The organism is Polaromonas sp. P4_F9 (genome assembly GCF_056401235.1).
In genome coordinates this window covers 57,082-101,815 of sequence record NZ_JBFUJT010000019.1, presented here as the reverse complement: position 1 = coordinate 101,815, position 44,734 = coordinate 57,082, and the positions used below count along the sequence as shown (strand labels likewise).

At 64.6% G+C, this 44,734-nt stretch carries 39 protein-coding genes and 1 pseudogene (1 of these 40 cut by a window edge); 10 read left to right on the top strand and 30 right to left on the bottom strand.

The annotated features are described in order from the left end of the window. Nucleotides 1-217 precede the first annotated feature (217 nt). From AC1DUB_RS17620 to AC1DUB_RS17610, 3 genes are all read left to right on the top strand, one after another. On the top strand, nucleotides 218-1,213 hold the full coding sequence (locus AC1DUB_RS17620; protein ID WP_477730615.1) for a tripartite tricarboxylate transporter substrate binding protein: 996 nt from the start codon (nucleotides 218-220) through the stop codon (nucleotides 1,211-1,213). Between the two features lie 544 nt (nucleotides 1,214-1,757). After that, complete coding sequence (locus tag AC1DUB_RS17615; protein ID WP_477730614.1) at nucleotides 1,758-2,477, top strand: SDR family NAD(P)-dependent oxidoreductase; 720 nt, start codon at nucleotides 1,758-1,760, stop codon at nucleotides 2,475-2,477. An 82-nt stretch (nucleotides 2,478-2,559) separates the two neighbouring features. Then, the gene (locus AC1DUB_RS17610; RefSeq protein WP_477730613.1) at nucleotides 2,560-3,393 is read left to right on the top strand and encodes an IclR family transcriptional regulator; all 834 of its coding nucleotides are present in this window, start codon (nucleotides 2,560-2,562) and stop codon (nucleotides 3,391-3,393) included. Between the two features lie 134 nt (nucleotides 3,394-3,527). Here the strand turns inward: AC1DUB_RS17610 and AC1DUB_RS17605 are convergent, their stop codons facing one another. The 4 genes from AC1DUB_RS17605 to AC1DUB_RS17590 form a co-directional block, all read right to left on the bottom strand. Further along, nucleotides 3,528-4,376: an alpha/beta hydrolase gene (locus AC1DUB_RS17605; protein ID WP_477730612.1), complete on the bottom strand. Its 849-nt coding sequence runs from the start codon at nucleotides 4,374-4,376 to the stop codon at nucleotides 3,528-3,530. A gap of 4 nt (nucleotides 4,377-4,380) precedes the next feature. Continuing rightward, a complete protein-coding gene (locus tag AC1DUB_RS17600) occupies nucleotides 4,381-5,208 on the bottom strand; it encodes a proteasome-type protease (RefSeq protein WP_477718623.1) in 828 nt (275 codons plus the stop codon). A gap of 33 nt (nucleotides 5,209-5,241) precedes the next feature. Further along, entirely contained in the window at nucleotides 5,242-7,875 is a 2,634-nt protein-coding gene (gene mutS / locus AC1DUB_RS17595) for a DNA mismatch repair protein MutS (protein ID WP_477730611.1), read from the bottom strand. An 86-nt stretch (nucleotides 7,876-7,961) separates the two neighbouring features. Next, a complete protein-coding gene (locus AC1DUB_RS17590; RefSeq protein WP_477730610.1) occupies nucleotides 7,962-10,187 on the bottom strand; it encodes an FUSC family protein in 2,226 nt (741 codons plus the stop codon). A 143-nt stretch (nucleotides 10,188-10,330) separates the two neighbouring features. On the opposite strand from AC1DUB_RS17590, the gene AC1DUB_RS17585 reads away from it, so the two are divergent. Genes AC1DUB_RS17585 through AC1DUB_RS17575 form a run of 3 tightly spaced genes read left to right on the top strand, consistent with a single transcriptional unit; the run spans nucleotide 10,331 to nucleotide 13,340 of the window. Next, complete coding sequence (locus AC1DUB_RS17585; RefSeq protein WP_477730609.1) at nucleotides 10,331-11,683, top strand: NAD(P)/FAD-dependent oxidoreductase; 1,353 nt, start codon at nucleotides 10,331-10,333, stop codon at nucleotides 11,681-11,683. A gap of 22 nt (nucleotides 11,684-11,705) precedes the next feature. Then, nucleotides 11,706-12,521, top strand: coding sequence for a lysophospholipid acyltransferase family protein (locus tag AC1DUB_RS17580; RefSeq protein ID WP_477730608.1), 816 nt, complete (start codon nucleotides 11,706-11,708; stop codon nucleotides 12,519-12,521). A gap of 42 nt (nucleotides 12,522-12,563) precedes the next feature. Next, nucleotides 12,564-13,340 carry a glycosyltransferase family 2 protein gene (locus tag AC1DUB_RS17575; RefSeq protein ID WP_477730607.1) on the top strand — a complete coding sequence of 259 codons (777 nt, stop codon included), beginning with the start codon at nucleotides 12,564-12,566 and terminating at the stop codon, nucleotides 13,338-13,340. Between the two features lie 146 nt (nucleotides 13,341-13,486). Here the strand turns inward: AC1DUB_RS17575 and AC1DUB_RS17570 are convergent, their stop codons facing one another. The 16 genes and pseudogenes from AC1DUB_RS17570 to AC1DUB_RS17495 form a co-directional block, all read right to left on the bottom strand. After that, nucleotides 13,487-14,047: a class I SAM-dependent methyltransferase gene (locus AC1DUB_RS17570; RefSeq protein ID WP_477730606.1), complete on the bottom strand. Its 561-nt coding sequence runs from the start codon at nucleotides 14,045-14,047 to the stop codon at nucleotides 13,487-13,489. Between the two features lie 6 nt (nucleotides 14,048-14,053). Beyond that, nucleotides 14,054-14,257: a hypothetical protein gene (locus tag AC1DUB_RS17565; RefSeq protein ID WP_477730605.1), complete on the bottom strand. Its 204-nt coding sequence runs from the start codon at nucleotides 14,255-14,257 to the stop codon at nucleotides 14,054-14,056. A 250-nt stretch (nucleotides 14,258-14,507) separates the two neighbouring features. Next, a complete protein-coding gene (fabG, locus tag AC1DUB_RS17560; protein WP_477718617.1) occupies nucleotides 14,508-15,239 on the bottom strand; it encodes a 3-oxoacyl-ACP reductase FabG in 732 nt (243 codons plus the stop codon). 27 nt (nucleotides 15,240-15,266) lie between these two features. Further along, a complete protein-coding gene (locus tag AC1DUB_RS17555; RefSeq protein WP_477730604.1) occupies nucleotides 15,267-15,773 on the bottom strand; it encodes a hotdog family protein in 507 nt (168 codons plus the stop codon). Beyond that, complete coding sequence (locus AC1DUB_RS17550; RefSeq protein WP_477730603.1) at nucleotides 15,770-16,603, bottom strand: beta-ketoacyl synthase chain length factor; 834 nt, start codon at nucleotides 16,601-16,603, stop codon at nucleotides 15,770-15,772. Before AC1DUB_RS17550 ends, AC1DUB_RS17555 begins: the two co-directional genes overlap by 4 nt. A 25-nt stretch (nucleotides 16,604-16,628) precedes the next feature. After that, entirely contained in the window at nucleotides 16,629-17,825 is a 1,197-nt protein-coding gene (locus tag AC1DUB_RS17545) for a beta-ketoacyl-[acyl-carrier-protein] synthase family protein (protein ID WP_477730619.1), read from the bottom strand. A 78-nt stretch (nucleotides 17,826-17,903) separates the two neighbouring features. Next, entirely contained in the window at nucleotides 17,904-18,614 is a 711-nt protein-coding gene (locus AC1DUB_RS17540; protein ID WP_477730602.1) for a phosphatase PAP2 family protein, read from the bottom strand. Nucleotides 18,615-18,702: 88 nt separating this feature from the next. After that, complete coding sequence (locus AC1DUB_RS17535) at nucleotides 18,703-19,533, bottom strand: polysaccharide deacetylase family protein (protein WP_477730601.1); 831 nt, start codon at nucleotides 19,531-19,533, stop codon at nucleotides 18,703-18,705. Continuing rightward, nucleotides 19,499-21,847 carry an MMPL family transporter gene (locus tag AC1DUB_RS17530; RefSeq protein ID WP_477730600.1) on the bottom strand — a complete coding sequence of 783 codons (2,349 nt, stop codon included), beginning with the start codon at nucleotides 21,845-21,847 and terminating at the stop codon, nucleotides 19,499-19,501. The genes AC1DUB_RS17535 and AC1DUB_RS17530 overlap by 35 nt, the downstream gene beginning before the upstream one ends. Continuing rightward, nucleotides 21,844-22,437, bottom strand: a complete 594-nt coding sequence (locus AC1DUB_RS17525) for a LolA-related protein (RefSeq protein WP_477730599.1) — start codon at nucleotides 22,435-22,437, stop codon at nucleotides 21,844-21,846. Before AC1DUB_RS17525 ends, AC1DUB_RS17530 begins: the two co-directional genes overlap by 4 nt. 22 nt (nucleotides 22,438-22,459) lie before the next feature. Then, nucleotides 22,460-23,374: an LpxL/LpxP family acyltransferase gene (locus tag AC1DUB_RS17520; protein WP_477730618.1), complete on the bottom strand. Its 915-nt coding sequence runs from the start codon at nucleotides 23,372-23,374 to the stop codon at nucleotides 22,460-22,462. Nucleotides 23,375-23,469: 95 nt separating this feature from the next. Then, nucleotides 23,470-25,174: pseudogene (locus tag AC1DUB_RS17515) on the bottom strand (AMP-binding protein). 27 nt (nucleotides 25,175-25,201) lie between these two features. Further along, nucleotides 25,202-25,873: a COG4648 family protein gene (locus tag AC1DUB_RS17510; RefSeq protein WP_477730598.1), complete on the bottom strand. Its 672-nt coding sequence runs from the start codon at nucleotides 25,871-25,873 to the stop codon at nucleotides 25,202-25,204. Beyond that, nucleotides 25,870-26,184 carry a phosphopantetheine-binding protein gene (locus AC1DUB_RS17505; RefSeq protein WP_477718584.1) on the bottom strand — a complete coding sequence of 105 codons (315 nt, stop codon included), beginning with the start codon at nucleotides 26,182-26,184 and terminating at the stop codon, nucleotides 25,870-25,872. The genes AC1DUB_RS17510 and AC1DUB_RS17505 overlap by 4 nt, the downstream gene beginning before the upstream one ends. A gap of 235 nt (nucleotides 26,185-26,419) precedes the next feature. Then, nucleotides 26,420-28,564, bottom strand: a complete 2,145-nt coding sequence (locus AC1DUB_RS17500; RefSeq protein WP_477730597.1) for a sensor histidine kinase — start codon at nucleotides 28,562-28,564, stop codon at nucleotides 26,420-26,422. Between the two features lie 244 nt (nucleotides 28,565-28,808). Then, the gene (locus AC1DUB_RS17495; RefSeq protein WP_477730596.1) at nucleotides 28,809-29,795 is read right to left on the bottom strand and encodes an inositol monophosphatase family protein; all 987 of its coding nucleotides are present in this window, start codon (nucleotides 29,793-29,795) and stop codon (nucleotides 28,809-28,811) included. Between the two features lie 146 nt (nucleotides 29,796-29,941). Here AC1DUB_RS17495 and AC1DUB_RS17490 point away from each other — a divergent pair, with 146 nt between their 5' ends. Continuing rightward, on the top strand, nucleotides 29,942-30,748 hold the full coding sequence (locus AC1DUB_RS17490) for an RNA methyltransferase (RefSeq protein ID WP_477730595.1): 807 nt from the start codon (nucleotides 29,942-29,944) through the stop codon (nucleotides 30,746-30,748). Between the two features lie 10 nt (nucleotides 30,749-30,758). Next, nucleotides 30,759-31,532, top strand: a complete 774-nt coding sequence (gene cysE / locus AC1DUB_RS17485) for a serine O-acetyltransferase (protein ID WP_477730594.1) — start codon at nucleotides 30,759-30,761, stop codon at nucleotides 31,530-31,532. Between the two features lie 29 nt (nucleotides 31,533-31,561). On the opposite strand, the gene AC1DUB_RS17480 is transcribed toward cysE, so the two are convergent. The 3 genes from AC1DUB_RS17480 to yjgA form a co-directional block, all read right to left on the bottom strand. Further along, complete coding sequence (locus AC1DUB_RS17480; protein ID WP_477730593.1) at nucleotides 31,562-32,857, bottom strand: amidase; 1,296 nt, start codon at nucleotides 32,855-32,857, stop codon at nucleotides 31,562-31,564. Continuing rightward, the gene (mog, locus tag AC1DUB_RS17475; RefSeq protein ID WP_477730592.1) at nucleotides 32,854-33,492 is read right to left on the bottom strand and encodes a molybdopterin adenylyltransferase; all 639 of its coding nucleotides are present in this window, start codon (nucleotides 33,490-33,492) and stop codon (nucleotides 32,854-32,856) included. The genes AC1DUB_RS17480 and mog overlap by 4 nt, the downstream gene beginning before the upstream one ends. A gap of 120 nt (nucleotides 33,493-33,612) precedes the next feature. Further along, nucleotides 33,613-34,203: a ribosome biogenesis factor YjgA gene (yjgA, locus tag AC1DUB_RS17470; protein ID WP_477718577.1), complete on the bottom strand. Its 591-nt coding sequence runs from the start codon at nucleotides 34,201-34,203 to the stop codon at nucleotides 33,613-33,615. A 25-nt stretch (nucleotides 34,204-34,228) separates the two neighbouring features. Here yjgA and pmbA point away from each other — a divergent pair, with 25 nt between their 5' ends. Together pmbA and AC1DUB_RS17460 are read left to right on the top strand one after the other, a co-directional pair. After that, entirely contained in the window at nucleotides 34,229-35,659 is a 1,431-nt protein-coding gene (gene pmbA, locus AC1DUB_RS17465) for a metalloprotease PmbA (protein WP_477730591.1), read from the top strand. Between the two features lie 146 nt (nucleotides 35,660-35,805). After that, complete coding sequence (locus AC1DUB_RS17460; RefSeq protein WP_477730590.1) at nucleotides 35,806-36,501, top strand: DUF4399 domain-containing protein; 696 nt, start codon at nucleotides 35,806-35,808, stop codon at nucleotides 36,499-36,501. Between the two features lie 21 nt (nucleotides 36,502-36,522). On the opposite strand, the gene AC1DUB_RS17455 is transcribed toward AC1DUB_RS17460, so the two are convergent. The 7 genes from AC1DUB_RS17455 to AC1DUB_RS17425 all read right to left on the bottom strand — a co-directional run. Beyond that, the gene (locus AC1DUB_RS17455; RefSeq protein ID WP_011484194.1) at nucleotides 36,523-36,969 is read right to left on the bottom strand and encodes a GatB/YqeY domain-containing protein; all 447 of its coding nucleotides are present in this window, start codon (nucleotides 36,967-36,969) and stop codon (nucleotides 36,523-36,525) included. Nucleotides 36,970-37,131: 162 nt separating this feature from the next. After that, nucleotides 37,132-37,344, bottom strand: coding sequence for a 30S ribosomal protein S21 (gene rpsU / locus AC1DUB_RS17450; protein ID WP_011484193.1), 213 nt, complete (start codon nucleotides 37,342-37,344; stop codon nucleotides 37,132-37,134). A gap of 407 nt (nucleotides 37,345-37,751) precedes the next feature. Then, nucleotides 37,752-39,002 carry a BaiN/RdsA family NAD(P)/FAD-dependent oxidoreductase gene (locus AC1DUB_RS17445; protein ID WP_477730589.1) on the bottom strand — a complete coding sequence of 417 codons (1,251 nt, stop codon included), beginning with the start codon at nucleotides 39,000-39,002 and terminating at the stop codon, nucleotides 37,752-37,754. Between the two features lie 207 nt (nucleotides 39,003-39,209). Continuing rightward, complete coding sequence (locus AC1DUB_RS17440) at nucleotides 39,210-40,202, bottom strand: hypothetical protein (protein WP_477730588.1); 993 nt, start codon at nucleotides 40,200-40,202, stop codon at nucleotides 39,210-39,212. 201 nt (nucleotides 40,203-40,403) lie between these two features. Next, a complete protein-coding gene (cobA, locus tag AC1DUB_RS17435; RefSeq protein ID WP_477730587.1) occupies nucleotides 40,404-41,225 on the bottom strand; it encodes a uroporphyrinogen-III C-methyltransferase in 822 nt (273 codons plus the stop codon). Then, complete coding sequence (gene ybiB / locus AC1DUB_RS17430; RefSeq protein ID WP_477730586.1) at nucleotides 41,222-42,127, bottom strand: DNA-binding protein YbiB; 906 nt, start codon at nucleotides 42,125-42,127, stop codon at nucleotides 41,222-41,224. The genes cobA and ybiB overlap by 4 nt, the downstream gene beginning before the upstream one ends. Nucleotides 42,128-42,169: 42 nt before the next feature. Further along, on the bottom strand, nucleotides 42,170-44,734 hold the 3' portion of the coding sequence (locus tag AC1DUB_RS17425) for a nitrate reductase (protein WP_477730585.1). Its footprint extends 444 nt past the window's final position; 2,565 of the gene's 3,009 nt are visible here — the last part of the coding sequence; its start codon lies off the right edge, out of view; it ends in the stop codon at nucleotides 42,170-42,172.

Below are 44,734 nucleotides of genomic sequence, written 5' to 3'. Positions count from 1 at the left end.
TCCCAGCCTTATGAATACGAAATGTGTTCGGTCAACCATTCGGGATGCAGCAGAACAAAGAGACCACCACCGTGCGCCCTGGGCTGTCATTCGAGCTCGGGCTCGCAGGAGACACAGGCTGCACAGCGGTGAGTCAACCGGTTCAGCAATCAAGACTCTCAACCATGTCCTGACCACTGAAGTTTGAACTATTTGAAAGATATAAGGAGACATTTACATGAAGATGATCAACAAGCTCACACGTCGTCGCTTTGCCGCGGCAGCCCTGCTGCCTGCCGCCCTGGCCCTTACCGCGGGCCTGACCGGCAACGCCGTGGCGCAAGTGCGCGACTTCCCCAACCACGCCATTGAGCTGGTCGTGCCCTTCCAGCCGGGCGGCGGCACCGATGCGCTGGCGCGCGCCTTTGCCGACGCTTCGCGCAAACACATGCCGCAGAGTGTGGTCATCGTCAACAAGCCCGGCGCCAGCGGCGCCATCGGCTGGCAGGACGTCATCAACGCCAAACCCGACGGCTACAAACTGGCGGTGGTCACGGTGGAGGTCACCACGCTGCCGCACATGGGCCTGGCCAAGTTCACCTACGACGACTTCACGCCGATTGCCCGCCTGAACGCCGACCAGGCCGCCATCACCGTGCGCGCCGATGCGCCGTGGAACACCATCGAGGAATTCCTCGCGGCCGCCCGCAAAGACAGCGGCACGGTCGGCGTGGGCAATGCGGGCAATGGCTCGATCTGGCACCTGGCAGCGGCCGCGCTGGAAGACAAGACCAATGTGAAGTTCAACCACATCCCCTACCAGGGTGCTGGCCCGGCCGTGCTGGCGCTGCTGGGCGGGCATGTGGACTCGGTGGCCGTGAGCCCTGCGGAAGTGACGACCTACGTGCAGGCCGGCAAGCTGAAAACCCTGGCCGTCATGGCAGACCAGCGCGTCAAGGGTTTTGAGAAAGTGCCCACGCTGAAGGAGCGCAACATCGACCTGACCATTGGCACCTGGCGCGGCATTGCGGCGCCGAAAAACACGCCGCCAGAAGTCGTGGCCTATCTCAAGTCCGTGACGCTCAAGGCCGCCAATGAGCCGGCATTCCGCGAGGTCCTGGAAAAGCAGAACCTGGGCTTTGCCTATGCCGACGAAGCGGCCTTCAAAGCCAACATGGCCAAAGACAGCGCTTACTTCAAGACGCTGATGGCCAAGCTGAACATCAAGAACTAGGGTTTAGCCAAAATTTGTAACTACTCAGCTCAATGTATGCGATACGCATTTCTTGCTCCCTCGCCCTTTGGGAGAGGGTTGGGGTGAGGGCCAGCGGCGTATAAAAAGCCGCAGTCTTTTGCATCGGTCGCGGCCCCATCCCAGCCCCACGTGTTGCAGTGAGACACTGCGACCCTTCGCTCCAAAGGCGGGAAGAGTAAAACGGGGAAGCATCACTGCTCAAGACAGGAAGGACTGAGTAGTTACCAAAATCTTGAGAAAGATTTGTAACTACTCAGCTCAATGCGTACGATGCGCTTTTCTTGCTACCTCGCCCTTTGGGAGAGGGTTGGGGTGAGGGCCGGCGGCGTATAAAAAAGCTGCAGTCTTTTGCATCGGTCGCAGCCCCCATCCCAGCCTTCCCACAAAGGCGGGAAGGAGTAAAACAAAAGGCATGCAGCCCAGGCGGGAAAGTTGCATGCAGCTATTATTTTGATAGCGTAGCGGTGGCTGTCCTGCGCTGGTGAGGCCGCTTTTACACCTATCCGACAACCCAGGAATCCTCATGACTTATCAGGCAGCACTCTTCAAGGGCAAGCGGGCGCTGGTCGCCGGTGCGACGCAGGGCATAGGCGCCGTGATTGCCAACCATCTGGCGGCATTGGGCGCCGAGGTCACGGCCCTCGGGCTGGGGCCGGGCGACGGTACGCTGGACGCGGCGGTCGCCGTGCGGCAGGCCGATGTGACGTCGGCGCAGAGCCTGGACGCGGCGCTGGCCGGCATGGACCAGCTCGACATCGTCTTCAACTGCGCGGGCATCATCAAGCGTGGCGCAGAGCATGACCTGGACGTGTTCGAGCAGGTGCTGGCCGTCAACCTGACCGGCACCATGCGGGTCTGCACCGCCACGCGCGAACGGCTCAAAGCCAGCCGCGGCTGCATCGTCAACACCGCTTCCATGCTGAGCTTCTTTGGTGGCGGGCTGGTGCCGGGCTATGCGGCCAGCAAGGGCGGGGTGGCGCAGCTCACCAAGTCGCTGGCCATCGCCTATGCGGCCGACGGCATCCGTGTCAATGCCATCGCGCCCGGCTGGATTGCCACACCGCTCACGCAGGCGCTGCAGGACGACCCGGCGCGCGCCGGCCCCATCCTGGCGCGGACGCCGCTGGGGCGCTGGGGCACGCCGGCCGATGTGGCCCAGGCCGCCATGTTCCTGTGCACGCCGGCGGCGGCGTTCATGACCGGCGTGATCCTGCCGGTTGATGGTGGCTACATGGTGTCCTGACGGGTCTCCTGACGCGTTGCGGGCCGGGCCAGCAGGGATAATCCTTTTTGTTCATCAGCTCTCACCGCACATCGCCCTGCCCATGCCCGCTTCCCGACCACCGTCCGCTGTAACCAAGCCTGCCCTGGCCCAAGTGGCGGGCACGGCGTCGTTTTCGAAGTTCATGCACGTGCTGCAGCTGGTGGCCGATTCGACCGAGCCGCTCAACGTCGGCGCCTTGATGCGGGCCAGCGGTTATCCGCGCCCGACGGTGCATCGCATCGTTGCAGCCCTGCTGGCCGAGCGGCTGCTGGTCGAGAACACCCGCAGCGCGTCCCTTGCGCTGGGCCCGCGACTCATCCAGCTGGCCAGCCGCAGCTGGGGCCGTTCAGAACTCCGGCTGGCGGCCGTGGACGAACTCAAGCGCCTGCGCGATGTCACAGGCGAGACCGTGCACCTGGCGGTACCTAACGGCACCAGCATGGTGTACATCGAAAAGCTCGAGAGCCCGAGCGCGGTACGCATGGCCTCGCGCATAGGCACCAGCGTGTCACTGCATTCCACGGCGGTGGGCAAAGCCTATATTGCCGCGCTGGACGCGGCAACGCTGAACCCATTGCTTGAAAATTTACCCATGCCGCGCTACACACCCAGCACCGTGGTCGAGCTGGCGGATCTGCAGGCACAACTGCGGGTCACGCGGGAGCGGGGCTGGTCGGTGGACAGCGAAGAAAACGAAGCCGGTATTTTTTGCTTCGGTGCGGCCATCCTGGGCAGCCACGGGGTGCCGGTGGCGGCGATCAGCGTCAGCACGCTGATGTTCCGGCAGAAGGACAATCCCGAGCAGGCTTATGTGGCGCCGCTGCTGGAGGCTTGCCGTGCGATTTCGGCGCGGATTGCGGAGACGCCGGAGCTTTCTGCTGCGGATATTTTGTAGTGGGTTTTTGCTGAGGTGGCTGGCCGGGACTCGCCCCGGCGGGCGACTCACTTTCTCTTGCGTCGCCAAGAGAAAAGTAAGTAGCCGCCGGGCTACCCCCGGCCAGCAAGCCTCAGCAAACCCAACCCGAAAAGTTAATCAGCAAAATTCCGCAGAGCCGCCTCGACAGCCGCCGCGGTAGCCTCAGGCTTCTCCATGGGAAACAGATGACTGCCATCAAGCATCATGATCCGCCCCTTCGTCACCTTCTCCGTCATGGCCATCCCGACCTGTTTCATCTCGGCCGACTGCCGTCCGCCGATGAAGGCGACCGGGCATTTGAGTGGATGCGCTTTTAGCAGGCTCTCCAGGTTGTCGGGTAGGGTGTTGTAGATGCTGGTTTCCACATCGCGGTCAAAGCTCAGCAGGCGCTGGCTGCCGGTGCCCGTGTCGGCATCGTGTGTGCCGTGCTCGATGTAGTCAATCAGCACCTGCTCATCCCACTGGGCAAAGGCTTTTTTGCTGCGGAAATGCGCCAGCACTTCGTCGCGGCCCAGCCACTGCTGTTTGCGCCTGCGGCTGATGGCGCCCGGCGAGATGGAGCCCACGAGCTGGGCGCGCTTGGCTACGCTGAGCGCGGTAGCGCGCCAGCCTCCCAGAATCGGCGAGTCAAGCATCAGCACGCCCCGCACCGGCAGGCCGCCCAGCACCGGGTTTCGCGCCGCGCACATCAGGCTTAAAAAACCGCCCAGCGAGTGGCCGACCAGGAAAGCGGGCTGGCCGGACTTTTCGACCTCCTGGCTGGTGAAGTCGGCAAGCTGCTGCACCAGGTGAGGCCAGTTGCTGGTGACGGGGTAGCGCGGGTCGTGGCCGAATTTTTCAATCGCCTTGACCTGAAAGCCACGGGCCTTGAGGCTCTTGAACAGCACGCCATAGGTGCTGGCGGGAAAGCTGTTGCCGTGCGAGAAGATGACCAGGGCTTTGGCAGAGGAAGTAGAAGGCACGGGTTTAAATCAGCTTTTCGTTGGGACCGCTGATTTTCTTGAGCGGGTCATGGCGGCTTGCCGGCATTTTCAGCGGGATGTCGGTGTGCGCGTCGTCCCATACCGGGTCTTCAATGCTGTCGAACACTTCGCGCAACCGTCTGCCCCAGTTGTTGTGCAGCATCGAGTAATAGGGGTTGCTGCTGTCGATGCAAACCACCTTGTCGCTCTGGAAACTGTCAGCCTCGTACACCACGAGGTCCAGCGGCATGCCCACCGAGAGATTGGACTTCATGGTCGAGTCCATCGACACCAGCGCGCATTTGGCGGCTTCCGCCAGTGGCGTCTCGGGGGTGATGACGCGGTCGAGCACCGGCTTGCCGTATTTCGATTCGCCCACCTGGAAGTAAGGCGTTTCACCCGTGGCTTCAATGAAGTTGCCGGCCGAGTACATCTGGAACAGGCGCATGCCTTCACCCCGAATCTGGCCGCCAAAGATCAGCGAGACATTGAAATCGACGTCGGCTTTCCGCAGGGCGTCGGCATCGCGGTCATAGACGTGGCGTATCGCCGAGCCCAGCACGCGGGCGGCATCGAACATGCTTTTGGCGTTCCAGATGGTGATGGATTCGCCGGTTTCGGCGTCCTTGATGTGCTCGATCTGGAGAATCTCGCGCACCGACTGCGAGATCGACAGGTTGCCGGCGGTCAGCAGCACCATGAAGCGGTCGCCGGCCTTTTCGTAGACGATCATTTTGCGGAAGGTGCTGATGTGGTCGAGTCCGGCATTGGTGCGGGAGTCTGACAAAAAGACCAGACCGGCATTCAGTTTGATGGCAGTGCAATAAGTCATGGCAGTTGGGTGAAGGGGTTTGGTATTTCGCATTCAAGCCAGCGCCGACAGCTTTTTCAGCTGGTAGAGCGCATCCAGCGCTTCGCGGGGGCTCAGCGTATCAGGGTCTATGGTATCCAATGCCCTGTCAAGCGCTGTTTGCTCGGGGGCGGCTGTTGCCGGCGGGGCGGCAAAAAGATCCACCTGGGCGCGTGTTTCGGTCTGCTGCGTTTCCAGCGCATTCAGCGCGTGGCGGGCATGGGTGACCACCGCGCTGGGCACGCCGGCGAGTTTTGCCACGGCAATGCCGTAGCTCTTGCTGGCAGGGCCGGGTTCGATGTGGTGCAGAAACACAATATTCGCCCCCGATTCCACTGCGCTGACATGGACATTGATGGCGCCATGGTGCTGCGCGGGGAATTCGGTCAGCTCAAAATAATGCGTGGCAAACAGGGTGAAGGCCTGGGTCTTGTTGTGCAGATACGCGGCAATCCCGCCGGCGAGCGCCAGACCGTCAAAGGTCGAGGTGCCGCGGCCGATTTCGTCCATCAGCACCAGCGAATGCGGCGTGGCGGTATGCAGGATCTGCGCCGCCTCGGTCATCTCGAGCATGAAGGTGGACTGCGCGTTGGCCACGTCGTCGGCGGCGCCGATGCGGGTGTGGATGGCGTCTATGGGCCCGAGCCGGCAACGGGCGGCCGGCACGTAGGAGCCCACGCTGGCCAGCAGCACGATCAGCGCGACCTGGCGCATATAAGTGGACTTGCCGCCCATGTTGGGGCCGGTGATGACCTGCATGCGGTGTTTGCCGCTCAGGCTGCAATCGTTGGCGATGAAGGAGCCGCCACCGGTTTCCGCCAGACGGGCTTCAACCACCGGATGGCGGCCCTGGGTGATGTCGATGCAGGGTTCCTTCACAAACACCGGGGCGGCCCAGTTCAGCGTGAGCGAGCGCTCGGCCAGCGCGCACAGGGCGTCGAGCGAGGCGAGGGCGCGCGCCAGGCGGCTCAGCGCGGGAATGAAGGCCTGCAACTGGTCGAGCAGTTGCTCGTACAGCCACTTTTCGCGTGCGAGCGCGCGCTCCTGCGCCGACAGCGCCTTGTCTTCAAAGGCCTTGAGTTCGGGCGTGATGTAGCGCTCGGCATTTTTCAGGGTCTGGCGGCGGCGGTAGTCGTCGGGCACCTTGTCGAGCTGGCCCTGCGTGACCTCGATGTAGAAACCGTGCACCTTGTTGAATTGCACGCGCAGGTTGGCAATGCCGGTGCGGGCTTTTTCACGGCCTTCCAGTTCAAGCAGAAAGCCGTCGCAGTTGGTCTGGATGGCACGCAGTTCGTCGAGGTCGGCGTCGCAGCCGTGGTTGATGACGCCGCCATCGCGAATCAGCGCGGCGGGCTCATCGAGCACATAGCGGCCCAGCAATTCGGTGCATCCTGGCGGGGGCTGCAGATCCTCAAAAATTCGGGTCAACAGTTCCGGCAGCCCAATGTTTTCGCCGGCGGCGTGCTCTGATTGTTGCAGCAACTTGTCCAGGGTCTGGCGCAGCGCCACCAGTTCGCGCGGCCTGACCTGCCGCAGCGCGAGGCGGGCGGTGATGCGTTCGACATCGCTGCAGCCCTTGAGGCTGGCGCGCAGGGTTTGCTGTGAACCACCCCGCAAATGCGCAATCGCTTCGAGGCGGGTTTGTGCCTGCGCGCGGTCGCGGCGCGGGCTCAGCAGCCAGCTTTTCAATGCACGGCTGCCCATGCCGGTAGTGCAGGTGTCGAGCAGCGAAAACAGCGTGGGAGAATCTTCGCCGCGCAGGGTTTGCGTCAGTTCGAGGTTGCGGCGCGTGCTTTGGGGCAGTTCAATGAGTTCGCCCGACCGCACCACCTGCAGGCCCTGCACATGGGGCAGCGCCCGGCCCTGCGTATGTTCGGCGTAGCCCAGCAGCGCCGAGGCGGCGGCATGGGCCTCGGTCAGCGCTTCTGCGTTCCATGAGGCCAGTGAAGCCACCTTGAGCTGCTCGAGCAGGCGGCGCGCGCCCAGCGCCCCGTCAAACTGCCAGGCCGGGCGGGCGCTGGCCGCGCAGCGCTGGGTCTTCAGGCGCTGCTCAAACGCCGGCGTGACGTCGACGTTGTAAAGCAGTTCGCTGGGGTTGATGCGCGCCAGCCAGGTTTCCAGTTCGTCATTGACGCAATGCGCCAGGTGAATCTCACCCTGCGTGACGCTCAGCCAGGCCAGCCCGCAGGTATTGCGCGCGCCCTGGTGCACGGCCAGCAAAATCGATTCGGCCTTGTCGTTCAGCAGCTCGGTATCGGTGAGCGTGCCAGGCGTCACCACGCGCACCACCTTGCGCTCGACCGGGCCTTTGCTGGTGGCAACGTCGCCGACCTGCTCGCAGATGGCGACGGACTCGCCAAGCTTGATCAGTTTGGCCAGGTAGCCTTCCAGCGAATGAAAGGGCACGCCGGCCATCACCACCGGCTCGCCGCCCGACTGGCCGCGCCGCGTCAGCGTGATGTCGAGCAGGCGCGCGGCTTTTTCAGCGTCGGCGAAAAAGACCTCGTAAAAGTCACCCATGCGGTAGAAGACCAGCGTGTCGGGATACCCGGCCTTGATGCCAAGGTACTGCTGCATCATGGGGGTATGCCGCTCAAGCGGCCCGGCGGGATTGGTGTGTTCTGGGGTCACCCGGATGGTTTCACTCATGCTTTTGGTAGGACGTCATGCAGTTCAATACTGACTGGTGCTGAATACTGCTGAAAACAGCATTATCAATGTCAATGTGGTCTGCTTCAGGCCAGCGCACGGGCCGCCGCCTGCCGCAGCTCCCGGGCCATGGCACAGGCCAGCGCCAGTCGGCGCAGCAGCCAGGGGGTCAGGTCGGTTGCCACGAGGGGGTCGGGCCGGGGCTGGAAGGGCTGGCCGGCAATCGGGAGTTCGACGGCCTGCGGCGTGGCTGCGGTGCCGGACAGTTCAGCCGCAATGCGCTCGGCGGCCTGCGCCAGTGCGGGGCCGGCCACCGACAAATCGAGTTGCGCGCGGCGCAGCAGGAGCAGTGACTTGACCGCCGTGAGCTGGGCCAGCAGCTGGTAGCTGCGTGCCTGCAGGGCCTCCAGCGGCTCGAGCGGCGGCCTGACCTGGCTCGGTTCGGCCAGGGTACGCTGGGTGGCCAGGGTCAGCTCCGAGAGGCTGTTGTATGCGTCACGGCGGGCCAGCCGCCAGGGCAGGTCCGAGGTTTGCGGGGCGCCGAGCAGGGCCAGTGCCAGCCGGGCATGCCGGATCTGCGCCTGAACGCTTCGCCGCACCAGGGCCGGGATCTGGTTGCGCTCCCAGGCCGGCAGGACATAGCTGAAGATCCAGGCAATCAGGGCGCCGAGCAGGGTGTCGGCCAGCCGCTCGCCCACCGCGAAAGTGAATTGCTCGCCGACCAGCAGCAGGTGGGCCTGCAGCAGGCCGGACACCGTCGCGGCGATGGAGGTGAAGAGATAACGGCGCAGGGCAAAGGCATGCGCCAGCCCCATGCTCAGCGCCACCACGAGGAAGAGGGTGCGGGCGCCTGGATGGGTGGCCAGTATCGCCATGACCAGCCCGCAGCCCAGCAGGGTGCCGCCCACGCGCGCATTGCGGCGCTGCACGGTTTGCGCGAGGTTGCCGCGCATCACGACGACGATGGTGAGCAGGATCCAGTATTCATGCGCCACCCACGGCAGGCGCAGGGACACGAGGTAGCCGGCGCCGACTGCCAGCGTGGCGCGCAGCGCATAGCGCAGCGTGGGCGCGCGCCAGGTCAGCTGGCCCAGCAGCGGCTTCCACGACCAGGTGGTGGCGCTGACAAAGAGCTGCCATTGCGTGCGCACGGCCGCCAGCTCGGGTGCCAGGTCGCCACGCGCCAGGGTGGTAATTTTCACCGCCTCGTCGTTGATGTGGCCGATGCGGTCCGTCATGTTGTGCAGCAGCGCCACGGTATCGGGTAGCTGTGTTTGCAGCGGATCGGGCTCCAGCGCGTTCAGCGGGGCGGTGCGCGGCGGCAGCACGCCGGCCAGCTGCGCGCGCAGGTCGTCCATGGCGTCAATCGCATGGCCCGACTTGCCCAGCAGCAGGGACAGGCTGAGCGCCTCCAGGCCGCTGGCGGTGGCGTTGAGCGCCTGCTGCAGCGCCGGCAGGGTGGCGGTGCCGGCGCTGTGGTCCAGCAGGATGTCCAGGTCCAGGTCGCAGGCCAGCTGGTGGTCGCGCGCTTCGAGCAGGCTGAGCAGCATGGCGGCCAGGCGCTGGCGCGGCGGCGTGGTGGGCGACTCCAGCACCACGTCGCGCGTGTTTTGCAGGTGGTCTGCCAGCTCTGCCTGCTGCTGCAGCATGCTGGCCAGCAGCGCCTGGTGGTCGGGCTGCGGGGCGAAACGCCAGGCCTGTGTGCGCAGGATTTGCGCAAAGCTGTTCAGGCATTCGGCCAGCAGCTGGGTGCGATAGCGCTGGTTGAGCAGGTGGGTGGTGAGCACGGCCCAGAGCAGGTACAGCACGGCGCCAGCCAGAAACCAGCCGGCATCCAGGGCGATCTGCTCCAGCAAGTCGACAGGTGGCGCGGCCATCGAAAACAGCATGGCGAACATCAGTGAAAAGCAGATGGGGCCGCCGCGCTTGCCCCAGGCCATCATCATGACGGCCAGGAAGGTGCCGGCTACCAGCACCACGCCCAGCAACACCGCGTCCTGGCGCACCAGCTGCACCAGCACGAACAGCGGCACTCCCAGCAGCGGGGCGGGCAGCATCTGCATGATCTTGCGCTTTCGCGGGGCGGGTACATCCGGCAGGCTGGTGACCAGGACGCCGACCGCGGCGGTAGAGGCCGCGGCCAGGCCGGCAGCCTCGAAGATGGCCAGCATGATCAGCACCAGGCCCAGCGAGACCGTGAGGCCATTGGCTACATACTGGCTCAGGACGACCCGCAACCAGCTTTTCGCCTGGCCCTGCAGGCGTGCTGCCAGCGGCAGCGGGGTGTTCAGGGCAGGCTGGGTGCGGTTCATGGTGCGTTGCACACACTTTACCCAATGGCGGCTGGGTGATGTGCGCCAAGTGGGGTGCTTGAGGCGTGGTAAATTGCCCTGGTTGCCGGAATGCCGTCAATTCATTGCAATTGATGCCTATCCCACTCCAACGAAAGAACGCAATGACCGAACAGAGTTCACCGACCCCTACATTCCCGGAAACCCTGAACGAATGCGACGTACTCGTGATCGGTGGTGGTCCGGCGGGGGCCACGGCAGGGGCGCTGCTGGCACAGCGGGGGCACAAGGTCGTGGTCCTCGAAAAAGAACACCATCCGCGCTTTCACATCGGCGAGTCGCTGCTGCCGGCCAACCTGCCATTGTTTGAAAAACTCGGCGTGGCTGACGCCGTCAAGGCCATCGGCATGGAGAAATGGGGCGCCGAATTTGTCTCGCCCTGGCATGAGGCCAAGAGCCAGACCTTCAAGTTCGGCGACGCTTGGGACAAATCCATGCCGTTTTCCTACCAGGTGCGGCGCTCCGAGTTCGACGAAATTCTGATCCGCAATGCCGCCCGCCTGGGTGCCGAAGTCATTGAAGGCTGCCGTGTCAAGGACGTGGCGTTTGCTGCCGACCACAGCGGCGCCACGGTTCATGCGCAGCACGAGGATGGCAGCGTCCAGCACTGGCGGGCCCGCTTTGTAGTGGACGCCTCGGGGCGGGACACCTTGCTGGGCAAACAGTTCGACGTCAAGCGCCGCAATCCCAAGCACAACAGTTCTGCGCTCTATGGGCACTTCACCGGTGCAAGCCGGCATCCGGGCCAGGACGAAGGCAACATCACCATCTTCTGGTTCGAGCATGGCTGGTTCTGGCTGATCCCGCTGGCGGACGGCTTCACCAGCATTGGCGCCGTGGTCTGGCCGCATTATTTGAAGAGCCGCACCAAGCCCGTCAGGGATTTTTTCCTCGACACGATTGCGATGTGCCCGGCCCTGAGCGAGCGGCTGGCCCACGCGACGCTGGCCTCCGAAGTGGAGGCGACCGGCAATTTCTCTTACGCCTGCGACCGCACGCACGGCCCCAACTACGTGATGATTGGCGATGCCTTCACCTTCATTGACCCGGTGTTTTCGTCCGGTGTGATGCTGGCGATGCAGGGCGGCTTTGTCGGGGCCGAGACGGTCGACACCTGCCTGCGCGAACCCGCCAAAGCCGCGTCGGCGCTAGCGCATTTTGACCAGCAGGTGCGGCTGGGCCCCAAGGAGTTTTCGTGGTTCATTTACCGCGTGACCAACCCGACCATGCGCGACATGTTCATGGATCCGAGCAATGTGTGGCGCGTGAAAGAAGCGTTGCTGTCAATGCTGGCGGGCGATATTTTTGGCAAAACACCGATCTGGCGGTCACTGGCGGTGCTCAAGGGCATTTTCTACATTGCATCAGCCTGGAATCTCAAACGCTCGTGGCAGGCCATGCGCATGCGCAAGGCCAACATTCGCGTCGTAGAGGGTGCTGAAACGGCTGCCCGCTAAGGCCGGCCACAGGCCTGACTTTATGGAACACAAGCCCCATGCTGTGCTGAACGAACACCTCAAGCTGCACGCCGCTCGCAGGGCCCTGCATGAAACCGTCAGGCTGCACCTGGGCTTCGCGCTGCTGGGCGTGATCTGCCTGACCGTGACCTTGCTGGCCTTGCCGATGCGCGCGCTCTTGCCGCGCGCGCTGAGCAAGCGGATAGGCCGCAAGCTGGTCAACCTGCTGGCCCGGGGTTACTTGCGTTTTCTGGCACTCATGGGGGCCTGCCGCTTTGACCTGGCCGCGCTGGATACGCTGCAGGGAGAGCCGGCCATGCTAATAGCGCCCAATCACCCCTCGCTGCTCGACGCCGTGATGATTTTGTCGCGCCTGCCCAATGCGGCCTGCATCATGAAGGCCGAACTGGTCAACAGTGTCTTTTTTGGCGCGGGGGCACGGCTGACCGGCTACATCCGCAACACGCCGATCCGTACCATGGTGCAATTGGGCGTTGCCGATTTACACCAGGGCAGCCATTTGCTGCTGTTTCCGGAGGGCACGCGCACCAACCGGTTTCCTGTGGGTGCGATGCAGGGGACGACGGGGCTGATCGCCAAAAATGCCGGCGTGCCGGTGCAGACGGTGTTTATCGAAACCGATTCGGCTTTTCTGGGCAAAGGCTGGTCGGTGTTCTGGACGCCTAAAATGCCCATCACTTACCGGGTCCGGCTTGGCAAGCGGTTTGATCCGCCCCAGCATACGGCGCATTTTGTCAGCGAGCTGGAGCAATACTTCCAGGCGGAGCTGGCGCATGCGCAGTTGCCCGACTTTCCTGCCAAGGCGCCGCCGGCCTGAACCTGGCCGCTTTCGCTTTTTCTCTATCTTTCTTTCGTGTCCATGAATGCTTTGTTGCCCAGCGCGTCCCGCACGCATCTTGTCCTGATTCCCAGCTACAACCCCGGCCCCAAGGTCTATGAAACGGTGCGTTCGGCACGCGCGCAGTGGACGCCTGTCTGGGTGGTGGTCGATGGCAGCACCGATGCCAGCGCCGAAGGCCTGCAGGCGATGGCGGCGCAGGATGAAGGCTTGCGGGTGATCGTGCTGCCGCACAACGTTGGCAAGGGCGCTGCCGTGCTGCACGGGCTGGACCTGGCCGCGGCGCAAGGCTTCACGCATGTGCTGACCATGGACTCCGACGGCCAGCACCCGGCGCCGCTGATTCCCGACTTCATGGCCACCTCCGCCGCCCAGCCCGCCGTCATGGTGCTGGGTGCGCCGGTGTTCGCGGCCGATGCGCCGCGCCTGCGCGTCAACGGCCGCAAGCTGTCGAACGGTTGGGCCAACCTGGAGACCCTGTGGGCCGGCATTGGCGATTCGCTGTTCGGCTTTCGCGTCTACCCGATTGCGCCGCTGCGCGAGGTGATGCATGGGCAGCGCTGGATGCGCCGTTTTGACTTTGACCCCGAGGCGGCGGTGCGCATGTGCTGGCGCGGCGTCAAGCCGGTCAACCTGCCGGCCACCGTCAGATATTTTCGCGCCGACGAAGGCGGGGTCTCGCACTTCAACTACCTGCGCGACAACCTCTTGCTGAGCTGGATGCACTCGCGCCTGTTTCTGGGGTTTGTGCTGCGTCTGCCCGTGTTGCTGGCGAGGCGCTTGTTCGGGCGCCCATGAACAATCCTGGGAGTTTTTTGCTGGAGCGGCAGCTGAGCGCAGCCCATGGGTGCTGGCGGTTCAGGCTGGGCTGGCGCTTCTCCTCCTAGTGACGGTGTTCGTCCCAAAGCCAGTGTTCATGATGCCTGCCTTCCTGCGGCAGGCCGTCAACTGGCGTTCCCGGGTTTGATCGCCTGGTATTCCGAAAACACGCCAACCTCCAGGTGTTGCTTGACCTGCGTCAGCCCGGCCGCCCTCAGTGTGGCCATGACCTGTTCGGGAGGGACGCAGGCTTCTATGCTGTCCCAGTAGTAACGCCAGATCGTTGCTGTATCTTTTTCCCGGGAAATAAACCGTGTCAGCAGCGGTATCACACCCCGCATGTAAGTTTTGAGCAGCCACTGTCCCAAGCCGCTTTTCGCCTGGGTTATTTCAAGGATGCACAGGCGGCCTCCGGGCTTCAATACCCGTTGAAACTCTGCAAACGCCACACCCAGGTCACTGATGTGGCGAAGTGCATAGCCCATGCTCAGGAAATCAAAGTGGTTGTCCGGAAAGGGCAATGATTCGGCCCGGCCCTCCATCAGCACCATGGTCTTGGGCAGCTTGCTGGCTGCCATCATGCCGGGGCTGGGATCAACCCCGGTGACCAAGGCGGGATCGCCGGCCAAGAGGCAGGCCTGCGCAGCAACCAGGCCGGTTCCCACGCCCACATCGAGCACTTTCATGCCCGCTTACAAACCGCCCCGGATCAGGGCCTGGTGCCGGTAACGGGAACCGGTGCCCCATGCCAACATCGCCTCGATACGGTCGTAATCCGCAGCGGTATTGTCAAAGATCTTGCGCAAATAGGCTTGCCTATCCTGCTCTGTCTGGTAGTAGTCAGTGAGCGGAATATGGGGTGCATGCGTCGTAGGGACGGGTTCGGAAGTCTTCATGGGGTATTTACCTCTAGACCTGAAACGGCAGTTGGACGCGCCGGGGGTGGGCCGTCATGGGCGTGCGTTGGCAAGGTGCGACGATGACGCAGGCTGATGTCTGCAAGGAGGAGCAACGCGGCCAGGCGTGCCCCGGGGGGCTTGATGGGGTGCGTTGTGCTCTCCCCTTGAGGTGATTGCCCTTGACGCTGGATCAGCCAGTTTTACACGTCTTTTTCAACAGTCAAGCGGATAACTGCTGGTTCGGGGGTCAGATCATGCCGCCATTGATGGAAATGATCTGCCCGCTGATGTAAGCCGCCCGCTCTGATGCCAGAAAACCGACGAGGTCGGCCACTTCATCGGCCCGGCCGGCCCGCTTCATCGGCACCATGCGTTCGATGACGTCGGAACTGAAGCTGCTATTGCTCATGGCCGTGTCAATGATGCCCGGTGCCACGGCATTGACGGTGATGCCGCGGCTGGCCACTTCGAGGGCCAGCGATTTGGTGGCGGCGTGCAGGGCTCCCTTGGCCGCCGAATAGTTGACCTGGCCCCGGTTGCCGGCCACGGCGGCCACGGAGGTGATGGTGATGATGCGGCCCCAGCGGGTCCGTATCATCGGCAGCGTCAGGGGTTGGGTGACGTGGAAAAAACCGTTGAGCGACACATCCAGCACGCGCTGCCATTGAGACAGCTGCATGCCGGGGAACACGGCGTCGTCGTGGATGCCGGCGTTGTTGACCAGCACCTGGATGGGCCCCTGTTCGAGCAGGGCCTCCAGCGCAGCCGCCGTGGCGGACGCATCGGTGACATCAAAAGCCACGGCCTGCGCCTGGCCGCCGTCGGCCGCGATGCTGGCCGCCACGGCCTGCGCCGTGGCCAGATGGCTGTTGGCGTGAACAATGACGCTGAAGCCGTCGGCCGCCAGGCGCCGGCAGATGGCCGAGCCGATGCCGCCGCTGCCGCCGGTGACAAGTGCGCGTTTGAGGGGAGGGGTCATGAAGGTGTCCTTGAAGGGCCGGATGGTTCAGCCCGTGCTGCCGCTGCCGCTGCTTTTGACGCGACTCGGCAAGAGGGCCGCATCGAGCACGACAACCGCCCGCCCGCTGAGCAGGGTCTGGGCGCCGGCCTGCACCGTGAAACTGTAGAGCACGGTGTTGGCGTCGCCCGTCATCCGCTCCGCGCTGACAGTCAGGGGGCCGGGCACCGTGTCCAGCCGTTCGACATACAGGTTCACGCTACGCATGCTGGCCAGGTAGCCGGCGCGCGGCGGCGAGCTGCCGCCGACAGTGCCCGCAGCCGCCTCCGCCACCAGGGTGCCGTGCACCGCCATGGCTTGCGCCGCATATTCCACGCCGCAGGCCGCTCCCAGCCGGCCATGGGCCCGCAGCGGGTGGTCGGGGGCGCGATGGCTGCTGGCCTGGCAACGGATGTGGCTGTCGTCCCAGGCCATGACGGTATCGAGCAGGCACATGCTGCCCTGGTGGGGAATGCGGCGGGCGATGTCGTCCCGGTTCAGGGGCTGCCTGTTCATGGCGGCGCGACTTCCAGCGCCAGTTGCGTGCCTTCCAGGTAATCCAGTACCAGCGCTGCCGCCTGCTGTTGGGCAAGAGCCTGCAACAGAGGCAAGGCGCGGGCGGCCGGAATGGTCTGGCGCAGGAACTCCAGCCCGGCGTCGCTCATCACAGTGGCCGCAGCCGTGGTCAGGCCGTTGCCGCCCTGCAGCGTGATGCGGGCCAGGCTGCGTGCGCTGGCGCCGGGGCGGATGACCAGCGCCACGCCCATCGTGTCGGGCACCGGCCGCTTGCTGTGCAGCGGTTCCGGGTAATCGGTGTCGTAGGCCACCAGCAGCACCGGGGTGTCGTCGATGACGGCCTGCGTCATCGCTTCCAGCAAGCTGGCGGCAAAGCTGCCGTCGTAGGCGCACAGCACCGACGAAGAGGGCATGGCGCCGGTGGAAATGCTCCAGTAACCCGATGCCGCGTTGTGCACCGAATTGTGAAAACGGGTGGGAGAAATCAGCCGGTCGCTCGATGCCAGCGCCGAGCAGATCTCGTGGCAATTGACACCGTCACCACTTGAGGAGCTGAACACCGAGGGCAGTTCGGCGGCGCTAAGCCCGGCCGCGTTAACCGCCTCATGGCCGACCGCCAGTGAAACCTTGATGACCGCACCGGCACGCCGGCGTTCCGCCGCTGGCAGCGACATCGGCGAAGGCAGCAGCGTTTTTTGCGAGGCATAAGGTGTCAGGCCCGCCAGGTGCTGGCGGCCTTCTTCCCAGCTGGAAAAACCGGGGCCTAACAGTCCTATGCCCTCGACAAAAACCGTGAGCGGGTTGGCGGCGGGTGGGTTGGATGTAGTCATATCCGGCGTTTCACGTATTCGGCATTCAGCCGGCGCGGCCAAAAACAAGGCTGCAGTTGGTGCCGCCGAAACCGAAAGAATTGCTGAGCACATGCGTCAGCGCCTGATCGCGGTTTTCCAGCAGGTAGTTGACCGGCAGGTCGGGGTCTACGCTGTCGGTATTCACGCCGCCCGGCATGAAACCCTGCTGCAGGGCCAGCGCGCTGATCACGGCCTCTATGCCACCGGCGGCTCCGAGCGTGTGGCCGGTCGCCCCCTTGGTGGAGCTGCAGGGCAGCGCATGCGCGCCAAAAACGGTGGCGACGGCCTTGCTCTCCGCCGCGTCGTTGGAGGGGGTGGCCGTGCCGTGCAGGTTGATGTAGTCGATCCCGGCGGGCGGCAGGCCCGCGCTGGCCAGTGCCTGCCGCATCGCCATGACGGCGCCCAGCCCTTCCGGATGCGGCGCCGACATGTGGTGAGCGTCGCTGGATTCACCGGCGCCGCGCAGCAGCACCGCGCTGGCGTCCAGACTCCCAGGCGTCCTCTCCAGCAGTGCAAAGGCCGCACCTTCGCCGATGGAGATGCCCTTGCGCGCGGCGTCAAAGGGTTGGCACGGGCTGCGCGACAGCAGATCCAGCGAGTTGAAGCCGTACAGCGTGGTCAGGCACAGAGAATCCACCCCGCCGACGATGGCCGCGTCAATCAACCCGGCGGCCATCATGCGGCGGGCCGAAGCGAAGACCTTGGCGCTGGATGAGCAGGCCGAAGACACCGTCACCGCCGGTCCTTCGAGACGGAAATACTCGCGCACGAAGGCCGTCACCGAGAAGGGGTTGTGCGTGGACGCATACATAAAGCTGGCGGGCAGCGCGCCGGTGGCAGGGTCCAGGTCGCGGTAGGCGAGCTCGGTCTGCAGGATGCCGGAGGTGCTGGTGCCCAGGAAGATGCCGATTCGCCGGTGTCCTACGCGTGCGGCCACGTCCCGTACCGCCTGCTCGAAATTGTCTTGCCGCAGGGCAAGCCGGGCCAGCCGGTTGTTGCGGCAATCGAATGCCTGGAGTCCGGCAGGCAAGGCCTCGTCGGCCAGGCCCTCGACGGCCCCAATCCAGGTGGGCAGGTCAGCCGAATCGAAATCGCAGGGCTTCAGGCCGCTGCGCTGCGCCCGCAGCGAGGCCAGCGTCTCGCCCAAGCCTTGGCCGATGCAGCTGGTGGCGGTGAAATGGGAGAGCCAGAGCGGGTTCAGAAAAAACTAGCCAATCAAAAGATGAAGTGAGATGTTAGCAAATACAGGGGCCGGGCAGTCGGGCGGTCGGGCAGAACGTCAGGAGGAAGCGTTGCGGACTTTTCCCGCAACTTCTTCGATTTTCGCGGGCACGAGCCGGCGCAGTGACAACCAGGCCGCCAGCCCGCCGAGCACAAGGCCCCCTGCGACGTCCACCGCCACGTGCTGGCGGACTGCCAGTGTCGAATAAATGATACCGATACACCAGGCCCAGTTGAGCAGGAGTATCCACAGCGGTCCACCGAAGCGACGAAGCAGGCGATGCAGCCAGAAACCCGAAAAGAACGCGGTGGCGACGTGCAGGGAAGGGCAGGCATTGCCCGAGGCATCGATATTTTTGAGAAGGCCCATATCAGGATACCGGGTCCAGTCGATATCGGGCGTGGGTGCGGCCGTGGGCCAGAAATAAAAAATGGACAAACCGGCCATGCACATCAGCGCCATGGCGGCGCCATACCGGTAGAGTTCGCGCCGGTTTGCAAAAAAGGCCGGCAGTATGGAAACATAGACCCACAGCGACACATACAGCGGCAAGGCCAGCGGTTCAAAGCGAATCAGGTGATCCAGCCCGGTGACAGGCATCACCGTCGTTGCGTAGGCAGGGTTCCTGAGCAGGTAGAAGTAAGCGCAAAAAAACAGGCTGATGAAAATCGTCGTGCCGATGCTTTTCAGATACAGGTGCTTGGGAATCACCGCGGCTGCCTGACGGTACCAGGCGGTCTTTGGATTGCTTGGACTGTTGTCGATCACGGCGCGTACTCCACCGGGCAGCTGTTGCCTGGCCACCCTCCGGGCAAGCCGGCTTGACGCAGGCTTGCTGGCCGGCAACAGCGGGTGGTCATGACAAGGCCTGGCGCAAGGTGACAACACGCAGGCCGGCGGCTGCAGCGGCGTCGAGCACGGCGGGCAGCACCTCAAGAATGATCGGGACACCCCGGGATGTGCGCGCGGCATGGCCATCGTGCAGCAGCAGGATGGCGCCCGCCCGCAGGCCGCGCAGCAGGCTGCTTTTCACGCGCTCGGCATCGTCGATGCGGGTGTCGAAACCCCGCGCGGACCAGCTGGCGAGCCTGAGCCCGAACCGGGCCAGTACCGGCTCCAGAAAGGGGTTGCGCAAGCCGGCCGGGGCACGGAAGAACAAGGGGCGCTGGCCGCAGATCCGGGTGAGCGTCTCTTGCGCGGCGTGCAGTTCCCGCGCCAGGCCGCGCGGGCCCATCAGGGAAAAATAATGGCGGTGATGCTGGCTGTGGTTTTCGACGGCATGTCCGCGGCTGACGATTTCGCGGCACAGGTCCGGGTAGCGCGCGGCCAGTTCACCGATGCAGAAAAAAGTGGCCTGCACCGCATGGCGATCCAGCAGGTCCAGTACTTGCGGGGTGACGACGGGGTCGGGGCCATCATCGATGGTCAGGGCGATTTCATTTCTGGCCGTGGCGGCGGCGGGCAGCCGTGTCCAGTTCGGCCCCAGCCAGTGGCTGCGCGGCCACAGGCCAGCGCCGGCAATCAGCAGGTGATTGGCCACCACGGCGGCCAGCGCCCAGGGCCACAGCCCGGGTACGGTGACGACGGCGGCCAGTGCCAGCCCATGCAGCGCAAGGGATGCGCGGATCAGCGGCGTGGAGTGCCAGCGCGGATCAGGCACGGGATGGTCTCGCAAAAATCGCTGCATACACCAGCGCCAGGATGACGCCCGGTGCCACGGTGACGCCCATGGCGTGCAGTATGGATACCTTGGAAAAAGCCAGCAGCCCAAAACCTGCAACGGTGGTGAGGTTGGCCAGCAGCATCGAGGCAAGGGTGCGGTGGGAGATCGGCTCCAGCGGCTCGGGCCGGTCAAAAAACAGCGCGTAGTTGGAGCCCACGGCTACCACCAGCAGCAGGCCCACCAGATGCAAAATGCTCAGTTGCTGGCCAAACAGGGCCAGCCCCGCGGTGACTGTAACCACAGCGGCGGCCAGGGGGGCGATGGTGCGCAGCACGCGCTGCGGCGAGCGGAACACCACCAGCAGCAGCCCGACAATGGCGACCAGCCCGCCCAGCGAGAGCAGCGTGGCTTCATGCAGGTAGCCCGAATACAGCCGGTCGGATTCGGCTTTCATGTCGACAAACAGCACGTTCGGCAGGCCCGTGGCGCCTAGGGCGGCGCGAATCTTCCCGGCGTTGATGCCGGCGCCTTCAGGGGCCTTGAGCGGTAGCAAGGCCGTCCAGCCGCGGTCTTGCCGGAGCAGCAAGGCATCTACCGCCATGGCCATGGAGGTCCGCTCCAGGTCGCCCGCCTGCAGCAAGGGCCTGCTGCGGGTGGCTTCAACGTCGGCAAGAAATGGCGTGAACAGTTGCGCGCGCACCGGCAGCCCCTGAACGGCCTCTGCCAGGCGCACCTGCAGCGGGCCGGGCGGGGGCAGGCTGGCCTGGCGGGCGCGTTGGGTCGCGGCGCTCGGGAGATAGCGGCTGGGGCTTTCAAATCCGGCGAGTTCGCCCTGATCGACCTGCGCCTGCAGCAGCGTAGCCACCTGCTCGGAATAATGCAGCACGGATTCCCGGCTGGTGCCGGACACCACCACCAGGTAACGCACATCAGGCGCGCCCATGTCGGCACGCAGGCGCTCGTCCAGCGCCACCTCGGCTTGCGACACCGGGCTCAACGAGGAAATCTTCTCATTGAGCAAGGTGGCGCGCTGGCTCACGAGGACGGCGCAGGCGCCCAGCAAGAGGATGGCCGCCGGCCAGCGCAGTGCCCCGGCGCGCAGGGTCAAGCGGCTCAGCACGCGGCCTATGGCCGATACATCATGGATGCGAAACTTTGCCGGCAGCAGGTGAGGCAGCACAAAGCGGGTCATGATGGCCGCCGCGACCAGGCCGGCAATCGCATACAGGCCAAGTTGCGCCAGACCCGGAAAGCCCGACAGCAGCAGCGATGCAAAGCCGAATATCGAGGTCAGCACGCCGAGCCGCACAGTGGGCCAGAAGCGCTTGACCCAGTTTTGCGGGTCGGCACCGGCCTGTTCGGATTGCACAAAGAGGTAGATCGAATAGTCCACCGCCTCGCCGATCAGCGCAGTGCCGAATCCCAGGGTAATGCCGTGCACCGTCCCAAAGCCCAGGCTCACGGCCGCAATACCTGCCAGCACACCGCTGAGGACGGGTAAAAAACCCAATGCCAGCGCTGTCAGGGAGCGGTAAACCAGCAATAACAGCGTGGCAATGAGCACGACGCTGATCAGGGACAGGCGGCTGACCTGGCTCTGGATGGTTTCGCGGGAGGTCACTGAAAACACGCCGGGGCCGCTCATCACCAGCCGGGCGGCGGGGCTGGCCTGGGGTGCCGCGTCAAACGCCTGCCGGATGGCGGCCATGGCGCGCTGCTGGGCATCGGTGTCGGAGCCTGCCGCACGCGTTTGCAGCAGCATCAGGGCGCGTGCACCGTCGCGTGAAGCCCAGGCGCCGTCGACCAATGGCGGGCGTTTGCCGCTGTCGAGTTCGCCGAGCAGCTGCACCATTTCGCCGGTCGGGTCGCGGGGCAGCAAGGACTTCATCAGCAAGCCGGCGGGCGAGGCCAGCAGGTCTATGCTTTCGCCCAGGGCTGCATGCAGGCCTTCCGCGCTGAAGCGTTCAGGCGTCACGGCGGAGCTGAGCAGGTAGCGGTTGTTGAACAGGTAGGCGCGGTCGCGCTCGGTGTTGACGGGCTCGCCGTTGTTGACGGAGATAAAAGCAGGATCGGTGCGCAGGCGCTGGGCGACCTCTTTGGAAAGCCTGGCGCGGGTGGGAGCGTCCGCACCTTCGATGCCCACCAGAATCAGACGCGAGGCCAGGCCCTCACGCAGTTGATCCATCAGCAGTTGCTGCTCGGCCGTGGGATTGCGCGGCAAAAATGCCGACAGGTCGGTGGTGATGGTGGTCCGGCTGATGATGGCGCCGCAGGCCAGTAAAAATGCCAGCCAGATCCAGACCGGCAAGAACTGGCGCCGGAACAACCTTGCCATCATGGCGCGGCCAGCTTGTCGATGAGCATCACCGAGCGATCCTTGTCGGTCTGCTCGATTTCAATCGACTTCACCTCGGCACGGCTGCCGGCAATGCGGATGCGCTGCACCACGTCCAGCATCTTTGTTTCGATCGGACGCAAGGTCAGCGTCCAACGCTCCTCGCTGCCTTCCAGGTCCAGGTTGTAGATGCGTTTGAGCGCGACCGTGTCGCCGGCCAGGGTGCCGCGTATGCTTTCGGTGAATGCGGCCAGTTCGGGATGCTCCTGCAGGCTCAGCACCATGCGGCGCTTGCCGCGTTCGACGGTGAGGTTGCCGCCTTCAATCAGCAGCGACTCGGGCTTGGGCTTGAGCGTGCGTTTTTCCAGCCGGTCGGGCGCGGTGTAGAGCAGCTCGCCGGATGATTCCACCGGCTTGTCGAGCAGCGCGATGTATTTGGTTTCGACAAAGCTGGCGCGGCCCGACTTGTTCTGGGCCAGCCCCTGCATCAGCTGCGCCACATCCCAGGCGGCGAGGGCCGGTGCGCAGCACAGGCCCAGCAGCAGGCCGACCCCGGCCAGAAGGACCTTCAGGCCTGGCACGGGCCTGATCATCGGGGATTGCGTTTCTGGCATTTCAAGCGTTTGAATCATGGGGGGAAACCGGGTTTGCGGCGGGCAACGGATTGTCCGCCTGCCAGAAGTCAAAAAAGTTGAACCAGTTGTACGGCGCCGTGCGGCAATGCTGCTCCAGCAGCAGCGCGTAACGTGCCATCGCGGCCTGCACCGCGGCCTCGCGTCCGCCCGCGGCAATGCTGGAAAAATCGGCCAGCGTTTCAAAGTGGATATCGTAGCGATTGCCGCCACGGTACAGCCCGACCATGAAAAACACCGGACGCCGCAAGATGGCCGCCATCCGGAACGGCCCCACGGGAAACTCGGCGGGCTCGCCAAGAAACGGTATGGGACGGGTCGCGTCACGGTTCAGGCGGCGGTCGGCGAGCATGCCGACAACGCTGCCGGCCGACAGCAGGTCGTTGACCCGGAGCATCGAATCGGCATGGCCCAGCGGGACGATGTCCTGCTGCGCCGCCGGGTTGATGGCGCTCAGGGCTGCGTTGAGTTTGCGCGCGTTTTCCTCGTACATCACCATGGCCACGCGCAGGCCGGGTTGCCGGCGACCGATAGCGCGCAGCACTTCAAAACTGCCGGCATGGGCGCCCATCAAAAACACGCCTTGATGCGCAGCGGTGAGTTCAGCCACCAGGTGTTCCTGGTGAACGCGGATGTCGAACAGGTTGAAGCGGTCGTTGATCAGGTAGATCCGGTCATGAATGGTCGAGGCAAAGCACAAAAAGTGCCGGAAAACATGGCGCCAGCCGACCCGGGCAGCACCGGGCAGCCCGAGCACGCGGCGCAGGTAATCCCGGGAGGCCCGGCGCGCCGCCGCGTCGGCAAGCAGAAAATAGGCAGCGATGCCGTAAAGCACAAAGCGGCCGGCACTGCGGCCCAAACGCAGCGAAATCCACGTCATCACGCGCAGCATCAGCATGTTGCTGGGCTCCGGGCGTTGCCGCCAGGCGGCTTGTGGCTTCGTCCCGTCGGGCGACCGGAGCGAGCCTTCTGGTAGGTGGCCCGGCGAGGGGTTCATGGAGCGGTCCCGAAGACAAAAGTGCCGCTCGCCACCGGGCGTTGGCCGCAGGCGATCTCAAAACGGGTGGGGCCCTTGTCGGTGCGGGTGTAGGCGATGGTCAGCGTTTCGCCGGGCTGCACCGGGCTCAGGAATTTGGCCGAGGCAATCTGGCAATGCAGGGCCGCCCCGGCCGCCGGTTGCTCGCCCGGGGTCAGGCAGGCCTGCTCCACCGCATGCAGGGCCGCATCGAGCAGCACCACGCCCGGCACAATCGGCCTGCCCGGAAAGTGCCCGGGGAACGCCGGGTGATCGGCGGCAATAGTCAAGGTGGTTTCACCCCGCATGGTGGCCAGCTCCCCGGCCCGCAGGCACCTGATGCAGCCGGGCCAGCGCCTGGAGCGCTTCGCGCGGGAGTTTTCCGGTGCTGTTGCGCGGCAGGGAGTCCAGCAACACCAGGGGGCGCGGCAGGAAGACCGGGTCAATGCGCTCTTTCAGCGCAGCCTGCAGTTCGGCAGCCGACAGGCCGGGCGCCACCGCAAAGGCCATCAGGCGCACCACGGCGCCGTCGCTGCTGTCGTCGGGCATGAAAAAAGCGCCGTCCAGCACGCCGGGAATGCAGGTCAGTTGATGGTTCAGGTAGGCCAGCGAATTGCGCTTGCCGGCGATGTTGATCAGGTCGCCCAGGCGCCCATGCAGCAAAAAACGCCGGTCGTCGATCAGCTCGAGCACGTCGTGCATGGGCATGGCCTGCGCGACATGGCCCCCGCCAGCCCAGATGCGGTCGCCTCGCGGCGTCAGGCTGACGTCGGGGAACAGTTCCCACTCACGGGTCTGGGCGCTTCGCCGCGAGGCGATCTGGCCGGTTTCGGTGGAGCCGTAAATTTCAAATAGCGGGGCGGCAAAACGGCTTTCGCAGGTCTGCGCCAGTTGGGGCTCCAGGGGCGCGGTGGCCGACAAGAGCAGGTCCAACGCAGGCAGGTCAGCGTCTGAGGACATCAACACCCGCAAATGCACGGGCGTGGTGACAAGCAGCCGGGGGCGGGCGACGGCGCGGATGGCACTGACGATGTCGGCGGGGTAAAACGGGTGTCCGGCGTGGATGGCCGCGCCGCTTTGCAGCGGCAACAGCACCGTGGACTCAAAGCCGAACATATGCTGGGGCGGCACGGTGCCCACAATGCTGTAAGGGCGGTCTTCATCCAGGCCCAGGCCCAGCCGCAGCGCCTCGGCGCGCGCACCCTGCGCCAGCGCCCCCCAGGTCTTGCGGTGCGGCAGCGGCACGCCGGTCGAGCCCGAGGTGAACACATCGGCCACCGGCTGGTCGCCGGGCAGGTGCGGAATGTCGCAGGGCGCGTCAGCGTCGACCTCTGCCGGACCTTGTGCAAAGGCTTGCTGGTAAACAAAGCGCGGCAGGCTTATCTCATGAAAGGTGTCGGACAGGCAGAACACATCGGGTGCAATGGCCTGCATCTGGCGCATCATTTCCGGCGTATGGGTCGGTGGCAGCAGGCTGATTTTTTGGGACAGCAGCGCAGCGCCCAAGCCCACCGTGAAGTGATAGCGGTCGGTGCAGGCATTGAGCATGTGCTTGCCGGCTGGCAACGCGGCAGCCAGCTGCCGGACGTCGCCGAGAAACTGGCGCACGGTGATGCCCTGGCCGTCGCGCCAGGCGAGGATGTCGTCGGAACTGCGGTGGGTCAGGAGCGCAAAAGTGGGCATGGACAAAGGCGGCTTCTCAGGAACTTCTCAGGAAGATGGCGGCAGTCCGCCCGAGCTGGCCTGCCGGTAGGCGCGAATGGCCTCCAGCGGCCCGGCCCGGTCAGCGGGCGCCAGCAGGCACAGGCGTGCCGCATACTCCGCCGCAAACATCAGGACCAGCAATGGCAGGTTCAGCAGGTTGGCAAAGGCTGACCAGACGGCGACCGGCGCCAGCCAGAACAGCAGCAGTGACAGGGCCGTCATCGCGCCGAAATACAGCGTCCAGGCCCAGGTGACCTGGCGGGTGTAGCGCGCCAGCGCGGGTGACAGGTGGCCATGCACGATGGCAGCGAAACGCGACACCATCGGGACCTGGCCGGCGCGCAGCGTGCGGCCGAAGGCCAGGCCGAGCAAGGCTTGTATGCCTGCGTGCTGCAGCAGAAAAACCCAGTTGTAGTGCTGCACCAGCCAGTCCGCCATGCCGTAGAGGGTGGCCGAGCCCGCCAGGCACAGCAGCAGCATCCAGGGCCGCTGCGGCGAACGCCAGGCCAGCACCAGCGCCAGGCCAATCAGCGGCGCGATGGCCACGGCCGCATCAAGCAGGTCGGGGGTGGGGTCCGCCGCCGCCAGATGGGCGACGATGGAATAGGCGGCGCAGAAGGCGGCAATGGCCGCCCAGCGAGCGCTGCGCAGCAGTGTTGCCTTCAAACCGGGTTTCACTTCGTTCTTTGCAGCGCGATGTGTTCGCTCAGACTGCGCAGCGACTGGAAGATGGCGGTGTTGTCTTCATGGTCTGCGCGCAGCTGCAGGCCGTAGCGTTTGGACACCACCAGCGCGATCTCCAGGATGTCGATCGAATCGAGGCCCAGGCCGTCGCCATACAGCGCATCGTCGGGCTGGATGTCGGCGGCAGCTGTTTCGAGGTTGAGCGAGGAAACCACCAGTTCGGCGACTTCACGCATCAGTGCGGCATCGGCTGCAGGCGTGGTAGCTGGTTGTGAAGAAGATTCAGGCATCGAGGACATGGACATGGGTTTTCAGGATTTCTGGGTGACGCGCCGGGGGTGCCTGCACCAAGGTTCGGTTATGTTTTTATGTTTTGATGGTAACTGACATTCACTGCCTGTCATCAGCGGGGTCGCTGCAGGTGTACAGCCCTGCAGGGCGCCAGCCGCAGACGAAACAAGACGTAACCCGTGTGGCTGGTGAAAGGCGCAAAGGTGGCCAGGAACAAGCCGGGCTTTGCGCGGAATGCCTCCTATTATCCTATGGATGCGCCAGCGCGGCCGGCCCCAGCGTGAACGCGAAGGTCGTACGTTCGCCCGGCGTCGACTCGGCACGGATGCGCCCGCCATGGCGCTCGATCAGCCGCTTGACGATGGACAGGCCCACGCCGGTGCCGGCGAAATCTTCAGCGCGGTGCAGGCGCTGGAAAGGCGCGAACAGCTTGTCCGACTGGGCCGCATCGAACCCCACGCCGTTGTCGCGCACAAAAATTTCGGTGCCGTCCGGCCCCTCCTGCGTGCCGATCTCCACACGCGGCGGGCTTTGCCCGGCGGAAAACTTCAGCGCATTGCCGATCAGGTTGTTGAAGACCTGGCCCATCAGCGTCGGGTCGGCCTGCACCACGGGCAGCGGGCCGGCACTGATGTGGCTGTTCGGACAGGCCGGCGCCAGCTCGCGTACCAGCTTGCCCACCAGCTCGTTGAGATCGACCGGCCGGAAGGTCATCTCCACGCGCTCGGCGCGTGAGCACGCCAGGATGTCCTCGATCATGCGATCCATCATCGCCGCCCCGGCGATGATGCGGGCCAATTTGTGACGCCCGCTGTCGGACAGGGCGGATGCTTCCGAGCGTTCCAGCAGCATGGCAAAGCCGTTGACGGTGCGCAGCGGGCCACGCAGGTCGTGCGACACGCTGGCGCTGAAGGCTTCCAGGTCGCTGACGGTGCGCTCCAGCGCCGCCGTGCGTTCCTTGACCAGTGCTTCCAGGTGATGGCGGTGGAGGTCCAGTTCGGCGCTGATGCGGCTGCGCTCGGTGATGTCGCGCGAGATGCCGAAGACGCCGGTCACCTCGCCCGCCGTGTTGCGCAAGGGGCCCTTGGTCGTGAGGAAGGTGGACAGCCCGCGCGGAGTGGGGAGTTCCACCTCGTAGCTGACGGTGCGGCCCTGCGTCATGGCTCGCGCATCGCTGGCGGCCAGGCGGGCGGCTTCGGCGGGCGGAAACAGCGCGCGGTCGTCGTTGCCAATGATTTCTTCCATTGTTTTGCCCAAGGCCTCGCAACCCGCCTTGTTGCACAGCAGGTAGCGGCCTGCCCTGTCCTTGGCGAAAATCGAGTCGGTCGAGCCCTGTGCGATGGCATCCAGCAGTTGCAGCGCGCGCAATTTTTCTTCCTGGTGGGCGCGTTCGATGCGTGCAAACTGCAGAGCCTGACGCTCGCGGAACCAGTAGGCGCCCACCCCCATCGCGAGCAGCGCCAGCACCCCCGCAGCGGCGATCCACAGCGCGTTGCGCCACGCCTCGGCATAGGCCTCGTCGTGGTCGATCTTGGCCATCAGGAACCAGTCCGTGCCCGCTATCGGGCGGAGCACGCCCAGCACCGGCTGGCCCCGGAAATCCAGTGCGTCGACGGCCTGGCCGAGCGGCACATCGCCGCGTATGACCTTGGCCGCCAGCAGGTCGGGCGAGGACAGCGGCAAACGGGTTCTCGAATGGGGTTCGACCAGAAAGTCGCCTTCACGCCGTACCAGCACGGAGGTCGCAGTCCGGCTGGGCAGCGGCCATTCGCGCAGCGTCGGAAACAGAAAGTCACGGGGGTCAAGTCTCACCACCAGCGCCGCGCGCGCCGGCGTGCCGACGAGGTTGAATGGCGACACCACGTCGATCCGCGGTGCCGGCGGCGCGCCATCGTGCCCGTAGAGATCGGTGTACTGTGGTTTGCCGCTGTCAATGGCTCGCCGGGCCGCTTCGCGCAGGAGGGGCGACGCTTGCTGTTCCGCGTTGGGCGTGCCCGCGACGATCTGGCCTTGATCGTCCATCACCAGCACGCTGTGGCCTCCGCTGGCCTGGTGAAAATGGGACAAGCGGAACAACAGCCGGTCATGGGCAGCGGTTTCGCCCCCATCGCGCCAGCGCAAGTAGAGTTCGACCATCGGGCTGTGGCCGGCGAACTCTGCCCGACCGATACGCTCCTGCAGCCAGGTTGTGACCTGGCCGGCGCGCAGGGTGGCCATGGCCTCGATGCGGGCGGCCTCGCGTTCACGGTACTGGTCGTAGCTTTCAGCAATAGTCCATGCCGTCAGCGCCACGACGGCGGCCATCAAGAGCGATAAGGGCCAAAACAACGCCCGAACGCCTGCGACCGCGGCGCGGGTCGGCGCAGGCGTCTGGACTGGGCTGTCGTTGGCCATATTCAGGTCCTCCGAACCCACCCGGGCAGCTCGACTGCTTACCGGGAGGGCACCTTACTGGCATCGAACCCGCAGCAGCGCTGTCGTGGTTCCGGGGTCATTCTAGTCCGCGGCTTTACATTCGGGCAAGCACGGCCGCGTCAGGTATGGCGCCGTTTTTTCGTCGGTGCTGGCCGCTTCGGGCGGTGTTGCGGGCCGGATTCTTCGTGGTGTGGCTGCAAGAGGCCTCACCGGGGGGGGGCTCTCAGAGCTTGGGGCCGGCGGCAGGTATTTTTCGCGCACGGGTGAGGGTTCGCGCAGGCGCCGGTGTGGCACCGGTATCTGCTGCCGGGGCCGGTTCGGCCTCTTCTTCGGCCCCATCCACGGCCGGGCGGTCGCCGGAGCGCTCGACAGCGTGTGCGACCTGCATCTTCTGGGCGGCGCCGGCAAACTTGCTGTACTTGGCCAGCGTGGCCACCATCTGGCCGTAAATGCGCGGGTTGCCGGCCAGGCATTCGCCATGGTCCATGAAGTCGGCTTCGCCGGTCAGGTTGCCGATCAGGCCGCCGGCTTCGGTGACGAGCAACGAACCAGCCGCCACGTCCCAGGGTTTGAGGCCGGTTTCAAAGAAGCCGTCGCTGTAGCCGGCCGCGACATAGGCCAGGTCGAGCGCCGCCGCGCCGGGGCGGCGTACGCCGGCGCACTGGCTCATGATTTCGCCCAGCATGTTGAGATAGGTTTTGAGCTTGTCGCCGGGACGGTAGGGAAAACCGGTGCCGATCAGGCACTCCTGCAGCCGGGTGCGCTTGGCCACGCGGATGCGGCGGTCATTGAGGTAGGCGCCACGGCCCCGGGTGGCGCAAAACAGGTCGTTGCGGGTGGGGTCGTAGACCACCGCCTGCTCGATCTTGCCCTTGACGGCCAGCGCGATGCTGACGCAGTACACGGGAAAACCGTGGATGAAGTTGGTGGTGCCGTCCAGCGGGTCGATGATCCACACGAATTCGGAGTCTTTGGCGCCATGCTCGCTGCCCGATTCTTCGGCCAGGATGCCGTGGCCGGGGTAGGCCGTCAGCAGGGTTTCGATGATCGCGGCTTCAGCGGCCTGGTCGACTTCAGTGACGAAATCGTTGGTCTGCTTGACCGAGACGCGAACGGCTTCGACATCAAGGGCGGCGCGGTTGATGATGGCGCCGGCGGCGCGCGCAGCCTTGATGGCCACGTTGAGCATGGGGTGTAGATTGCTGGACATAAAGGGTAAGAAAGAGCGGGCAGAAAGCTGCGACCAGGACTGCGGCCCGGTAACCGGGGCAGGCGACAATATCCCCATTTTACCGGCATCGCCCGAATAGCCCCTGAAACAGGACGGCGACAGCCGTCCCATTGCAACATTTACCGATGAAAACCCGTTTTGTCCTGATCAACACCAGCCACGCCGGTAATGTGGGCGCTGCGGCGCGCGCCATGAAGGTCATGGGCTTTGACGACCTGGTGCTGGTGGCGCCCCGCTGGGCGAACGTACTGAACCGTGAAGAAACCATCCAGCGGGCCAGCGGCGCGCTCGACGTCCTGAAAAACGCCCGGATTGTGGCCACGCTGGATGAGGCGCTCGATGGCATGTCGCACCTGTGCGCCACCGCCATGACACCGCGCGACTTTGGCCCGCCGACCCGTGCGCCGCGCGAGCACTTCAGTAAATTGCTATCAAACGATGAGCCTTCGTCGTCCGAAAATAAAGGTCTGCAACCCGATTCGGTGGCCTTCCTGTTTGGCTCTGAGCGGTTTGGCATGCAAAACGACGATGTGTACCGCTGCCATGTGGCCCTGAGCATTCCGACAGACCCGAAGTTCGGCTCGCTCAACCTGGGCGCCGCGGTGCAGTTGATCGCCTATGACTGGCGCCAGGCGCTGGGGGGCTTTGCCGTGCAGCCGGCCACGCCTGAGTCCAAACTGGCGGACGCCGCCGAGGTGGCCGGCATGCTCGGGCACTGGGAAAAAGCGCTCACCGACATTGGTTTTCTGGACCCGGCCTCACCCAAGAAACTGATGCCGCGACTGAACCAGCTGTTCAACCGGGCGCAGCTCAGCCCCGAGGAGATCCACATCCTGCGCGGCGTGGCCAAGGCCATGTCGAGGACGGCGAATAAAGCTGTGCCGTCCGCGGTCAAAACGCCTGCGCCAGCAGACACGCTGGACCACCAGTAGACTCGGAGCCATGTTTTCCAGACTCCGCTCCGACATCCAGTGCATCCTCGACCGCGACCCCGCCGCCCGTACGGCCTGGGAAGCGCTGACCTGCTACCCGGGCCTGCATGCCCTGGTGCTGCATCGCCGCGCGCACTGGTGCTGGAACCACGGCTTCAAATGGCTGGGCCGCTTCATCTCGCATTTTTCGCGCTGGGTGACCGGCATTGAGATCCACCCGGGCGCCAAAATCGGCGAGCGCGTGTTTTTTGACCACGCCATGGGCGTGGTCGTGGGAGAAACCGCCGAAATCGGCGACGGCTGCACGATTTATCAGGGTGTGACGCTGGGCGGCACCTCGCTCTACAAGGGCACCAAGCGGCATCCGACCCTGGGCAAGGACGTGGTGGTCAGCGCCGGCGCCAAGGTGCTGGGCGGTTTCCTGGTCGGCGACGGCGCCAAGATCGGCAGCAACGCGGTGGTGATCAAGCCCGTGCCCGCCGGGGCCACGGCCGTGGGCATCCCGGCGCGCATCATTCCGTCCAAAACCGGTGAAAGCGCTGACGTCACGACGACCCCATTTTCGGCCTACGGCATCACGCTGGAAGACGACCCGCTGTCGCAGGCCATGCACGGCCTGATCGACAATGCGGCGGGGCAGGAGCACCAGATCTCGATGCTCTGGCAGGCGATTGAAAAGCTTTCCGGGCCTCAGGCCACCAGCACCCGGGAGTGTGTACCCAAGGATGCCGCACTGCACGAGACCTTTGAAGCCGACAAGTTGAACCAGCTGGTGGGCAAATAAGCCCAGGACAACCGGTTTTCAGGTCGCGCTCAGGTCGAGCGCAGCGACCGTTCCAGAAAGTCGGCGGCTTCAAGGCAGGCACGGTCTGCGTGGGGAGCGCCAATGACCTGCAGGCCCATGGGGCAGCCGTTCACGCCCACGGCGCCCGCCACATTCACACACGGCAAACCCAGCAGCGTCCAGGCGCGGTTAAACGTGGAGGTACCGGTGCTGCCATAGCCCAGCGGTGCTTCATCGGGGGCGCTGGGTGTCATCAGCACATCAAACTGGCCAAACCAGTCGGTGCAGGCCCGGCGGCCCTGCCACGCGGTCTGCTGCGCGGCTTCATAGGCCTGCGCGCTGATGTGGCGCGCAGTCATGAGGTAGTCGCTCAGAATGGCCGACAGCGCCTCGGGTTGCCGGGCCAGCTGGTCAACCTCGCGCGCCAGTGCACGCCAGGCTTCGTAGCCCTGGATCACATCCTGCGCTTCAAACACGTCTTTCATCCAGGCCGGCAGGGTGATGCCCAGCACCCTGGCGCTGGCGGCCCGCAACGCGCGGCTGCCGGCGTCGATCGCCCGCTGGGCGCTGGGCGATACCGGACCCCAGGGGTAAGCGTCGGGCACGCCCACCACCCATGACTTTGCCGGTGTTGCCTGCACCGCTGGCAGCGCCAGCGCATGTCCGCTCACGGCCTGCACAAACCACGCGACCTCGGCCACGCTGGGGGCGAACAGGCCCACGGTATCGAGCGACCACGAAAAGCATTTGAGGCCGGCCGTCGGCAACAGGCCGAAACTGGGCTTGAAACCCGTGACGCCGCAGTACGACGCGGGGCGAATGATGGAGCCGCCGGTTTGTGTGCCAACCGCAAAAGGCACCAGACCTGCGGCGACCGCAGCCGCCGACCCGGCGGAGGAACCGCCCGGCGTTCGGCCCGGCGCATTCGGGTTGCGCGTCGCGGTGGGATGCAGAAAGGCAAATTCCGTGGTGCTCGATTTTCCGATCACCAGCCCGCCGGCGCGGCGGATCACGCTGACGATGGCCGCGTCACAACGTGGTTGGGCGCCGGCGTAGAGTGCCGAGCCGTAGCTGGTGGGCAGGTCGGCCGTGTCGAAGATGTCCTTCACGGCCACCGGCAGGCCCTGTAGCGGGCCGCCGGCTTCCTGGAGCTGCTCCAGCTGCTCGCGCGCGGCGCCGGGGTTCAGCAGCGCGACAAAGGCGCCCAGCGAAGCATCCTGCGCATCAATGCGCGCCATGGTGTCGGCCAGCAGCGTGGTGGCGTCAAGCTTGCCCGCCGCCAATTGCGCGGCGATGGCAATGGCTGACGGCGCGGCGAGAGTCATGGGGCTGGTATGCCCGGTGTGCCTGGTGTGCCCGGCGTACGAATCGCCGACTTGGGCCGGAAGGCCTTGCAGACCGCCGGGTCGGTTTCGAGGTAGGGGCCGCCGATCAGGTCAATGCAATAGGGCACGGCGGCAAAGATGCCGGCAACGACCGACTCGCCGGCTTCATTTTTCAGGCCTTCCAGCGTTTCCTGGATGGATTTGGGCTGGCCGGGCAGGTTGAGGATCAGGCTGTGGTCCCGAATCACCGCGCACTGTCGCGACAGGATGGCGGTCGGCACAAATTTCAGGCTGATTTGTCGCATCTGCTCGCCAAAGCCGGGCATTTCCTTGTGGGCCACTGCCAGTGTGGCCTCCGGGGTCACGTCGCGCAATGCGGGGCCGGTGCCGCCGGTGGTGAGCACCAGCGAGCAGCCGGCATCGACCAGCCCGATCAGCGTCGCGCTGATGCCAGCCTGCTCGTCCGGGATCAGGCGCTCCTCAAAGGTGATGGGGTTGCGCAGCGCGCGGGTCAGCCAGTCCTTGAGCGCCGGCAGGCCCTTGTCGACATAGACGCCGGTCGAGGCGCGGTCGCTGACCGACACGATGCCGATCTTGACGGCATCGTAGAGGTCAGGCGGCAGGGTTGTGCTCATTGGTCAACCTCCGCGCTGCGCGCTGCGGTGCCATTCGCCTTGGGAACGGCCCGGCGGCTCATGGATTAACCTCCGCGCTGCGCGCTACGGTGCCATTCGCCTTGGGAGCGGCCCGGCGGCTCATGCGTCTGCCTCCGGCGCCATGGCCTGCTTGACCAGCTGGAAAATCTCGCGGTAGGACTTGCCGTGGCGCGGCGCTTCGCCGGGCTTTTCGGGCTTGGCATCCTTGCGGGCCTGGCGGATGAGGGTGCGCAGCTGCTGCGAGTCGGTCGCGGGGTAGGCCGTGAGCCAGTCGCCCAGCGCGTCGTCCGAGGCGATCAGTTTGTCGCGCCACTGCTCGGCCAGGTGCAATTGCAGCGTGAGCTGCGCCGAGCCGCTTTGCTGCTCGTTGATGGCTTCGCGGATCGGGCCGGCATCGAGGGGGCGCATCAGCTTGCCGATGAACTGCATCTGGCGGCGCTTGCCCTCGAAATTGGTGATTTTTTTGGCCTCGGCCAGCGCATCCAGGAGTTTGTCGGGCAAATCCAGTCGGGCCATCAGGTCGGCGCGCAGGGTCAGCAGGGCTTCGCCCAGGGCCTGTTTTTCATCGGCCTCGGCTTTCAGTTGGGTTTTGCTGGGCGGGCCTGTTTCTTCGGCAGCGATTTCTTCGGGTTTGACGAAGCGGCCGTTGGACCAGTATCCCTTGATGGCCTTGGTAGTCTTGGTGTTCATAGCAGTCAGTATCATAGCTACCCATATGACCCAAAAGCCTTCCACCCGCCATTCCACCCCTTCAGCCAGCAGCGTTTCCGGCCTGAAGAGCCGCACCACCCGCGAGCCTGAATCCGGTTTCAGCTACCACCGCGACTTTTTCGAGGAGCTGGTGGACACTGCGCTGGACCATGCGAAGAAGCTGGGCGCCAGCGATGCGGCGGCCGAAGCGTCTGAAGGCTGCGGCCTGTCGGTCAGCGTGCGCAAGGGCGAACTCGAAAACGTGGAGCGTAACCGCGACAAGTCGCTGGGCATCACGGTGTACATCGGCAAAAAGCGCGGCAATGCGGCCACCAGTGATTTTTCCAAAGCCGCGATCCAGCAGACCGTGAAGGCGGCTTACGACATTGCGCGCTTTACCGCGGAAGATGAAACTTCGGGCCTGCCCGACGACCGCGACATTGCCCGCGAGTACCCGGCGCTGGACCTGTTCCACCCCTGGGCCGTCACGTCGGAGGAAGCGGCGCACCTGGCCCTGCAATGCGAAGCCGCGGCCATGGGCACCAGCCGGCTGATCACCAACAGCGAGGGGGCTGGCGTGTCGGCCCAGCAAAGCCATTTTTTCAGTGCCCATACCAAGGGATTTCGCGGTGGCTATGCCAGCTCGCGCCACAGCATTTCGGTGGCGCCCATCGCGGGCAAGGGCAACCAGATGCAGCGCGACGCCTGGTACAGCTCCATGCGCGATGCCAATGAACTGGCCCGCCCCGAGGCGGTGGGCCGTTATGCTGCCGAGCGCGCGCTGGCGCGCCTGAGAAGCCGGAAAATTCCCACCACACAGTGCCCGGTGCTGTTTGAATCACCCCTGGCGGCCGGCCTGCTGGGCGGTTTTGTGCAGGCTGTCAGCGGCGGTGCGCTTTACCGCAAAAGCACGTTTTTGGCGGACAGCCTGGGCAAGGCTGCTTTCCCCAGGCACATCGACATTTACGAGGACCCGCACCTGATCAAGGGCAAGGGCAGCGCGCCCTTTGACGAAGAGGGTGTGAAAACCAGCGCCCGCAAAGTGGTGGATGCCGGCCGGGTGGAGGGGTACTTCCTGAGCACCTACTCGGCGCGCAAGCTGGGCATGCGCACCACCGGCAATGCCGGCGGCTCGCACAACCTCACGCTGACCAGCCGCCACACGCGGGCAGGAGATGACCTGGATGCCATGCTGCGCAAGCTGGGCCGGGGGCTGTTTGTGACCGAACTGATGGGGCAGGGCGTGAACTACGTGACCGGCGACTACTCGCGCGGGGCGTCCGGCTTCTGGGTCGAAAACGGCCGGATTGCCTTCCCCGTTGAAGAAATCACCATTGCCGGCAACCTCAAGACCATGTTGATGGGGATTGAGGCCGTGGGGGCAGATATGTACACTTATGGTTCTAAATCCGTCGGCTCGATTTTAGTAAATCGTATGAAAGTGGCGGGAACCTAGGCTATAAATTGAATAAAAAAGTACTAATTTCCTCTACTCTGGCGGCATCGCTTTCCCTGCTTGCGCTGTGCCACGCACAATCGCCCCCGCCGCAGCCCAATCTGCCTGCGCCAGTCGCTGCACCCTTGCACCCCTGGCAAGCGGCATTGCCCCGGCTGACCGCCGAAGCCTACTTCACCAACCTGCAGGACGGCGCGAAAATCGAAACGCCGTTTCGTATGACTTTCGGGTTGGCGGGTGGTTGGGGGCTGGCGCCCATCAGCAAGCCCATCGCGGGGAAAAGCGGCCACCACCACTTGCTGGTCAATCGCGAACTGCCGCTCGACTTCAAGCAGGCCCTGCCTTTCAATGACCAGTACATCCACTTTGGCAAGGGGCAGATGGAGACGGTGCTGACCCTGGCGCCAGGCGTCTATTCGCTGCGGCTGCTGCTGGCCGATGACAAGCACCTGCCGCATTTCGTCTACAGCAAGCCCTTGAATATCACGGTGACGCGCCACAACAAGGACGTGGACCCCAAGAGCCTTGTGAAAAAAGGCATCAGCCTGCTCAACATGGCGCCGGATGCGCGGCTGAAGTCGCCTTTCAGGGTGCAGTTTCAGGCTTCCGGGCTCAACGTCGCTCATCTGAGCCAAAAAGAAAAGGACACCGGCCACTTTCGGCTGACGCTGACGCCTCAGGGCGGCCTCAAGCCGGCGGAAATGAATTTTGCCAATGGCCAGTCCGAGGTATGGCTGGCGCCGCCGAGCGGTGCCTACACCCTGAAGCTGGACTTCATGGACAACGTCAACCCGGGAAAAACACTTGTTGAACCGGTGTCGGTGCCTGTGCGGGTGGAGTAGCGCAGGTGGAGTAATGCAGGCTCAACCGGCCAGTGCTGCCTTGACCGCGGCAGACACCTGGCCCATGTCGGCCTTGCCCGCCAGCCGGGTCTTCACGGCGCCCATGACCTTTCCCATGTCACCGGGGCCGCTGGCGCCCAACTCGGCCACGATGGCTTTCACCGCGGCAGTGACTTCGTCGGCGCTCAGGCGCGCGGGCAGGTAAGCCTGCAGCACTTTTAGCTCGGCCGCTTCCTTGTCGGCCAGGTCGGTGCGTTCGGCCTTCTGGAACGCCTCGATGGAATCCTTGCGCTGCTTCATCAGTTTGTCGACGATGGCGACCACTGCCACATCGTCGAGCACCACGCGCTCGTCAACCTCTTTTTGCTTGATGGCTGCCAGCAACAGGCGGATGGTGCCCAGGCGCTCCGTGTCTTTGGCGCGCATGGCGGTTTTCATGTCTTCGGTGATCTGGTCTTTGAGTGACATTGCGGGCTCCTGAGGGCGGTGGGGGGATGGGGCAGGGGAATGGGGAAGCCAGGGGGCGGCGTGAAAGCGGCAAGGCCCGGCAGCAGGCGCCAAAAACACAAAAGCCCGCTAGAGCGTCCTCTGGCGGGCTTTGGGTGGCCGTGAGGCGCTACCGATCGGGGATCAGTACAACTTCTTGGGCAACTGCATGGCGCGGATGCGCTTGTAGTTACGCTTGACGGCGGCAGCCTTCTTGCGCTTGCGCTCGGCCGTCGGTTTTTCGTAAAACTCGCGGGCGCGCAGGTCGGTCAGCAGGCCGAGTTTTTCAATGGTGCGCTTGAAACGGCGCAGAGCCACGTCGAAGGGCTCGTTGTCTTTTACACGGATAGTGGTCATTGATGAATTGATCCAAAAGGTGCATCTTTAAGTGATCTGATCAGGATCAGGCCAGATGCGGGTTTGCTAGCAAAGCCTTGGATTATAGACCAGAAATATGGCCCCCACGCTTGTCCGCTTCGCGTAACTCGCTGCCCCCCGAGGGGGCCGCTGCGCCTGCGGTCTGGCAAAGCCAGTCCCGCGGCCCCGGCTGGAGGGAAGAGCCCCCACGGTCGCTCACTTCGTGTAGCTGTCTGCCCCCCGAAGGGGGCTGTTTTGGCTTGGGGCGGCCCTGCGCCAAAACGGGCTGTCGCGTTTTCGATTTTCTCTTGTGTTGCGCAGCGGAAAACTGCTCCTCTACGATGCCCGCCCAATCCCTTCGTCCCGAGGTATCGAAGGACCGTTCCAGTGCCTTCGCAAGGCGCAAATCAGACAGGCAGTGTAGCTTGCCGCGCTGGCAGGGCTTGTGCACAGGCGAAAGCCGACGCCCAGGCCCACTGGAAGTTGTAGCCGCCCAGCCAGCCGGTCACGTCGACCACTTCGCCGATGAAATACAGGCCCGGCTGCTTCGACTCCATGGTCTGCGAGGACAGGTCGCGGGTGTCGACGCCGCCGACGGTGACTTCCGCCTTTTTGTAGCCTTCCGAGCCGGTGGGCACAAGTTCCCAGTCGGCCAGGCGCTGCGCCAGCGCCAGCAGGGCCTTGTCGGTGGCCTCGCTGATGGGGCGCTGCAGCGCCGGGTCCTGGCTGGCCCAGGCGTCTGCGAGGCGGCTGGGCACCAGGCTGGCCAGTTCGTTGGCGATCAGTTTTTTCGACGTGGCCTTGGCGCGCAGCAATAGCGCGGGCAAATCAACGCCGGGCGCTAGGTTGACGCGTACTGGCTGGCCTTCGCGCCAGAAACTGGAAATCTGCAGCACCGCCGGGCCGCTCAGCCCGCGGTGGGTGAACAGCAGGTCTTCTGAAAACACCACCGCCTTTTTGCGCTGTTTGGGCGTGGCCTCCAGCGGGCTGGTGTCAATCCGTACCGGCAGCGCTAGGCCCGCCAGCCCGGCATAAGGCGCCCAGCCATCCCCGTCAAAGGTCAGCGGCACCAGGGCGGCCCGGGGCTCCACCAGGCGCAGGTTGAACTGCCTGGCGATGCGGTAGCCGAAATCGGTGGCGCCGATTTTGGGGATGGAGAGCCCGCCCGTGGAAATGACCACCTGCCGGGCTTCGATGGGGCCGCGGTCACTTTGCATCAGATAGCTGCCTGTGCCCGTGTGCTCCGGGCCGGCCATGCTGTTGATGCCGCAGGGCTGCCACCGTGTGACCTGCCCCGCATCACACTCGGCCAGCAGCAGGTTGATCACGTCTTCGGCCGAATGGTCGCAAAAGAGCTGTCCCTTGTGCTTTTCATGGAAAGGGACGCCGTAGCGCTGCAGCAGTTCGATGAAGTCCTGCGGCGTGTAGCGCGACAGGGCCGAGCGGCAAAAATGCGGGTTCTCGCTGAGAAACTGCGCCGGGGAGGCCTCGCGGTTGGTGAAGTTGCAGCGGCCGCCACCCGAGATGCGGATCTTCTCGGCCACCTTCTCGCTGTGGTCGACGAGCAGCACCTTCAGGCCCAGCTGCCCCGCGATCCCGGCGCAAAACAGTCCAGCCGCGCCCGCGCCGATAACCACCACATCAAATTTCTGAGTCAAATTGGCCTCTAGCCCGGGTAATAAAAAACAAGCGGCAAGCGCAAATAGCTATAAAAAGCATAGCGGAACTACGACGGCGTTTTTGGCCTGTCCGCCGGCAAATCCCGCCAACAGGCCGTGGCCGACAGCTGCGCTTTTAAAACACGAAAGTGTAGCCCGCCGGGATGATGGCGTCTGGCTTGCGGCTTATGCTCAAAGGTTGCGGGTTTATTGCTTGACGATCACGGGATGGATGGTGAAAACATTGGGACTCTTAGCATCCACCGTGACGCGCACCCAGTGAATCAGCGGACTGCCAAAGGTTTCCAGGCGGGTCAGGTTGGCTAGCAGTTTGCCGGGGCTGTACAGCGGCTTGTCCACCTTGAAGAAATGCGTGTCGCCGTGTACCAGCAAGACCTGGCCGGCGAACTGTTCTGTCTCGGTGGTCAGCTTGTCGATGAAGTTGCGATAGCCGCTGAACCTGGCCGCCTTGCTCTCGTCGAGGTCTTCGGTCTCCGGCAAGTCGAATCCAGGATCGGCCTGAATCACCAGGGCGATGCCGGGCGCCTTCAACTCCCTGGCAGCCTGAAAAGCCTGCTGCATCCACTGCACGTTGGCCGCGTCGCGCTCGAGGTACTCGGCATTGCCCGCCTCGCATTGAATGGCAGTGCGGGCGCTTTTCAACGTGCAATCCTTTTCATCCAGGATCAGGTTGTTGTTGCTGCCGGGCACATTGAGCGTGACGAAGACAATCCGGCGATGGCTGAAGCGGGTGTTTTCATAAAACTTTTCACCCGGCTGACCCTGATGGATCAGCGGCATCTGGCGCTTGCCCAGGCTGCGGGACGTGGGGAACATGGTTTTACGCAGATGGGCCAGACGCTCCAGCGCATCGTAGCCGCCATTGTTGAGGCGGTGACAGTCGGTCCATTCGTTATCCCCCGGGACATACACCACGGGTTTTTTCATCTGGCCAAACATGGCCAGCGCCGAGGTGTAGATGTCATCAGTGCACCGGGAACTGCCGTCCTTGATGTCGCCGTCATACAGCGAGAAGGCGATGTCGGACTGGTTGATGCTTTTGAGCAGGGCGGGAATTTTGGCGTCGTCGCCGGCCTTCTGGTACGGCATGTCGCCCCACAGGCCGAATGAAAAGCTTTGCGCGTGGGCGCAGGCCGCGCTGAGCGCCAGCAGGGCGCCGACCAGAAGACGGGTTGACATGAGCTTCGTCCGATCAAAAATGCGGAGCATAGCCGGTCTGCATGTCAAACCCATGAAATTCGAAGCGAGTGCGTACGTGAGGCGAAGCGCGTCGCGTTCAAAATAGGGAGTGGGGCGAGTAACGAAGCACGCCGGCACTCCTGCATGCCACCTCGTGGCTCAACGGTCATCGTGGACCGCAGGGCTCAGGGCCTCAGCGCCTCAGCCAAACTCCCGCAGGTTCTGTTCTTCCGGTTGCTCGGCCAGCAGGGCCACGCCGCGCAGTACATCGCCCACCACGATCACGCTGGGGCTCTGCAGGTGTTCGCGAGCGATCGTGGTGCGCATGGTTGCCAGGGTGGTGACCGCGTGGCGCTGGTCGGGCAGGCTGGCATTCTGGATGATGGCCACCGGGGTGTCCGCGGGCAGGCCCTGCAACAGCTGGTCCTGGATGTGCTGTGAACCCGTCACACCCATGTAGATCACCAGGGTGAGCCTGGCCTGCGCTGCCGTTGCCGCCAAGGCGGCCCAGTCGGTGCCGGCATCACCGGGCTTGGCGTGGCCGGTCACAAACACCACGCCGTGCGCATGCTGGCGGTGCGTGAGCGGCACGCCCAGCGAGGTCACGGCGGCCAGTCCGGCGGTGATGCCATTGATGACCTCCACCTCCACGCCGGCAGCCTTCAGGTGCTCGACTTCTTCGCCACCGCGGCCGAAGATGAAGGGATCGCCGCCCTTGAGCCGCACGACGTTTTCGCCTTCCCGGGCCGCCATGATCATGAGCTTCTCGATAAAGGCCTGCGGAGTGGATTTGCAGCCGCCGCGCTTGCCCACGTGGACAATGCGCGCGCCGGGTCGCGCAAAGGCGACGATTTCGTCACTGACGAGGTCGTCGACCAGCAGGACGGTGGCGTTCTGGATGGCCTTGAGCGCCTTGAGGGTGAGCAGCTCCGGGTCGCCCGGGCCGGCGCCGACAAGAAGGCACTTGCCACCGGGCATCAGGTTGCGTCTGTCATGGTGGGCGGGTTGGATTTTGCTTTTCATAGTTGCGAGACCAGTTGCAAGATATGTTCCACCTGCCGGGCAATCGATGCGGGTACGGCATGTGTACCCGAGAGGACCGCGCGGATATACGCGGCGGTGCTGGCGCTGTCAATCTCTCTGGGCAGGTCTGGCACGCTGGCCAGGGTGCCCGGCTGCGCGGCCTGCAGCAGGGTGCGCCGGCCGGCGATAAAGGCTTCCATTTGCGGTGTGCGGCGCGCGTCGGCCACCACCTCGCCCTCGGTGCCGCGCAGCAGCAGGGCGTTGGCTCCGATGAGCTCGAAGATCTGCCCCATGGAGATCGCGTATTCGGGATGGGTGTAGCTGCTGACCACCAGCGCCTTGCCCAGGCAGGGGTTCATGATCTTGACCAGGCTGTGCGCCGGGTTGCGCAGCCCCACAGCACGCCGCACGTCCAGCAACTGCTTGAGGCCGGGGCACAGCAGTTCGGTGGCGGCAAAGGCCACCTCGCCGTTTGCTATGGTTCTGGTAGCTGTCAGCGCGTGGATATCAAGGGCTGAGAGCACGTCTGATGCAAAAATCCGGCTCGACTCGGTGGCTGTGCCGTGCACCAGCACCGGCAATCCTTCGCGCGCCAGCAACAGCGCCAGCAGAGGTGTGAGCACCGGCAGCTTGCGGGCGCCGTTGTAGCTGGGCAGCACGACCAGGGGCCGGTCGGTGGCGGGCAGGTGGTTCAGCCGCTGGTAGGTGGCGTCCAGAAACCCCGCCATCTCTTCCGGGGTTTCGCCCTTGATGCGCATGGCCAGGCAAAAGCCGCCAATTTCGAGATCGGTCACCGTGCGGTCCAGCACCTGGCCGAACAGGTCGCTCGCCTGTTCGCGCGTGATCGAACGCGCGCCCTGCTTGCCACGACCGATGACCTTGATGTACTGACTAATGCCCATGAGGCAATTGTCTGTCAAGAAAGATAACTTTTCATTATGAGCTTAAGCGAGCTGCCGGATCGGGATTACCGTACGCCCGGCGGGCCCCGCCCCGGGAGGTTGCGCACTTCTGGCGGAGCGCACCAGCCGTTTGAGTTCAGGGACACAGGAGCCGCAGTTGGTGCCGCATTTCAGTGCGCCCTGCAGCGAGGCCAGGCGCTCCTCGTCGGTGCCCAGGTAGCCGGCTCCGCCCTCACCGTGGCTGAGCGCGGTCAGGTGATCGGCGATGGCCGTGTCAGTCACGTTCAGACAGGTGCAGACCTGTTTGCCGCGCGACTGCACCGTGACAGGCGGTTTGGCGCCGGGCAGCAACAACAGGCGGCCGTAGGTCTGTGCCGGGAGTTCGTCCTGCAGCAGGGTCTTGATCCACGCCTGGGCGCTGGTGTCGCCGGCGAGCACAAACCCGGCCAGCTCGGCCTGATCGCCGTTGCGAACCAGCCGCACGGTGCGGTGCTGGCCTTTCTTTTTGTCGGCATAGCGCAGCGCGTCGCTGCCGGCCAGACCCAGAATGCGTTCGATGCTGGCCAGCGTTTCGGCAGATGGTGCTTCATCGGCCGCGGCGCGAAACAGCAGGCCGGTGCGTTCGCGGCTGCTCTGCGCAAGCGGTGTGTTGTTGGAAAAGGGCACGCAACTGGAGAAGGGAAACGCCGCCATCAGCGGCTTGAGCTGTTCCCGCGCACCCAGCGCGTCGTCCTCGGGCAGCCAGGCCATGGCCAGCAGCGACCAGGGCAGCTCGGCCTTGAGGATTTTGACCGCGGCATGCTTGAGCTCGGGTTGTTTGGAGCTGGGGCAGTAGGCCGACGTGGTGAGGGCATTGACGCCGGCCAGCGGCGCGCCGGTGCTGGAGCGGCCGCTCAGGTACTCCTCACCCCAGTGCATGGCCATGAAGGCCTGGCTCATGCCGATCTCGCTGCTGGACTGCACCGGCACCACGATGGAGCCGCGCTTGGAGGTGACGTGAACCAGGTCGCCTTCATTGAGCAGTCGGCGTGCCATGTCCTGCGCGTTCATCTGGATGGCCGGCTCGGCCACATGGCCGAACAGCCGCCCCAGCGTGCCGGTGCGGCTCATGCCGTGCCACTGGTCGCGCAGGCGCCCGGTGGTCAGCGAGAACGGATAGCGGGATTCGCGCGGCTCGGCCACTGGCTTGTAGACGGTGTTGACGAATTTGGCCTTGCCATCGGCCGTCGGGAAGATGCCGTCTTCATACAGGCGAACCTTGCCCGTGGTTTCACCTTCGCGCAGGGGCCATTGTTGGGGCGATTCTTCCAGCATGGCGTAGCTCATGCCGGTGATGTCGAGGTCGCGGCCGCGGGTGGATTCGCGGTGTTCGTTCCAGATGGTTTCAACGCCAGCCGCTTCATCGCTTAGCGAATAAGGAAAGAGCGAGCCTGTTTGCGCACCCTCACTCCTGCCCACTCCCAGAGAGAGAGGGAGTGAAGAAGGTGAATTGCTTGTCTCTTGTGTCTCTTGTATGACTCCCTCTTCCTTTGGGAGAGGGTTGGGGTGAGGGCTCTGCGCTCCCAGCAGTTTCTCCAGCCGCTGCGCAAAGGCCACGGCAATCGACCAGTCATGCCGGGTCTCGCCGGGGGCGGGCACGGCCGGCCGCACACGGCTGATGCGGCGCTCGCTGTTGGTGACGGTGCCGGTTTTCTCGCCCCAGGTGGTGGCGGGCAGCAGCAGGTCGGCGTAATCGCAACTGCTGGTGGTGGCAAAGGCTTCCTGCACCACGACGAACTCGGCCCGCTCCAGCGCGCGGCGCACGGTGGCCTGGTCGGGCATGGACTGGGCCGGGTTGGTACAGGCAATCCACAGCGCCTTGATTTCGCCGTCGGCGGCGGCCTGGAACATCTCGACCGCTGTCTTGCCGGGGGCTTCAGGAACGCTGGGCACGCCCCAGTGCGCGGCAACTTCCGCGCGGTGGTCCGCGTTCGCCAGGTCGCGGTGGGCGCTCAGCAGGTTGGCCAGTCCGCCAACCTCGCGGCCGCCCATGGCGTTGGGCTGGCCGGTGAGCGAGAAGGGGCCCGCACCCGGTTTGCCGATCTGCGCGGTGGCCAGGTGCAGGTTGATGAGCGCCGCGTTCTTGGCGGTGCCGCTGCTGGACTGGTTCAGGCCCTGGCAGTACAGGCTCAGGGTGGCGGCCGAGGTGGCAAACAGCTTTGCCGCCGAGAACAGGTCTTCTTTCTTGATGCCGCAGGTTTCGGCGACCAGATCGGGCGTGTAGTCGCGTACCGTGGCCTTGAGCGCCTCAAAACCACTGGTGTGGGCCGCAATGTAGTCTGCCTGGACCCAGCCTTCCCAGAGCATGATGTGCAGCATGCCATTGAAGAGCGAGACATCGGTGCCGGGCTGAATGGGCAGGTACAGGTCGGCGATCTCGGCCGTGTCTGTGCGGCGCGGATCGCAGAAGATGATCTTGAGCTGCGGGCTTTTGGCCTTGGCATCTTCAATGCGCCGGAACAGGATGGGGTGTGCGTAAGCCGTGTTGCTGCCGACGATGAAAATGCACTGCGCATGGTTCACATCGTCGTAGCAGGCAGGCGGAGCGTCGGCGCCCAGCGTCTGCTT

Bases quoted from the DNA above. Each gene is read 5' to 3' on its own strand.
- AC1DUB_RS17530 (WP_477730600.1), bottom strand. From the start codon at position 21,847: ATGATGGCAAGGTTGTTCCGGCGCCAGTTCTTGCCGGTCTGGATCTGG.
- AC1DUB_RS17590 (WP_477730610.1), bottom strand. From the start codon at position 10,187: ATGAACCGCACCCAGCCTGCCCTGAACACCCCGCTGCCGCTGGCAGCA.
- mog (WP_477730592.1), bottom strand. From the start codon at position 33,492: ATGAGCACAACCCTGCCGCCTGACCTCTACGATGCCGTCAAGATCGGC.
- AC1DUB_RS17525 (WP_477730599.1), bottom strand. From the start codon at position 22,437: ATGATCAGGCCCGTGCCAGGCCTGAAGGTCCTTCTGGCCGGGGTCGGC.
- AC1DUB_RS17565 (WP_477730605.1), bottom strand. From the start codon at position 14,257: ATGAAGACTTCCGAACCCGTCCCTACGACGCATGCACCCCATATTCCG.
- cysE (WP_477730594.1), top strand. From the start codon at position 30,759: ATGTTTTCCAGACTCCGCTCCGACATCCAGTGCATCCTCGACCGCGAC.
- AC1DUB_RS17505 (WP_477718584.1), bottom strand. From the start codon at position 26,184: ATGTCCATGTCCTCGATGCCTGAATCTTCTTCACAACCAGCTACCACG.
- pmbA (WP_477730591.1), top strand. From the start codon at position 34,229: ATGACCCAAAAGCCTTCCACCCGCCATTCCACCCCTTCAGCCAGCAGC.
- AC1DUB_RS17620 (WP_477730615.1), top strand. From the start codon at position 218: ATGAAGATGATCAACAAGCTCACACGTCGTCGCTTTGCCGCGGCAGCC.
- AC1DUB_RS17495 (WP_477730596.1), bottom strand. From the start codon at position 29,795: ATGTCCAGCAATCTACACCCCATGCTCAACGTGGCCATCAAGGCTGCG.
- AC1DUB_RS17615 (WP_477730614.1), top strand. From the start codon at position 1,758: ATGACTTATCAGGCAGCACTCTTCAAGGGCAAGCGGGCGCTGGTCGCC.
- AC1DUB_RS17455 (WP_011484194.1), bottom strand. From the start codon at position 36,969: ATGTCACTCAAAGACCAGATCACCGAAGACATGAAAACCGCCATGCGC.
- AC1DUB_RS17585 (WP_477730609.1), top strand. From the start codon at position 10,331: ATGACCGAACAGAGTTCACCGACCCCTACATTCCCGGAAACCCTGAAC.
- AC1DUB_RS17535 (WP_477730601.1), bottom strand. From the start codon at position 19,533: ATGCAGCGATTTTTGCGAGACCATCCCGTGCCTGATCCGCGCTGGCAC.
- AC1DUB_RS17490 (WP_477730595.1), top strand. From the start codon at position 29,942: ATGAAAACCCGTTTTGTCCTGATCAACACCAGCCACGCCGGTAATGTG.
- fabG (WP_477718617.1), bottom strand. From the start codon at position 15,239: ATGACCCCTCCCCTCAAACGCGCACTTGTCACCGGCGGCAGCGGCGGC.
- AC1DUB_RS17440 (WP_477730588.1), bottom strand. From the start codon at position 40,202: ATGTCAACCCGTCTTCTGGTCGGCGCCCTGCTGGCGCTCAGCGCGGCC.
- cobA (WP_477730587.1), bottom strand. From the start codon at position 41,225: ATGAAAAGCAAAATCCAACCCGCCCACCATGACAGACGCAACCTGATG.
- yjgA (WP_477718577.1), bottom strand. From the start codon at position 34,203: ATGAACACCAAGACTACCAAGGCCATCAAGGGATACTGGTCCAACGGC.
- AC1DUB_RS17555 (WP_477730604.1), bottom strand. From the start codon at position 15,773: ATGAACAGGCAGCCCCTGAACCGGGACGACATCGCCCGCCGCATTCCC.
- AC1DUB_RS17580 (WP_477730608.1), top strand. From the start codon at position 11,706: ATGGAACACAAGCCCCATGCTGTGCTGAACGAACACCTCAAGCTGCAC.
- AC1DUB_RS17500 (WP_477730597.1), bottom strand. From the start codon at position 28,564: ATGGCCAACGACAGCCCAGTCCAGACGCCTGCGCCGACCCGCGCCGCG.
- ybiB (WP_477730586.1), bottom strand. From the start codon at position 42,127: ATGGGCATTAGTCAGTACATCAAGGTCATCGGTCGTGGCAAGCAGGGC.
- AC1DUB_RS17480 (WP_477730593.1), bottom strand. From the start codon at position 32,857: ATGACTCTCGCCGCGCCGTCAGCCATTGCCATCGCCGCGCAATTGGCG.
- AC1DUB_RS17570 (WP_477730606.1), bottom strand. From the start codon at position 14,047: ATGAAAGTGCTCGATGTGGGCGTGGGAACCGGCCTGGTTGCTGCGCAG.
- AC1DUB_RS17520 (WP_477730618.1), bottom strand. From the start codon at position 23,374: ATGCTGATGCTGCGCGTGATGACGTGGATTTCGCTGCGTTTGGGCCGC.
- mutS (WP_477730611.1), bottom strand. From the start codon at position 7,875: ATGAGTGAAACCATCCGGGTGACCCCAGAACACACCAATCCCGCCGGG.
- AC1DUB_RS17575 (WP_477730607.1), top strand. From the start codon at position 12,564: ATGAATGCTTTGTTGCCCAGCGCGTCCCGCACGCATCTTGTCCTGATT.
- AC1DUB_RS17610 (WP_477730613.1), top strand. From the start codon at position 2,560: ATGCCCGCTTCCCGACCACCGTCCGCTGTAACCAAGCCTGCCCTGGCC.
- rpsU (WP_011484193.1), bottom strand. From the start codon at position 37,344: ATGACCACTATCCGTGTAAAAGACAACGAGCCCTTCGACGTGGCTCTG.
- AC1DUB_RS17550 (WP_477730603.1), bottom strand. From the start codon at position 16,603: ATGACTACATCCAACCCACCCGCCGCCAACCCGCTCACGGTTTTTGTC.
- AC1DUB_RS17600 (WP_477718623.1), bottom strand. From the start codon at position 5,208: ATGACTTATTGCACTGCCATCAAACTGAATGCCGGTCTGGTCTTTTTG.